This is a genomic window from Variovorax sp. efr-133-TYG-130 (genome assembly GCF_030208835.1).
GTDB lineage: Bacteria > Pseudomonadota > Gammaproteobacteria > Burkholderiales > Burkholderiaceae_C > Variovorax.
Map to the genome: position 1 here is coordinate 1 of NZ_JARVTD010000028.1, position 55,480 is coordinate 55,480.

Annotated in this window: 50 protein-coding genes (1 of these 50 cut by a window edge); 20 read left to right on the forward strand and 30 right to left on the reverse strand. The window is 66.9% G+C overall.

The window, feature by feature from the left end:
* Nucleotides 1-1,505: 1,505 nt before the first annotated feature.
* On the reverse strand, nt 1,506-2,297 hold the full coding sequence (locus QRN67_RS22075) for a helix-turn-helix domain-containing protein (RefSeq protein WP_285413619.1): 792 nt from the start codon (nt 2,295-2,297) through the stop codon (nt 1,506-1,508).
* 95 nt (nt 2,298-2,392) lie between these two features.
* Nucleotides 2,393-3,346: a LysR substrate-binding domain-containing protein gene (locus QRN67_RS22080; protein ID WP_106938139.1), complete on the reverse strand. Its 954-nt coding sequence runs from the start codon at nt 3,344-3,346 to the stop codon at nt 2,393-2,395.
* Between the two features lie 107 nt (nt 3,347-3,453).
* On the opposite strand from QRN67_RS22080, the gene QRN67_RS22085 reads away from it, so the two are divergent.
* A complete protein-coding gene (locus tag QRN67_RS22085; protein ID WP_285413620.1) occupies nt 3,454-4,764 on the forward strand; it encodes an MFS transporter in 1,311 nt (436 codons plus the stop codon).
* On the opposite strand, the gene QRN67_RS22090 is transcribed toward QRN67_RS22085, so the two are convergent.
* On the reverse strand, nt 4,725-5,786 hold the full coding sequence (locus QRN67_RS22090) for an adenosine deaminase (protein WP_285413621.1): 1,062 nt from the start codon (nt 5,784-5,786) through the stop codon (nt 4,725-4,727). The two genes, QRN67_RS22085 and QRN67_RS22090, sit on opposite strands and share 40 nt — an antisense overlap.
* Before the next feature lie 82 nt (nt 5,787-5,868).
* Complete coding sequence (locus QRN67_RS22095) at nt 5,869-6,672, reverse strand: IclR family transcriptional regulator (RefSeq protein ID WP_285413622.1); 804 nt, start codon at nt 6,670-6,672, stop codon at nt 5,869-5,871.
* Nucleotides 6,673-6,854: 182 nt separating this feature from the next.
* On the opposite strand from QRN67_RS22095, the gene QRN67_RS22100 reads away from it, so the two are divergent.
* From QRN67_RS22100 to QRN67_RS22120, 5 genes are all read left to right on the forward strand, one after another.
* The gene (locus QRN67_RS22100) at nt 6,855-7,622 is read left to right on the forward strand and encodes an ABC transporter substrate-binding protein (RefSeq protein WP_285413623.1); all 768 of its coding nucleotides are present in this window, start codon (nt 6,855-6,857) and stop codon (nt 7,620-7,622) included.
* A 14-nt stretch (nt 7,623-7,636) separates the two neighbouring features.
* On the forward strand, nt 7,637-8,308 hold the full coding sequence (gene ehuD / locus QRN67_RS22105) for an ectoine/hydroxyectoine ABC transporter permease subunit EhuD (RefSeq protein WP_081268946.1): 672 nt from the start codon (nt 7,637-7,639) through the stop codon (nt 8,306-8,308).
* On the forward strand, nt 8,305-9,066 hold the full coding sequence (locus QRN67_RS22110) for an amino acid ABC transporter ATP-binding protein (RefSeq protein ID WP_285413624.1): 762 nt from the start codon (nt 8,305-8,307) through the stop codon (nt 9,064-9,066). Before ehuD ends, QRN67_RS22110 begins: the two co-directional genes overlap by 4 nt.
* Nucleotides 9,063-10,343, forward strand: a complete 1,281-nt coding sequence (locus QRN67_RS22115; protein WP_285413625.1) for an NAD(P)/FAD-dependent oxidoreductase — start codon at nt 9,063-9,065, stop codon at nt 10,341-10,343. Before QRN67_RS22110 ends, QRN67_RS22115 begins: the two co-directional genes overlap by 4 nt.
* A 92-nt stretch (nt 10,344-10,435) precedes the next feature.
* The gene (locus QRN67_RS22120; RefSeq protein ID WP_285413626.1) at nt 10,436-10,828 is read left to right on the forward strand and encodes a nuclear transport factor 2 family protein; all 393 of its coding nucleotides are present in this window, start codon (nt 10,436-10,438) and stop codon (nt 10,826-10,828) included.
* An 18-nt stretch (nt 10,829-10,846) separates the two neighbouring features.
* On the opposite strand, the gene QRN67_RS22125 is transcribed toward QRN67_RS22120, so the two are convergent.
* From QRN67_RS22125 to QRN67_RS22215, 19 genes are all read right to left on the reverse strand, one after another.
* Nucleotides 10,847-11,914, reverse strand: a complete 1,068-nt coding sequence (locus QRN67_RS22125) for a nucleotidyltransferase family protein (protein WP_285413627.1) — start codon at nt 11,912-11,914, stop codon at nt 10,847-10,849.
* A gap of 125 nt (nt 11,915-12,039) precedes the next feature.
* Entirely contained in the window at nt 12,040-12,531 is a 492-nt protein-coding gene (locus QRN67_RS22130; RefSeq protein WP_234383041.1) for a hypothetical protein, read from the reverse strand.
* A gap of 17 nt (nt 12,532-12,548) precedes the next feature.
* Nucleotides 12,549-13,208: a RhiA family protein gene (locus tag QRN67_RS22135; protein ID WP_081268951.1), complete on the reverse strand. Its 660-nt coding sequence runs from the start codon at nt 13,206-13,208 to the stop codon at nt 12,549-12,551.
* A 104-nt stretch (nt 13,209-13,312) separates the two neighbouring features.
* On the reverse strand, nt 13,313-14,251 hold the full coding sequence (locus QRN67_RS22140; protein WP_285413628.1) for an FHA domain-containing protein: 939 nt from the start codon (nt 14,249-14,251) through the stop codon (nt 13,313-13,315).
* A gap of 23 nt (nt 14,252-14,274) precedes the next feature.
* Complete coding sequence (locus QRN67_RS22145; RefSeq protein WP_285413629.1) at nt 14,275-16,488, reverse strand: TOMM precursor leader peptide-binding protein; 2,214 nt, start codon at nt 16,486-16,488, stop codon at nt 14,275-14,277.
* Nucleotides 16,481-17,338 (reverse strand): class I SAM-dependent methyltransferase, encoded by an 858-nt coding sequence (locus QRN67_RS22150; protein WP_285413630.1) that lies wholly within the window; start codon nt 17,336-17,338, stop codon nt 16,481-16,483. The genes QRN67_RS22145 and QRN67_RS22150 overlap by 8 nt, the downstream gene beginning before the upstream one ends.
* Before the next feature lie 16 nt (nt 17,339-17,354).
* Entirely contained in the window at nt 17,355-18,146 is a 792-nt protein-coding gene (locus QRN67_RS22155) for a BMA_0021/BMA_0022 family TOMM bacteriocin (RefSeq protein WP_081268954.1), read from the reverse strand.
* 20 nt (nt 18,147-18,166) lie between these two features.
* Nucleotides 18,167-22,207 carry a TOMM system kinase/cyclase fusion protein gene (locus tag QRN67_RS22160; RefSeq protein WP_285413632.1) on the reverse strand — a complete coding sequence of 1,347 codons (4,041 nt, stop codon included), beginning with the start codon at nt 22,205-22,207 and terminating at the stop codon, nt 18,167-18,169.
* Between the two features lie 345 nt (nt 22,208-22,552).
* Complete coding sequence (locus QRN67_RS22165; RefSeq protein ID WP_081268956.1) at nt 22,553-23,728, reverse strand: BMP family ABC transporter substrate-binding protein; 1,176 nt, start codon at nt 23,726-23,728, stop codon at nt 22,553-22,555.
* A 49-nt stretch (nt 23,729-23,777) separates the two neighbouring features.
* On the reverse strand, nt 23,778-24,698 hold the full coding sequence (locus tag QRN67_RS22170; protein ID WP_081268957.1) for an ABC transporter permease: 921 nt from the start codon (nt 24,696-24,698) through the stop codon (nt 23,778-23,780).
* Nucleotide 24,699: 1 nt separating this feature from the next.
* Nucleotides 24,700-25,848 (reverse strand): ABC transporter permease, encoded by a 1,149-nt coding sequence (locus tag QRN67_RS22175; protein ID WP_106938128.1) that lies wholly within the window; start codon nt 25,846-25,848, stop codon nt 24,700-24,702.
* Complete coding sequence (locus tag QRN67_RS22180; protein WP_106938127.1) at nt 25,841-27,367, reverse strand: ABC transporter ATP-binding protein; 1,527 nt, start codon at nt 27,365-27,367, stop codon at nt 25,841-25,843. Before QRN67_RS22180 ends, QRN67_RS22175 begins: the two co-directional genes overlap by 8 nt.
* Before the next feature lie 114 nt (nt 27,368-27,481).
* On the reverse strand, nt 27,482-28,882 hold the full coding sequence (locus QRN67_RS22185; protein ID WP_285413634.1) for an NCS2 family permease: 1,401 nt from the start codon (nt 28,880-28,882) through the stop codon (nt 27,482-27,484).
* A 75-nt stretch (nt 28,883-28,957) separates the two neighbouring features.
* A complete protein-coding gene (locus tag QRN67_RS22190) occupies nt 28,958-29,938 on the reverse strand; it encodes a LysR family transcriptional regulator (RefSeq protein WP_081268961.1) in 981 nt (326 codons plus the stop codon).
* Nucleotides 29,939-30,100: 162 nt separating this feature from the next.
* Nucleotides 30,101-32,551 carry a xanthine dehydrogenase molybdopterin binding subunit gene (gene xdhB, locus QRN67_RS22195; protein WP_285413635.1) on the reverse strand — a complete coding sequence of 817 codons (2,451 nt, stop codon included), beginning with the start codon at nt 32,549-32,551 and terminating at the stop codon, nt 30,101-30,103.
* Between the two features lie 2 nt (nt 32,552-32,553).
* A complete protein-coding gene (gene xdhA / locus QRN67_RS22200; protein ID WP_285413636.1) occupies nt 32,554-34,176 on the reverse strand; it encodes a xanthine dehydrogenase small subunit in 1,623 nt (540 codons plus the stop codon).
* Nucleotides 34,177-34,350: 174 nt separating this feature from the next.
* Entirely contained in the window at nt 34,351-35,130 is a 780-nt protein-coding gene (locus QRN67_RS22205; RefSeq protein ID WP_081268964.1) for a sulfite exporter TauE/SafE family protein, read from the reverse strand.
* 22 nt (nt 35,131-35,152) lie between these two features.
* Nucleotides 35,153-36,406, reverse strand: a complete 1,254-nt coding sequence (locus tag QRN67_RS22210) for an NRAMP family divalent metal transporter (RefSeq protein ID WP_081268965.1) — start codon at nt 36,404-36,406, stop codon at nt 35,153-35,155.
* A gap of 79 nt (nt 36,407-36,485) precedes the next feature.
* Nucleotides 36,486-37,400 (reverse strand): LysR family transcriptional regulator, encoded by a 915-nt coding sequence (locus QRN67_RS22215; RefSeq protein ID WP_285413637.1) that lies wholly within the window; start codon nt 37,398-37,400, stop codon nt 36,486-36,488.
* A gap of 77 nt (nt 37,401-37,477) precedes the next feature.
* Here QRN67_RS22215 and QRN67_RS22220 point away from each other — a divergent pair, with 77 nt between their 5' ends.
* From QRN67_RS22220 to QRN67_RS22255, 8 genes are all read left to right on the forward strand, one after another.
* Nucleotides 37,478-39,637 (forward strand): thiamine pyrophosphate-dependent enzyme, encoded by a 2,160-nt coding sequence (locus QRN67_RS22220; protein WP_285413638.1) that lies wholly within the window; start codon nt 37,478-37,480, stop codon nt 39,635-39,637.
* Between the two features lie 11 nt (nt 39,638-39,648).
* On the forward strand, nt 39,649-41,265 hold the full coding sequence (locus QRN67_RS22225) for an indolepyruvate oxidoreductase subunit beta family protein (protein WP_285413639.1): 1,617 nt from the start codon (nt 39,649-39,651) through the stop codon (nt 41,263-41,265).
* Between the two features lie 13 nt (nt 41,266-41,278).
* Nucleotides 41,279-42,520: an alpha-hydroxy acid oxidase gene (locus QRN67_RS22230; protein ID WP_081269352.1), complete on the forward strand. Its 1,242-nt coding sequence runs from the start codon at nt 41,279-41,281 to the stop codon at nt 42,518-42,520.
* A 37-nt stretch (nt 42,521-42,557) separates the two neighbouring features.
* On the forward strand, nt 42,558-43,607 hold the full coding sequence (locus QRN67_RS22235; RefSeq protein WP_285413640.1) for a TRAP transporter substrate-binding protein: 1,050 nt from the start codon (nt 42,558-42,560) through the stop codon (nt 43,605-43,607).
* Between the two features lie 3 nt (nt 43,608-43,610).
* Entirely contained in the window at nt 43,611-44,135 is a 525-nt protein-coding gene (locus QRN67_RS22240; RefSeq protein WP_234383038.1) for a TRAP transporter small permease, read from the forward strand.
* Nucleotides 44,132-45,433 carry a TRAP transporter large permease gene (locus QRN67_RS22245; protein WP_285413641.1) on the forward strand — a complete coding sequence of 434 codons (1,302 nt, stop codon included), beginning with the start codon at nt 44,132-44,134 and terminating at the stop codon, nt 45,431-45,433. Before QRN67_RS22240 ends, QRN67_RS22245 begins: the two co-directional genes overlap by 4 nt.
* Nucleotides 45,433-45,861 (forward strand): acyl-CoA thioesterase, encoded by a 429-nt coding sequence (locus tag QRN67_RS22250; protein ID WP_285413642.1) that lies wholly within the window; start codon nt 45,433-45,435, stop codon nt 45,859-45,861. The genes QRN67_RS22245 and QRN67_RS22250 overlap by 1 nt, the downstream gene beginning before the upstream one ends.
* 552 nt (nt 45,862-46,413) lie before the next feature.
* Nucleotides 46,414-47,112, forward strand: coding sequence for a hypothetical protein (locus QRN67_RS22255; RefSeq protein WP_285413643.1), 699 nt, complete (start codon nt 46,414-46,416; stop codon nt 47,110-47,112).
* A gap of 28 nt (nt 47,113-47,140) precedes the next feature.
* Here the strand turns inward: QRN67_RS22255 and QRN67_RS22260 are convergent, their stop codons facing one another.
* The 3 genes from QRN67_RS22260 to QRN67_RS22270 all read right to left on the reverse strand — a co-directional run bounded on the left by QRN67_RS22260 (nt 47,141) and on the right by QRN67_RS22270 (nt 48,712).
* Nucleotides 47,141-47,623: a low molecular weight protein-tyrosine-phosphatase gene (locus tag QRN67_RS22260; RefSeq protein WP_285413644.1), complete on the reverse strand. Its 483-nt coding sequence runs from the start codon at nt 47,621-47,623 to the stop codon at nt 47,141-47,143.
* A gap of 139 nt (nt 47,624-47,762) precedes the next feature.
* Nucleotides 47,763-48,482: an SOS response-associated peptidase gene (locus tag QRN67_RS22265; protein WP_285413645.1), complete on the reverse strand. Its 720-nt coding sequence runs from the start codon at nt 48,480-48,482 to the stop codon at nt 47,763-47,765.
* Nucleotides 48,483-48,523: 41 nt separating this feature from the next.
* Nucleotides 48,524-48,712 (reverse strand): hypothetical protein, encoded by a 189-nt coding sequence (locus QRN67_RS22270; RefSeq protein WP_081271666.1) that lies wholly within the window; start codon nt 48,710-48,712, stop codon nt 48,524-48,526.
* A gap of 130 nt (nt 48,713-48,842) precedes the next feature.
* Here QRN67_RS22270 and QRN67_RS22275 point away from each other — a divergent pair, with 130 nt between their 5' ends.
* The 6 genes from QRN67_RS22275 to QRN67_RS22300 all read left to right on the forward strand — a co-directional run bounded on the left by QRN67_RS22275 (nt 48,843) and on the right by QRN67_RS22300 (nt 51,021).
* The gene (locus QRN67_RS22275) at nt 48,843-49,088 is read left to right on the forward strand and encodes a hypothetical protein (RefSeq protein WP_285413646.1); all 246 of its coding nucleotides are present in this window, start codon (nt 48,843-48,845) and stop codon (nt 49,086-49,088) included.
* Nucleotides 49,089-49,098: 10 nt separating this feature from the next.
* Complete coding sequence (locus QRN67_RS22280) at nt 49,099-49,350, forward strand: hypothetical protein (RefSeq protein WP_285413648.1); 252 nt, start codon at nt 49,099-49,101, stop codon at nt 49,348-49,350.
* On the forward strand, nt 49,341-49,688 hold the full coding sequence (locus tag QRN67_RS22285; protein ID WP_285413649.1) for a hypothetical protein: 348 nt from the start codon (nt 49,341-49,343) through the stop codon (nt 49,686-49,688). The genes QRN67_RS22280 and QRN67_RS22285 overlap by 10 nt, the downstream gene beginning before the upstream one ends.
* Entirely contained in the window at nt 49,675-49,893 is a 219-nt protein-coding gene (locus QRN67_RS22290) for a hypothetical protein (protein ID WP_285413650.1), read from the forward strand. The genes QRN67_RS22285 and QRN67_RS22290 overlap by 14 nt, the downstream gene beginning before the upstream one ends.
* An 88-nt stretch (nt 49,894-49,981) precedes the next feature.
* Entirely contained in the window at nt 49,982-50,545 is a 564-nt protein-coding gene (locus QRN67_RS22295) for a Panacea domain-containing protein (protein ID WP_285413651.1), read from the forward strand.
* 2 nt (nt 50,546-50,547) lie between these two features.
* Nucleotides 50,548-51,021 (forward strand): hypothetical protein, encoded by a 474-nt coding sequence (locus tag QRN67_RS22300; protein WP_285413652.1) that lies wholly within the window; start codon nt 50,548-50,550, stop codon nt 51,019-51,021.
* Between the two features lie 201 nt (nt 51,022-51,222).
* On the opposite strand, the gene QRN67_RS22305 is transcribed toward QRN67_RS22300, so the two are convergent.
* From QRN67_RS22305 to QRN67_RS22320, 4 genes are all read right to left on the reverse strand, one after another.
* Nucleotides 51,223-51,501, reverse strand: coding sequence for an HNH endonuclease (locus tag QRN67_RS22305; RefSeq protein ID WP_285413653.1), 279 nt, complete (start codon nt 51,499-51,501; stop codon nt 51,223-51,225).
* 560 nt (nt 51,502-52,061) lie between these two features.
* Nucleotides 52,062-53,228 carry a phospholipase effector Tle1 domain-containing protein gene (locus QRN67_RS22310; protein WP_285413654.1) on the reverse strand — a complete coding sequence of 389 codons (1,167 nt, stop codon included), beginning with the start codon at nt 53,226-53,228 and terminating at the stop codon, nt 52,062-52,064.
* Between the two features lie 258 nt (nt 53,229-53,486).
* Complete coding sequence (locus tag QRN67_RS22315) at nt 53,487-54,914, reverse strand: hypothetical protein (RefSeq protein ID WP_285413655.1); 1,428 nt, start codon at nt 54,912-54,914, stop codon at nt 53,487-53,489.
* A 278-nt stretch (nt 54,915-55,192) separates the two neighbouring features.
* A protein-coding gene (locus QRN67_RS22320) for a hypothetical protein (protein ID WP_285413656.1) crosses the window boundary here: on the reverse strand, nt 55,193-55,480 show its 3' portion. 258 nt of this gene lie beyond the right edge of the window; 288 of the gene's 546 nt are visible here — the last part of the coding sequence; its start codon lies beyond the right edge, outside the window — the gene reads right to left on this strand; its stop codon occupies nt 55,193-55,195.

A 55,480-nucleotide genomic window follows, 5' to 3' on the forward strand; every position in this document is an offset into this window, starting at 1 on the left:
TCCTTCTGCCTACGCAGTTATAAGTGTGTTGCATCGACCGGTTGAATCCGCCGCCAGAACCGGACATTGGACCCCAGCTTCCGAATTCGATGAAACCCGTGCTTTCCGTAAAGGCGGCACTTGGTGAGCGAACGACCACTGTGGGGCTGGACATCGCTATGAAGGACGTCCTGCGCTTCGAACTTGAGGGAACGGTTCTAGACCATCGCCATAATTTGGAGCACCGCACCAAGTGACTTTACGCAGGAGAATTTTTTCTGACCCCCTGTTTTTTCGGATTTGCACCCTGCTCTGGGGACTTCCATTTCTCTCGACCTTCTCGATTTTTTTGGCATCCAGCGACAGGCTTGAGTCTTGGCAGATGGGAGCTCTAATTATCTCGGGACTGATTGGCGTCTTCCTCGTTGGCGTAGCCCTGCTTGGAGACGACCGCTCCGTCGACGGAGCCGCAACCGCTGCGAGCACCGGGACAGATGAAATCATCCTTTTGCTCTTTATCTTGGTCGCTGTTTTAGCAGTACCAGTTACTCTTGTTTTGAGGAAGATATGGCCTCAGAAAGAAACGTCGTGATCGACGATTGGCGGTCACAAACAGACCTTCGCTATGACGCCAGAAAATTGCCCAGTACCTGCAACAGTGGACTACGTCAAAGTCGGTCGTGAGTCGCACGAGTTGGTGCTTCGCCGCGGATGGGATGCACCTAGGTATGCACTGCGCCTGTCTGAGCAAGCCAAGGACGCGGGCGATGCCGGGGCAGCCGCATTCTGGTACGCGGTCAACCAAGCGCTAGAGCCGAGGACATAGCGAATCACTTGAAGGGCCGCTTTGAGCCTTCGAGACGGCAACGCGACCGGCTACAGTCGGCCAGGAACAGACTTCCGTCATCGATCTCCGACCCCATGAATGCAAGTCAACTTCTTCTCGCGCTCCTTGTGGTTGCGTTCTTGGGCGTGCTTGTTTGGGATAGATACAACCACCGCAGGGCTCAACGAATAGGCACTTCTTGGAACTGCTTTCGATGCGGGGTGGAGTTGGGGCCAATGCAGTCCGTAGACATCCGCGTGGCCGGGGGGCCAGGGCCCGCTACATCGGCCCGGGCTTGCAAGAGGTGCGCGAGACGCGACGCGCGCATTTGGTGGGCCGGTATGGGACTTATATGCATCCTTTTTGTCGCCACCGTCGTCCTGTTGGCGCTGTCACAAGACTTCTCTGAAGCGTGTCTCCAGTGGCCGCTTTGGAGAAACTGGTAAGTCGGCTCAGGGCCCATTTGAGACATCGGATGTCGCCCAAAGCAGCCGTTAGCAAGCCCAGATCGGTGAGAAAGCGGCGCACACGCGCGGATCCAACGGCGGCAAATCGAAATTTGCGACTATTCAACGGCGCGCCGCGCGAAGACCGGATGACGCCAGCAGAGCAGCAAACGAGGGCCCGGAGTTTTAGCCGCCAAGATTCACTGGCGTTCCGCACGCCCGGCGCGATGCCCAGCGCACCTCGGCTGCGCCCGCTAATGCCCCCAGGCGTGCGACGCCTGCTCGTCCGCCGTCACCCTCACCTGGCTCGCCAGGAACGACGGCGGCAGGCCGAAGTAGCGCTGGAAGGTTCGGCTCATGTGGGCCGCGTCGGTGAAGCCGCTGACCAGCGCCACGTCGGTCAGCGGCCGCTGCGCGGTGAATTGCTGCACCGTGCGGCGCACCTTGGTCCACAGCGCATAGCGCTTGACCGACACGCCCACCTGCTCGGCGAACAGGTGCGTGAGGCGGTCGGGCGACAGGCAGGCCACGGCCGAAAGCTCGCGCAGCTGGATCTTCCCGGCATGCGCCCGGATGGCCTGCAGCACGCGGTCGATGCGGCGATCGATGGTCACCCCGATCTCGGGGAATTCAGTGATGGCCTCGACCAGCTTCACGCTGAGCGCCTGCAGCCGTTCCTTGCAGAGCTCGCCGCGCTGGGCGGGGTCGAAGTCGTCGCGCAGGCGGCCGAAGCGGCGTGCGTCGATCGGCACGATGCCGTGGCCGCCCATGCGCTTGGCAAGCATGCGGTAGGCGCTGGAAGCGGGGTCGAGGTTGAGCGACAGCAGCCCGCAGCCGTCGACGTCGAGCCGGCGCGCGACGTGCGGCGCGACCAGCGCGGCGATGCAGCGGGTGCGCGTGCCGTCTACCGCCTCCAGCGTGAAGGGATGACCGCTGACCGACGCCAGCAGCGTGGCCGAAGAGCGGGCCGTGAGGCCCGACTGGATGGCGGGCGTGATGTAGAGGAACCTGTCATCCCACAGGTGCAAGAAATTCTGCGAGGCCATGCCGTCTCACTTCTGGTTTGTCTCCAGCGGCGGATTCTCACGCATTGCCACGGCGGCCCGGCGAGGCATCGTGCCCAGCCGCAGGCAGCAGTCCTTCAGTGTGCGGCGGACGATGCATCGGTCTGCACATGCTGGCGCACCGCCTCGAGCAGCAGCGAAGCGAGCCGGCTCGCCGGGGCCTCGGCCCGGGCCTGCGCGCGGTAGAGCACCAGCGATATCTGCGGCAGTGCCGGCAGCGACAGCACCGCCCGGTCGATGGTGCGCACATGCGCGGGCAGCCCGAACGGGGTGCGCACCGTGAGGCCCAGCCCGGCCGAAGCGGCGGCCCACAGCGCCGACAGGCTGGCACTGGCGAACGCGCGGCGCCACGGCACGCCGGCGCGGTCGAGCGCGGCGATGACGATCTCGCGCAACGGGCATGGCGCGTCGAGCATGATCAGCGGCAACGGCTCCCGGCTCTTGCGCGCGCCCGGGCCGCGGCGCTCGCGCTCGGTCCACCAGGCGGCGTCGATCCGGTCGGGCGACCTGGGGCCGATCCACAGCAGCGGCAGCCGCGCCACGCGCTCGGCATAGGGCGACAGGGGCTGGTCGCCCGCGTCCCACGCCAGCGCCAGGTCGAGCTGGCCGAGTTCGAGCCGCTCGCGCAGGTCGGCGCTGCGAGCCACGCAGGCCTCGATGCGCACCTTGGGATGGGCCCGCGCGAAGCGTCCCAGCACGGCGGGCAGCAGCGTCTCGCCGAAGTCTTCCTGCAGGCCCAGCCGCACCGCGCCCTGCAGGTCGACGCCGCGCATGGCGGCGCTGGCTTCGTCGTTGAGCTCGAGCATGCGGTGGGCATAAGCGAGCAGCGTCTCGCCGGCATCGGTGAGCTCGAGCCCGCGCCCCACCTTGCGGAAAAGCACGGTGCCCGCCTGCGCCTCCAGCTTCTTGAGCTGCGCGCTCACGGCCGAGGTCGAGCGCCCCAGCTTCTCGGCCGCGCGTGCGTAGCTGCCGAGCGCGACGCCGGTGGAGAAGCTGCGCAGCACGTCGAGATCGAACATCACCTGGGCCATGGGTTTTCCTTTTTTCCTGCGATTTCGATCATCCTGTTTTTTAGGACGATTAGCCAAGTATTTTCTGATTTTCAAAACCTTGGCAACAGCGGACACTGCACCGCAACATGAGCCCCACGACTTCCTCCTCCCCCGCATTCCCGCCCCGCCACCGCTGGAAAGTGCTGTCCGCCGGCGTGGCCGCCAACGCGGCCTTCTCGGTCGCATTCAGCGGCATCCCGATGACCGCGGTGCTCATGCGCACCGGATACCGGCTCGACAACGCCACGCTCGGGCTGGTGCTCGGCCTCATGGGGCTGGGCATCGCCGTGAGCGAGCTGCCCTGGGGCCTGCTGACCGACCGCTGGGGCGACCGCCCGGTGCTGCTCACGGGCCTGGGCAGCACCGCCCTCGCGCTGGTGGCGATGGCGCTGTGGGCCGCGCCTGCCGGGGGCCATGTGCCCGGCCTGGGCTGGCTCGGCGCCGGGCTGCTGCTGGTCGGGCTGCTCGGCGGCAGCGTGAACGGCGCCAGCGGCCGCGCGGTGATGACATGGTTCAGCGCCGGCGAGCGCGGTCTGGCGATGAGCATCCGGCAGACCGCCGTGCCGCTGGGCGGCGGCATCGGCGCGCTGGTGCTGCCCTTCGTGGCGCTGCATTTCGGCTTCGCCGCGCTGTACGGTCTGCTGGCCCTGCTGTGCGCGCTGAGCGCCGCGATGAGCTGGGCCTGGGTGCACGAGCCGCCCGTTGCGCCGCGCGGCAAGCCGGGCGCTTCCGAGCCGCCCGCGCCCCGGAGCGGTCCGCTGCGCGACACGCGCGTGTGGCGCATCGTGGCGGGCATCGGCATCCTCTGCGCGCCACAGTTCGCGGTGCTTTCCTTCGGCACCGTGTTTCTGCACGACTTCGGCCATGCCAGCTTCGCGGCGATCACCGCCACCATGGTGTTCGTGCAGATCGGCGCGATGGTGATGCGCGTGTGGAGCGGTCGCTGGACCGATCGCCGCCGCAATCGCCCGGCCTACCTGCGCGCCTGCAGCGGCCTCAGCGTGCTGCTGTTCGCCGGCCTGGCGCTGCTGGTGCTGCTCGGCGGCGCGCATGCCGCGGATTCATCGGCGCTGCGCGTCGCGCTGGTCGTGCTGCTGGCCGCGAGCGGCGTGTGCGTCTCGGCCTGGCACGGCGTGGCCTACACGGAACTGGCCACGCTGGCCGGCGCGGCGCGCGCGGGCACAGCCCTGGGCATGGCCAACACCAGCGTGTTCCTGGTGTGCTTCGTCACGCCCTTCTCCATTCCGCACCTGATGGCGCTGCAGGGCTGGCCGCTGGTGTGGCTGGCCGCGAGCGCCTGCGCGCTGGTGGCGATGCCGCTCCTGGTGCCGCGGCCCGTGACCGGTGCCGCGCCGGATCAGAACGCCGCGAAGACCGCGTTCAGCCGGTCGACGTAGGCGCGCTTGGCCGCGTCATCGATGAAGCTGCCCTCGAAGCTGTTGGCCGCGAGCTGCCAGGCGTGGCGCACGCCGAGTCCCGTGGCCTCGAAGGTCTGCGTGAAGTTCTGGTTCATGTAGCCGCCGAAGTAGGCCGGGTCGTCGGAATTGACGGTCGCCACGAGCCCCGCGTCCAGCAGCGTGCCCAGGTTGTGCTGCGCAAGGTCGGGGAACACGCAGAGCTTGAGGTTCGACAGCGGGCACACGGTCAGCGGAATGCGGTCTTGCGCGAGCCGCTGCATCAGCGCCGGGTCCTTGGCGCTTTGCACGCCGTGGTCGACGCGCTCCACCTTCAGCACGTCGAGCGCGCTCCACACGTAGGCCGGCGGGCCTTCTTCGCCGGCATGCGCGACGAGGTGCAGGCCAAGCTCGCGGCAGCGTGCGAACACGCGCGCGAACTTCTCGGGCGGATGGCCCACTTCGCTCGAGTCCAGGCCGACGCCGACGAACTTGTCGCGATACGGCAGCGCCTGCTCCAGCGTCTCGAAGGCGTCTTCCTCGCTCAGGTGGCGCAGGAAGCACATGATGAGCAGCGCGCTCACGCCCAGCTTGGGCTGGGCGTCGACGCAGGCGCGGTGCAGGCCGTTGACCACCGTTTCCATCGGCACGCCGCGCGCGGTGTGCGTCTGCGGGTCGAAGAACATTTCGGTGTGCACCACGTTGTCGGCGGCGGCCCGCTCCAGGTAGGCCCAGGCCATGTCGTAGAAGTCCTGCTCCTTCAGCAGCACGCTGGCGCCGGCGTAGTAGATGTCCAGGAAGCTCTGCAGGTTGGTGAAGGCATAGGCGCGGCGCAGCTCTTCCACGCTGGCGTAGGGAATGGACACGCCGTTGCGCTGCGCGAGCGCGAAGATGAGCTCGGGCTCTAGCGAGCCTTCGATGTGCATGTGCAGCTCGGCCTTGGGCATGGCGCGCAGCAGCTCTGGCAGGCGGTCGGTACCGATGCGGTCGAAGTTCTGGTCGTAGGCGGGGCGGAAATCGGTCATGGTGGGGGACTGCTGCTGCGTTGTGATCCTGCAAAGCATAAAGCCAGCCGCCGCCCGGGCGATGCCCGAAACCGTTTGGGCGTCAGTCGATGCTGCGTGCTGAACTCGTCAGCGAGCGTGCGCACAGCAGCAGCGTGGGCGCCAGCTTGCGCACGGCCTCGTCGATGGTCCAGCGGCTGGTCGGCGCCACCACGTGCACAGACGCGACCGGGCGCCCCTGGCTGCCCAGCACGGGCGCGGCGATCGTCATGTCGCCGAGGAACAGCTCCTCGGCATTGGTGGCAAAGCCCTGCAGCCGCGCCTGCCGCAGCGCGTCGAGGATGCCGTCGACGTCGGTCAGCGTGTGCATGGTGTGGGCCGTGCGGTCGGACGCCTCGATGAGCGCGCGCGCCTCGTCTTCCGGCAAGGCGCTCAGGAAGGCGCGGCCCGAGGCCGTGCAGTACATCGGGATGCGGCTGCCGATGGGCATGTGCACCGGCACGAACTGCGCGCTGACGAAACGCGCCACGTAGACCATGTCGAGTCCGTCCGGCTCGGTGAGGCAGGAGGTTTCCGTCGTCACCTTGGTCAGCTCCGACAGGAAGGGATTGGCCACGTCGATCAGCGGATTGGCCGCGAGGTAGTTGAAGCCGATTTCCATCACGCGCGGCGTGAGCTGGTAGCGCCGTGTCTTCGCGTGCTTGCGCACGTAGCCCAGCTTCTCAAGCGTGAAGACCATGCGCTGGGCGGAACTCTTGGTGATGTCGGTGGCCGCGGCCACGTCCGCCAGCGTCATGGTGCGGCGCCGGGCGCTGAAGGCGCGCAGCACGGCCAGGCCCTTCTCCAGCGATTGGTTGAAAAGCAGGCTCTGGCCGTCTTCGGGGGCTGCGTCGGGTGTGGCTTCCATGGATTCGAGTATATCCACGCTCGCCCTAAATATCGAATATCGATACTTAAGGATCGACTAGTGGTTTTCATTTATTGATAAGAGATTCAAAAGAATCGACTATTGGCACGCATGTTGCATCGCGAAAGGCACCCATCCTTTCCGTCCACTTTTCCAACTTCTGTCCTTCAAGGAGCGCATCCATGAATCGCATCGTTCGCCGCCTTCACCGCCTGGCCCTGGGTCTCTGCATCGTGGGCGGCGCCTCGCTGGCCGTGGCGCAGGGCGCCGCGCCGACCTACAACGTGGGCGCCACCGCCACCGGCGTGCCCTTCACCTTCCTGGACGTGAAGACCAACAGCATCCAGGGAATGATGGTCGACACCGTCACCGCCGTGGGCAAGGCGGGTGGCTTCAACGTCAACGTGCAGCAGACGGTGTTCTCGGCGCTGATCCCCTCGCTCACCGCCCGCAAGATCGACATCGTCTCGGCCGCCATGCTGAAGACGCCGGCGCGCCAGGAGGTGGTCGACTTCAGCGATCCGGTGTACTCGTACGGCGAGGGCCTGATCGTCAAGGCCGACGACGCCCGTGCGTATGTCTCGCTCGACGAACTCAAGGGCGAGGTGGTGGGCGCGCAGGTCGGCACCGTCTTTCTCGACATGCTGAACAAGAAGGGCATCTTCAAGGAGGTGCGCAGCTACGACTCGGTGGCCGACATGACGCGCGACCTCTCCCTCGGCCGCATCAAGGCCGGGCTGGGCGACCAACCCATCATGGCCTACCAGATCCGCCAGAACACCTTTCCCGGCGTGAGGCTGGTCGAGAGCTACAAGCCGGTGAACGTGGGTGGCGTGTGCCTGGTGGTGCGCAAGGGCGACACCGAGACGCTGGCTCGCCTCAACAACGCCATTGCCGCCGTGAAGGCCGACGGCACGCTCGCCAGGATCGTGCAGAAGTGGGGCATCTGAGAGCGCGCTGACCCATGGCTGCTCCCACCTTTCTCCAGAACGCGCAGGACTTCCTGCCCATCCTGCTGCAGGGCGCCGTGGTCACCGTGCAAGTCACGGTGCTGGCCTTCCTGCTGAGCAGCGCGCTCGGCCTTGCGCTCGCGCTGATGAAGTTGTCGCCGGTGCGCGCGCTGTCCTGGGCGGGCTCGGTGATCGTCAACGTGATCCGCGGGCTGCCGATCATCGTGCAGCTCTTCTACATCTACTTCGTGCTGCCGGAGTTCGGCGTGCAGCTCACGGCCTTCCAGGCCGGCGTGATCGGCCTGGGCATCGCCTACTCGGCCTACCAGGCCGAGAACTTCCGCGCCGGCATCGAGGCGGTCGACCCCGGGCAGCGCGAGGCCGCGCAGGCCATGGGCATGCGCTCGGCGCTGATCATGCGGCGCGTGATATTGCCGCAGGCCTTTCGCATCGCGCTGCCGCCCTACGGCAACACGCTGGTGATGATGCTCAAGGACTCCTCGCTGGTCTCGACCATCACGGTGGCCGAGATGACGCGCGCCGGCCAGCTCATCGCTTCGTCGACCTTCCAGAACATGACGGTCTACACGCTGGTCGCCCTGCTCTACCTGCTCATGAGCCTGCCGCTGGTGTACGGCCTGCGCCGGCTCGAGAAACGCTTCGCCGCCGGGAGAAAACAACCATGATCCACGTCGAGGGACTGGAAAAACGCTTCGGCACGCACCGCGTGCTGCAGGGCGTGAGCCTGCATGTGGACAAGGGCGAGGTGGTCTGCCTCATTGGCCCTTCGGGCTCGGGCAAGTCGACCGTGCTTCGTTGCATCAACGGCCTCGAGTCGTACGAGGGTGGCGTGGTGCGCGCCTTCGGCGAGCGGGTGGACCGCACCGCGCCCACCATCCACCGGCTGCGCAGCCGCATGGGCATGGTGTTCCAGCGCTTCAACCTGTTCCCGCACCGCACGGTGCTGGAGAACGTGATGGAAGGGCCGGTCCACGTGCTGCGCCAGAACGCGGCGCAGGCGCGCGAAGAAGCGCTGGCGCTGCTGGCCAAGGTAGGGCTGGCCGAGAAGGCGCAGGCGTATCCGGCGCAGCTCTCGGGCGGCCAGCAGCAGCGCGTGGCCATCGCCCGCGCGCTGGCCATGAAGCCCGAGGCCATGCTGTTCGACGAGCCCACCTCGGCGCTCGACCCCGAACTGGTCGGCGACGTGCTCGGTGTGATGCGCGCGCTGGCCGACGAGGGCATGACGATGATCGTGGTCACGCACGAGATGGGCTTTGCGCGCGAAGTGGCCGACCGCGTGTGCTTCCTGCACAGCGGCAGCATCGTCGAGGAGGGCCCGTCCGCGCAGGTGCTGGGCGCGCCGCGCCAGGCGCGCACGCAAGACTTCCTGCGCCGCGTGCTGCATCCGTCTGGTGCCATCGCGTCCGCTGAGGTGCGCGCATGAGCGCTCGCGCGTTGCCTCCTTCACTCTGGGCCGACACCGCGCCGCCCGCTGCGCCGACGCCGCCGCTGGCCGAATCGCGCAAGACCGACGTGCTGATCGTCGGCGGCGGCTTCACCGGCCTCTCGGCTGCGCTGCATCTGGCCGAGGCCGGCGTGCAGGCCTGCGTGCTCGAGGCGCACGAGCCCGGCTGGGGTGCGTCGGGGCGCAACGGCGGGCAGGTCAATCCCTCGCTCAAGCACGACCCCGACGAGCTGGTGCGCATCCATGGTCCGGAGCGCGCCGTACGGCTGATCGATGCGGTCTCGTCATCGGCCGACCTCGTGTTCGACCTCATCGCACGCCACGGCATCGACTGCCAGCCCGTGCGCAACGGCTGGCTGCAGGTGGCGTACGCGCAGAAGGACGTGGCCGCGCTGCATGCGCGCGCCGGGCAATGGGCCAGGCGCGGCGTCGACACCCAGCAGCTCGACCGCGCCGCCGTCAGCGCGCGGCTCGGCACCACGGCCTTTGCGGGCGGCTGGCTCGACGGCCGCGCCGGCAGCATCCAGCCGCTGGCGTACACGCGCGGGCTGGTGCGTGCCGCGCAGGCCGCAGGTGCCTGCGTGCACGGCGGCACCGAAGTCACGGCGCTGGAGCGCCGCGGCACGCACTGGCATGCGAGCACGTCGACCGGCGCCAGCATCACCGCCGACCAGGTGCTGATGGCCACCAACGGCTACACCGGCGCGCTGTGGCCGAAGTTGTCGCGCACCGTGCTGGCCGCCAACAGCTTCATCGTTGCCACCGAACCGCTCAAGGGCGCCGCGGCCGACGCCATCCTGCCCGGCGGCGAAACCGCATCGACCTCGCAGCGCCTGCTGCTCTACTTCCGCAAGGACGCGCAGGGCCGTCTGCTGATGGGCGGTCGCGGCCACTTCGCCGACCCAGCCGGGCCCGCGGATTTCGCGCACCTCGAACGTTCGCTCGAACTGCTGTTTCCCCAACTGGGGCCGCTGCGCTACGAGTACCGCTGGGCCGGGCGCATCGCGGTCACGCGCGACTTCATGCCGCATGTGCACACTCCGGCGCCGGGCGTGACGATCGCGCTGGGCTACAACGGGCGGGGCATTGCACTGGCCACGAGCATGGGCAAGCACCTGGCCGCCCGGCTCATCGACGCGGGTGCGGACTTTCCGTACCCGGTGACGCCGATCCGGCCGATTCCACTGCACGGCCTGCAACGGTTTTACGTGGCGGGCGGGGTGGCCTGGTACAGCCTGCTCGACCGGCTGGCCTGAAGGCGAGTCGCCTACGCGCGCGTGCCGCCTTGCCATGCGGCGCGTGCGTGCGTCAAATGGCGGGCGTCAACCACAACAGCCCCAGGAGACCCATGCCGATCGACACACTCGCCACCTGGCACCGCCTCGTCAAGGAACGCGACGCGGCGGGGCTCGACGCCCTGCTCGACGACGAGGCCGTCTTTCATTCGCCGGTGGTGCACAAGCCCCAGGTGGGCAAGGCCATCACGCAGAAATACCTGGCCGCGGCGTTCCAGGTGTTCTTCAACGAAAGCTTCCGATACGTGCGCGAGCTCCAGTCCGCGAACGACGCGGTGCTCGAGTTCACGCTGGAGCTGGAGGGCATCCAGATCAACGGCGTCGACATGATCAAGTGGAACGACGCCGGCCGGATCACCGAGTTCAAGGTGATGCTGCGCCCGCTGAAGGCGGTGAACCTGATCCACCAGAAGATGGGCGCGCAGCTGCAGGCGGCGCAGGCCTGAACGAACCTGCCGCGCCGGTCACACCCCGTAGTAGGTCGCGGGAGACTTGCTCAGGAAGGGGCTCTCGTTGCCGAAGATGACCGGCGTGCCGGAGTCGAGCCATTCAAGATACCTGGACGCGATGTGCTGCAGGCAATTGACCTGGGCGGCGACCTTCATCAACTCGCCGGGAACCTCTGCCTCGCTGCTGACGTCGAGCGTGTCCGGGTGATGGCCCAGGCATGCCAGCTGCGAGGCCGCGCAGATTCGATCCAGCGCCTCGGAGCAGGCAATGATCATCTCGTGCACAGGGGCGGATATGACCTTGGCCGTCCGGAGTTCGTGGGCCTGGGCGCGCACGCCAATAGCATCGATGCCGTTGTATCTGGCAAGGCCGTTCACGCACAGCGCCAGTGGCCGGGCGAGGTCTCTTTCGAGGTCCATCGCCACCAGGCCGCCGAAGCTTCCCGGCAGCCTCGACGGCTGGCAGTCATGAAAACACGCCTTCAGGTCCGACAGGCCCTGGGCTCTGAGGTCCGGTGACGCCGCGTTCTTCAGGAGATCGCATAGCTCCGCGAGGAGTTCGCGGTTGCCGAAAGCCACCTGCGCATTCAGCAGCGGATGAATCAGCCGGTCCATGTTCCTCTGCACGATGAGGTTGCGGATCTCCGCGGGTCCATCGCAGAGCGTGACCGGGTCGATGCCGGCGGGATCGCCCGCCCTCCCCGCCGGATCCTGCGGCGCCGTGGCCAGCAGCTTTTTCCTGAACACCCTCCCCACAGCCTTCATCCGCACGGCGGCGGACGGGTCCTTCAGGATGACGAAGCATTCGATGTCGGACACCGGGGCCGCATCCAGGCGGGCCAGGGAACCGGTCACGCAGAACGCGAGCGAATCCGGGCTCGGCGGCCTGCCGATCGCGTCGACATAGAGCGAGGCCAGGAACCAACGGGTCATCACCGACCGCGCCTGGGCAGGCTCCGCGGTTTCCGGGCGCTGCAATACCGGACTGTGCGATTCCACCTGGACGGCGCGCACCTGAAGCCGGGCGGGATCGAAATGCGTGTTTCGATCCTCCTTGCGGCACCAGGGGCAAACGGGAGCCATGGCCTGCCCGGTCGTGGCATCAGGGCTGTACAGGTCCCTGGGTCCGGGGCACCTCGGGAAAATTTGCCTCATGTTCTGAGGAGCCAGGCATCCCATCGAATATGTCCTCCAGCAGCAATCGGATCTCAGGCCGCGTGGTTGGTCACCACGCGCAGGCTGGCGTCCTGGCGGTAGGCCTGCACGCACATCCGCCCCAGTTCGACGAGAAAGCGCAGCACCGCCGGCTGGCCCACGCACTCCGGCGTCACCGCCATGATGTCCTTGCGGAACTCCATCAGCTGCACGCCCGAGACGTCCATCTCGGCGGACGAGCCGTAGTAGTGCTTCCAGAAGTCCTGCAGCAGCCCGCGCTTGACTTCGTCGATGACCAGCGTGTAGCCGCTCTCCCAGACGCGCTCTTCCATCGGCAGGCAGGTCACCCGCGGATCCTCGAGGCGGGCGCCCGGGGGCACGAGCAGCACGCGCCGCACGTCCATGCTCATCGCGCCCTCGCCGGCGCGCCGGGCAGGCGGGTCGTCGGCGTGGCGCCGCGCATTGAAGAACGCGGTGTTCTTTTCACGGTCGTCCTCCGCGAAATCCGGTGTCGGCCTCGAAACGTTGGCGCTGGCGATATGCATTTCGCTTTCCTCCTCACTCAAATGGACAGCAGCCGCAGGCGCTGCTCGTTGGCCCGGGCAAGGGAGATCGGCCGGGTCCAGCTGCCGTCGGCATGCAGCGTGGTCGTCAGCGCATGGACGCCGGCCGGGAACGACAGCTCCAGCGGGTTGTTGACCGTGCTGACATCGATGACGTCGCCTTGCTGGTAGTCGCCGTAGGCAATGAAGTACCGGGGGCGTGGCGAGAAGGCCAGGTTCTGGTTCGGGCGGGCCTGCACCGCATAGACCGTGCTGCCGGACATGGTCACGCCGACGCAGGCCTGTGACCGGGCCGGGATGTTGGCGGTCTCGGCGAGGTAGAAGCGCGCGGGATCGGCGCCCCAGCTGGGGTTGGCGAACCGGTAGATGCCGTCCTCGCAGTCCAGCGAGATCCTGTTGCTGCCGCCGCTCGGCTCGCAGGTTTCGGCCGGAGCGAACTGGATGCCGGGCTGCAGCTCGCCGGTTTCAGCCCAGGAGAAACCGGTGTCGGTCGTCCATTCGAAGCGGGTACGCGCGTTCTGCCCGGGGTTCGAATACTTGGCGAACCAGGCGAGCGACAAGGCGTTGGGCGCCCACTGGGTCGGGTCGCTCTGGAACACCATGAAGTAAGCCGAATGGCTTGCGTGGTTGTCGACCGTGACGGAATAGATCTTTCCCATGACTCTCTGAAGAAGTGACTGAATCAGCCAATGCGCGCCGCAGGGGCGGCATTGCACTGGAAGTCACTCTAGGGAGAGCGGGAGAGAAATGAAATTACAACCGATTACATGGGGTGCGCGCCGCCCCGGATCTCGAAGGGGTAGTCGCCCAGGCGCACGTTGCCGCGCCGCCGCTCGACCAGTGGCGGCTCGCCCAGGCTGGCCGGCAGCGCATTGAGGATCTGGTGCTTGGCGCGGAAGATCTGGATGTTCACGTACGACGGCTCCACGCCCAGCATGCGCGAGAGGTCGTCCAGCCCAATCCAGCCCTGGCTTTGCGGTGGAACGCCGCGTTGCGCGTCCTGCTGGCGCACCCGCGCGAGCGTGACCAGGGTGTAGTGGTGGATGCGCTCGCCCAGCGACACCGACTTGCCATCCGCCAGCAGGCTGAGGCTGGTGTGCTCCTCGTCCTGGCTGACGTCGAAATGCAGCGCGACATCCGCCGTCTTCGGCGCCGACGAGGCGACGGCGTTCTCCGATGTCGACTCCAGGTCGTCGCACAGCACGAACTCCCAGGCGCCGCGCGAGGTGCTGACCATGGCGCCGTCGTTCAGGTGTTCGATGCCGTCGATGTGCTCGAGCATCCAGCGCCCCTCGTGGAAATACACGTTCACCTCGGGCTGCTGGGCGTCGGGCAACAGGGTTTCGCGCGGATTGAGCGCCACGGGTACGCCGTGTCCCTGGCCCGGGAACAGGCAGGTGACGGGCGGCGCCAGGTCCTGCACGATCCAGGCCGATTCGTCGCCCAGGCCCATGCGCACCTCGGCGCCCACGCTCAGGGCGGTCCAGCGGCCGTTCGGCAGGCGTACGCCGTCCAGGGTGGTGCCGTTGCGGCTCTGGTCGACGATTTCCCAGGCCAGGCTGTTCCAGCGGACCAATGCATGGACCTGCGACACATCGGGCGCCTTGAGCACGGTCTGGCAGGCCGACGGACGGCGGCCGAACGCATGGACGGGGCGCAGCACGATGGAGCGGCCGTCTCGCTTGTTCCTGAAGAGAGCCATACCCTGTATTTTCGCTCGCCTGCTCAGACGTACAGCGCCTGGGGGTTGAGATCGGCTTCCTGCAGGGGCGCGTCGCGCCACCCCATCGCCACGGGCACGCCATAGAGACGCTGGTTGCCCCGCTCGGGCCAGATGTGGCACAGGCCCGGCACCACGACCTTGACCGTGCGCAGCGGAATGTCCGGGCGCGAGTGGTCGAGCACGATCGTCTCCAGGCCCAGGCCGGTGGCGATGCCCACGCACCGCGCAATCTCCCCGGCGATGTCGCGCCGCGCACCGGCGTCGGGCGACGCATGCAGCGGCACGGCGCCGGCCTCTTCCATCGGCACGAGGAAGGCCGGCGCCTCGTGCGCGCCGTCGGCGCCGGGCACCGGGAAGGTCTTGCCCGCCGCGATCAGCTGGCTCATTTCGGTGAGCGCGCGCTCGCAGGCCAGCATACGGTCCGGACTGCAGCCGAAGCCGACGGCCCATTCGCCGGTCTGCCGGTGCCGCCCCACCGCCGCGACCACGGGAATGCCGAAGTCGTGCGTGATGTCGAGCACCCAGTGCGCCCACTGCAGCCCCCATGTGCGCGACAGGCGCAGGCGGGTGGCGACCGGCATGCCGTCCAGGTCGATGGCAGGCCGGCGGACCCGGCCGTACCACCAGATGGCGGCGGCATCGCGCTCCACCAGTTCGAGGAAGCCCTGCAGGATGGCCTCCTCGAGCGTGTTCCCGGCAGCGCAGCCGTTCGATGTCCAGGTGACGTGGTACTGGCTCTCGGCGGGCGCATGGGCGTGGCAGAAGGCCAGCGGCAGATAGCAGCGCGCATCGGCGGTCAGCGACCACGCGGGCACCCACCAGGCCGGCTCCGGTCCGGCGTCGGCCGCAGCCACGGCGTGCGGCGGCTTCTCGGTGCCGAATTGCGACTTCTGGTGCTCGCTGAAGTGCGCCAGCGCGGTCGGCGGAATGCAGCGCGCGTCCAGGTCCGCGGCGGGCGCGATGACCGTGGCTTCGTCGCCCTGGTAGAAAGCGGCGTAGCGCTCCACCGCCTCGCACATCGCGCTGGCACGTGACTGCGCCGCCGACATGCCCTTGCCCAGGCAGGTCTGCACCCAGGCGCCGGGGGCCGGGTCGCCGAGTGTCTGCGGGGTCTTGAAGATCTCGCTGCGGTAGACCGTCAGCATGTCGTCGGACTCTGCATTCAGGGACCTAACCCGCGCGATCACGCCGCACAGGGGCCCGACATGGCGCGACAGGCGCTCGACTGTGGCCGAAGCCGGCACGGTGCGCCAGCCGCCGTCGGCGCCGGCGACAGGTCCGCCGGGCGCCGGCGCGATGCGCTCGCGCTGCAGCAGCGCCATGAGCCCCGGGTTTCCGCACTGCGGGCATTGGGGGCGCGCGGCCACGGGGTTTCTTTCGAGCGGATCGAGCGTCCATACCGCCTGCGCCTCGCCGGGCGGTGCGACCAGCATCTGCCGCGCCTTGACGAGCAGCCCGTCCAGCCGTTCGGCCACCAGGCTGGCGCCCGCGCGCACCGGCGGCCCGCTGTCCAGGTCGCCATGCCGCGCCCGCCACCAGGCGCGCGCCGGCCGGTTGCGCAGCCAGCGGTGCGCAAGGCAATGCCAGCAGGCCGGCGCCTCGCCTTCGCTTCCGCCGGCACGCGGCGTGAACAGCGGGCCGACCATGGCCTGCTCGCCCGCCGGCTTCACCAGCAGCCACGGCTGTCCCTTAGCGCGCTGCCGGGCATCGATGGCGCCCAGCCGGGGGTCGAGGTAGTCGTCGCAGTACACGATCGTGAGGCCGGGGCTGATGCTGGCGCCCGCACCATCGAGCGCCTCGGCCAGCGCCTGGCCCCAGCGCATCGCCGCGCCCCGGCCCACCGCGTCCGTCAGCGAGATGGCCTCGACATGGGCCGCGACCGCCATGGGCGTGTGCGGCGCCGAGAAATCGGGCAGCAGGTAGGCCTCGCCGCCGCGCAGCATCACCGGGCGCACCAGGCCCTGCCGCAGCAAGGCGCCAAGCGCATGCAGCATCTCGGCGAGCAGCGCGCCGGCACCCGCGTCCCTGCAGTGCGTCGCCAGGCTCACGCCTTCGCGCAGCACGCGCTCGAGCGCCATCACACCGGGAGAGCCGAGCACCAGCAGCTCGTTCTCGCTCAGCAGCAGCAGGCGGTCGCGCAGCACCGCCGGCGCCAGGTATTTCTCGTGCCACTGGAAGACGTCGCCGAACAGGTCGGGCGCGGCGGCGTCACGCATCGTCTTGCGAGCCCAATGCGAGGCGGACGACGGCGTAGGGCCGCGCGCCCGTGGTGGCATGGAACGCGGTCTCGAACAGCAGGTGCTGCTGCGAGAACTGCGCATAAGGATGTTCCTCGGACATCACCCGGATCGACGGATGAATGCGCGCGAGTCCGGCGGCGTCCTCGAAGCCCGACACCACCGGCAGATGCATGCCGCCCACCTGCATCGGAAGCCGCGCGAGCGCCGGATGCACGTGGTCGAGCACGACGGAGCACGGCGGCCCGCCGCGCGCGAACCGCTCGGCCAACCGGCGCAGCACGGCCTCCAGCGGCGCCTGCGGCAGGTAGGGGCAGACGCCTTCCAGCATCACCAGCACCGGCCGGTCGCCTGGCAGGCCTGCGGTGTCGAGCCACGCGGCATCGAGGAGCGAGCAGGCCAGGTTGTCTTCTTCCTCGGCGCGGGGCATGTATTGCTCGCGCAGGGAAATGGCATCGGGCAGGTCGACGTTCAGCCAGCGCGCGCCGGCCGCTGCCGCGCCGGCAACCGCGGCAAGCCGGCTGCGGCGCGTGCACAGGCCCGCGCCCAGCGAGATGCACAGGCCCGTCGGATGGGCCGCGAGAAACTCCGCCGCGTACCGGTCGAACAGCAGCGCGCGCACCACCACACTGCGCACGAAGGCGGCGTCCGCCGCGTAGCCCGACAGGTCGAGGGGCAGCGCCGCCGCAATGCGGCGCGCCTGCGGATCGTCGAACGCCGGCATGTCCGCCATGTCCGCCATGTCGCCGGCGCGCGCACGCGCGGCCAGCGTCAGCAGCAGCGTGGCCGTGGCGCCCTGCAGCGCCTGGGTCGGCGGTTGCGTCTGCACCGGCGCGACGGCAAGCTCAGCAGGTGAACGGATAGGCGCTGCCCGTGTTGTTGTACGAGGTCAGCGCGATCGCCCACATGTCCTTTTCTTCGGGGGCGCTCGGGTAGTTCAGCCGGATGCTGTTCTTGATGGGCGAGCCGTCCGGGTTCGTCTGGTTCCACTGGCCGGCGGCGGCGTCCCAGGTGAACGCCGAGTTGGTCGCGAAGCGGATCTCGAAGTTGAACGGGTTGTTGTAGCCCAGCCATTGGCTCAGCACATTGGCCTTGTCGGCGCCGTCGTCGCGAGTGAGTTCTGCGTGGAACTCGGGCGACTGCCATGCGAGCGCGATGGCGCGCAGCACCACGCCGCCGAAGGCCAGCAGCGAATCGGGGCCGCCGCCGGGAATGCCCAGGCCCGTGGGCAGGCCGCCGCCGAGCAGGCCCGGTGTCACTTCGGACGCTTCGAACTGGGCGGAGGAGCCCATGAAGTTGGGGAACTGCTGGTAGTAGGCAGCCAGGGCCTCGGAGGCGTTCGACGCCGGCGCCTGCGGCAGCACGATGACGAAGGCGTCGTCGGGGCCGATCCAGCCGGCCGTGAGCATGGGCTTCCACTCGGCGCGCTGGTGCGGGTCGGCGCTCTGGTAGAGCGAGATGTCGAGCTGCGGCCACAGCGTCGGCAGGCCGAAATCGCGGTGCAGCAGCGGCTGGATGTCGCGCTGCTCGAGCAGTTCGCGGCGGTAGGCGTCGTCCTGCCACGATCGGGCGATGCCGCGCAGGTAGGCGAGGCGGAATTCGAGCAACGGGTCGGCGTTCTGGCGCTGGAGGGTCATGGTGACTTCAATCCTTGGGTTCAAGTGATGTGCGCATGCACGGGCGTGCGCACGGACAGTTCCGGCCGCAGGGCGGCCAGCTCCTTCAAGCGTCCGGCAACGTCGTGCACGGCGGGTGCCAGTGCCTGCAACGCCACCAGGGCTTCGGCTTCGGTTCGGTGCTTCCCGCTCACGCGCGCGACCAGCGCTGCCTGCGAGAAACACGCCTGCACGGTGGCGCTGTCGGCACCCGCGGCCTGCAGGTAGCGGGCTTTCTTCAGGTGCAGCTCGGCGCTGTAGAGCCGCTCTTCGAGCACGTCCACCAGGCGCAGGCACTCGTCGATGCGTTCGGCCGCCTCGGCCCAGCGCTGGTTGGCCGCCAGCGTCTCCGCGGCGAAGGCGCGGTAATAGCTCTGGCAATAGCGGCAGCCCATGCCCCACAGCGCCTCCACGGCGCCGTCGGCGCGCGCGATGTCGCTCGCCTCGCCGCTGGCCCAGCAGCGGATGATTTCCGCGTAGCCGGTGAACGCCGGCAGGCCGTAGCGCGCCGTGATGTCGAGCAGCTCGCCGGTGCTCGCGAGCGCCCGGGCCCGGTCGCCGCGGGCCTGGTGGCCCAGGCTCTGGTAGAGCAGCGCCATGCTCAGCGAAGGAATGTGCGACATCTCGCGCGCCAGGCGCACGGCGGTGGTCGCGTCGTTGCGCGCGGCCTCGTCGTGGCCAGCGAACCAGCGCACCAGCGCGCGCCCGGTGGTGGCCCACACCCGCGTGTCGAAACCGAACTCGGCCGCGTGGTGCGCGTGGGCGACGGGGTCGTAGCGCTCGATGGCATCGCTCAGCGCCTGTTCGGCCAGGTCGAAGCGACCTTCGGAATAGTGCGAGAGCCCGAGGTAGGTCTGCGCCGCGACGAGCACGCCCTGGTCCTGCTGCTGCGTCGCATGGTCGAGCAGCCGGTGGCTCAGGCGGTGCACTTCGCCGCGGTTGCTCGCGACGTGGTGGTAGGTGATGAGGGCCCACAGGTGCTGCACCTGCTTGTCGCGCGCGACGGTGTCGTCCAGCAGGTCCTGCGACAGCGCGATGCGCTCCACCACCTGCTCGTGGGCCCAGCCGTACTTGTTCATCATCGCCTGCGTGACGTAGCTGTTCACGTCGAGCCGGGCCTCGCGCTGGGCGGTGCCGCCGAGCTGCGCCATCCAGCTGTCGATGTGCCGGGCGTAGGCGATGGTTTCATCGTTCAGCGAGCGCACCTGCGTGATGCGCAGTTGCTGCACCGCATGCGCGATGGCCTGTGCATGGTCGCCGGCATCGGCCCAGTGCTGCGCCACGCCGCCGGGCTCGGCGGCCACGCGCTGCGGATAGCGCTGCATCAGCGTCTGCGCCACGTCGCGGTGCTGCTGGCGGCGCTGCGCCACCAGCATGCATTCGTAGGCCGTGTCGCGGATCAACGCGTGGCGGAACATGTAGGCGCCCGCGCCCGCGCGGTCATCGGGCATGACCAGCTCCGCCTCGCGCAGCACGGCCATGTCGGCGTCCACCGCGTCGCGCGCGCGGCCCGAGCAGGCGCACAGCAGGTCGATCTCGAACTGGCGCCCGATGGTGGCCGCGAGCTGCAGCAGGTTCTTGAGCGGGCCGAGCCGGTCGAAGCGGCTGACCAGCGAGTCGCGCAGCGTGACCGGAATCGCGGCCGGCTGCATCGTGTCGCGAAAGCCCCAGACGCCGTCGCTCTCGACCAGGTAGGCGTCGAGCAGCATGCGCGCCATTTCCTGCACGAACAGCGGCACGCCATCGGTGCGCTCCACCACGTTGCGGATCACGCCGGCGGTGACCACGCGCGGCGCCAGCGCCCGCCGCGCCAGCTCCGCGGCCTGCGCGTCCTCGAGCCGGCGCACGTCGATGCACTCGGCCTCGAGCGCCTGCGGCGGCGTCCATTCGGGCCGCGCCGTGAGCACCAGCAGCACGCGGCGGTGCGGCAGTTGCGCGCTGAGCTGTTCGACGAACTCGATGCTCGTGGGGTCGGCCCAGTGCACGTCCTCGAGCACGAGCAGCAGCGGCGCGGACTCGGCCATGTGCAGCAGCCACTGCGCCATCGACGACAGCAGCAGTGCCTTCTGCATCGGAGGAGAAATGCGGCTGGGCTCGCAGTTGCCCAGCGGCAGCGAGAGCCACGCGCAGAAGATGGGCAGCACCGCGTCCTCGTCGCAGCCGGCGCCGCGCAGGATCTCGCGCAGCCATTCGCGGCGGCCGTCCGGCGAGGTGTCGGGGGCCGCGTCGAGCCGCTGGCGCAGCAGGTTCAGGAAAGGCGTGAGCGCGTTGTTGCGGTTCTCCGGCTGGCACTGCGCGCCGACGGTGCGCAGGCCTTCGGCCAGCACATGCGCGCGCAAGGTGTCGGCCAGGCAGGACTTGCCGATGCCCGGCTCGCCGCGAATCCACACGGCGCTGCCGTGGTCCTGCCGCGCCCGGCTCCATGCGGCGCGCAGGCGCTCCAGTTCGGCCTCGCGGCCGACGCACACGGCCTGTGCCGCGGCGTCCGGCGACGGGTCGGGCAGCAGCGGCGCCTGCCGGTCGACATTGAGCTGGTAGGTCTGGATGCCCGCGGACTGGCCCGGCAGGCTTACGTTGGCGACCTTGTCGAAGTGTGCGTAGCGGCCCAGCAGGCGGTGGCTGCTTTCGCTCGCGAGCAGGGTGCCCGTCTCGGCCACGGCTTCGAGCCGCATCGCCACGTTGACGGCATGGCCCGAAGGCACCTCGCCGTTGGCCACCACGGCCATGCCGGTGTGCATGCCCATGCGGATGCCCAGGTGCACGCCGTGCGCCTGCGCGATGGCGGCGCCGCGGCGGCGGCTCAGCGCCATCAGCTCGAGCGCCGTCATGCTGGCCTGCCGTGCGTCGGTGTCGCTGGCATGCGGATAGCCGAACAACACGATCATGCGGTCGCCGAGCGTGCCGGCGAGCAGGCCGCCGCGGCGGGTGGCGGTCTCCGCGAACAGCGCGAGCTCGTCGCGCTGCAGCAGTTCGATGTCCTCGATGTCGGAGGGCAGCGCGTCGTGCGTCTCGGCGCCGTCCGCATCGGTGTCGGGCCACACCGAGACGCTGCAGCACAGCACGGTGAGCTGCCGCTTCTCGGAGAACACGCGGGTGGTGGCCACGGTGCGCGTGAGCGTTTCATGCTGCGCCTGCCGGGTCGAGCGCAGCACGCCCACGAGGTCCTCGAGCCGCAGGCGCGTGAGTTCGGCCAGCAGCGTGGCAGCGGAATCGGCGCGCTCCGCGGCCTTCTTCCTGAGCGCCTTGCGCAGCAGCGCGGCCACAGGGTGCTCCACGATCTCGGGAGGCAGCGGAATTTCCTGCGGGCTCAATTGCCGGTGCAGGATTTCCGCCGCCGAGGCCCCCTGCACGGCGGGTGCGCCGGTCAGGCATTCGAGGAACATCAGGCCCCAGGCGTAGAGGTCGGTGCGGATGCTCGGCGGCTCGCCGCGCAGTTGCTCGGGCGCGCTGTAGGCCGGCGTTCCCAGGCTCTCCTCCGTCATCGTGAGCGCGGGGAACTGCAGGCCGGTGCGCTGGGGAATGACGGTGCCGATGCCGAAGTCGAGCACCTTCGCGTGCGGCACGGCGCCGGTGAGCGTCACCATCACGTTGTCGGGCTTGAGGTCGCGGTGGACGATGCCGGCCGCATGCGCGCAGTCGAGTGCGTCCAGCACCTCGGCCATGAGGCGGCCGGTCTCGGACGCCGTCAGCGCGCCCTGGCGGCGAATGAGGCTGGTGAGCGTTTCGCCCGGCACGTATTCGAAGACGCCATAGACGCAATCGTCCTGCTCGCCCTTGTCGAGCAGCTGGACGATGTGCGGGTGATGCAGCGCGGCGCACAGCCGCGTCTCGCGATGGAAGCGGGCCACGCGCCGGTTGCCCGCCTGCAGCTTCACGACCTTGATCGCGACCTGTGCGCCCGTGCTCTGCTGGCGCGCGCGGTACACCGTGCCGTAGCCGCCGGCGCCCAGTGCCTCCAGAAGTTCATAGCCGGGAATGTCCAGCGGAATCGGCGCGGGTTGGGACGCTGCTGCTTGAGTGGGGTTGGTGACGGCATCCTGCATTTCAGCCTCGTCTGTGGATCTTTGGCGGTCCTCCTGAAGGCGCTTGGCGCCCGATCCACCTTTCAGCAGACCGGTGCTGCGACACCGATTGTTACTCTAGCTGAAGGCAAGGATTTTCCTCACGGATTGGCGTGAAAGAAGATCCAGGCAGTGGCAGGCAGATAACAATTCAGGAGTTAAGTCTCATTTTGTAACACATAAGCGCTCACTTCTTAACGGATTTACTTTTTATTTGCCGACGGCATTGCTGTTCGAGCGAATCGTCCCCCGCCGAGCCGGCCCACATACGACAACGGGCCACCCCTTTCCAGGGGTGGCCCGTGAAGCCGTCAGCGCGCTGCTGCTTTACTTCTTGTCGCCGCCCGGCACCTTGCCTTCCACGCCCTTGACGTAGAAGTTGATGCCAGAGAGGAATTTGTCGTCGGCCACGGCGTCCTTGGCGACCAGTTCCTTGCCGTCCTGGCCAAGGATCGGGCCCTTCCAAATCACGAAGCTGCCGTCCTTCAGGCCCTTCTTGACTTCATCGACCTTGGCCTTGGCTTCGGCCGGCACGTCCTCGGCGATCGACACGAGGTCGATGGCGCCTTCCTTCACGCCCCACCACGACTGGCCGGTGGTCCACTTGCCGTCCAGCGCTTCCTGGGTGGCCTTCACGTAGTACGGGGTCCAGTTGATGACGGCGGAGGCCAGGTGGGCCTTGGGACCGTAGGCGGTCATGTCGGAGTCCCAGCCGAACGCGCGCTTGCCCTTTTCCTGCGCGGTCTTGAGCACGGCCGGCGAGTCGGTGTTCTGGAACAGCACGTCGGCGCCGCCGTTGATCAGCGCGGTGGCGGCTTCGGTTTCCTTCGGCGGGCTGAACCACTCGTTCACCCACACGACCTTGGTCGTGATCTTCGGGTTCACCGACTGCGCGCCCAGGGTGAAGCTGTTGATGTTGCGCAGCACTTCGGGAATCGGCACCGAGCCGACCACGCCCAGGGTGTTGCTCTTGGTCATGGCACCGGCGATGACGCCGGCCATGTACGCGCCTTCGTACGTGCGGCTGTCGTAGGTGCGCATGTTTTCCGACGTCTTGTAGCCGGTGGCGTGCTCGAACTTCACGTCCTTGCTGTCGGCGGCGACCTTGAGCATGGGCTCCATGTAGCCGAAGGTGGTGCCGAAGATCAGCTTGTTGCCCTGGCTCACGAAGTCGCGGAACACGCGCTCGGCGTCCGCGCCTTCGGGCACGCTTTCAACGAAGGTGGTCTTGATCTTGTCGCCGAATTCCTTTTCGAGCGCCTTGCGGGCGTTGTCGTGCGCGAACGACCAGCCGCCGTCGCCCACCGGACCGACATAGGCGAACGCGATGTTCAGCGGCGCTGCCGGTGCCGGCGCCGGGGCGGCCGCCACGGGAGCCGGGGCCGCGGGTGCGGCTGCCGGTGCTGCGGCTTCTTCTTTCTTGCCGCAGCCGATCAGGGCGGCCGAAGCGACCGCGGTGAAGGCAGCCAGCTTGAGCAGGGAGCGCTTGTTCAGATCATTCATTGTCGGAAATCCTCAAAAAGGACGGGTTGGCGGGAAAACGAAAACGCGATTATGAGCCGGGGTAGAACGGTTTCCCGATGGACGCCGGCATGTTGGCGCGGATGAACGCGGGGTTGCGCGAGATCAGCGCCAGCACCACGATCGGCGCGATGTACTGCAGCATGCTGAGGAACTGCGCGGGCACGTCGACGCCGCTGCTCTGCAGGTGGAAGCCCAGCATCGAGACTCCGCCGAACAGGTACGCGCCCAGCAGCACGCGCACCGGCCGCCAGGTCGCGAAGGTGGTGAGCGCCAGCGCGATCCAGCCGCGGCCCGCCACCATGCCCTCGACCCACAGCGGCGTGTACACCGTCGAGAGGTACGCGCCCGCCAGCCCGCACAGCGCACCGCCCGCGATCACCGCCAGGAAGCGGATGCGCCGCACCGGGTAGCCCAGCGCATGCGCCGACTCGGGCGATTCGCCGACCGAGCGCAGCACCAGGCCGGCGCGCGTGCGGTACAGGAACCAGATCAGCCCCGCGGTCAGCGCCATCGCGGCATACACCATCGGGTGATGGCGAAACAGCGCCGGGCCGACGAGGGGAAGGTCGCCCAGCACGGGAATCGCGTAGGACGCGCTTTCCGGCAGCTTGGCCTGCACGAAGTTGATGCCGGCGAAGGCCGAGAAGCCCACGCCGAACAGGCTCAGCGCGAGCCCGGTCGCGTACTGGTTGGTGTTAAGCCAGATCACCAGCACGCCGAAGAAGGCGGCAAGCAGGGCCCCCGCCGCCATGCCGGCCAGGAAGCCGAGCCATGGGTTGTGCGTGGTGACGACCGTCGCGAAGCCCGCGATGGCGGCGCACAGCATCATGCCCTCGGCACCGAGGTTGACGATGCCGGCCTTCTCGTTGATGAGCAGGCCCAGCGCCGCGATGGCGAGCACGGTGCCCGCGCTCAAAGTGGAGCCGAGCAGGAGTGCGTAGCTTTCCATGTCAGAGGGCTCCCTCGTTCGGGCGCGCGACGGGCGCGGTGATGGGTGTGCTGGCCTGCAGCGAGGCGGTGGTCATGCCGGAGGCGGCCTTGGCGGCCGCCTTGCGGCGGATGCGGTAGGCGATGAGCGTGTCGCAGGCCAGCAGCGTGAACAACAGCAGGCCCTGGAACACGCCGGTGAGCGACTTCGGCAGGCCCAGGCGCGACTGCGCCAGTTCGCCGCCGATGTAGAACATGCTCATGAGGATGGCCGAGAAGATCATGCCCACCGGATGCAGCCGCCCGACGAAGGCCACGATGATGGCAGCGAAGCCGTAGCCCGCCGGCACGTACGGCGTGAGCTGCCCGAGCGGGCCGGCCACTTCGAGCGCGCCGGCCAGGCCGGCCGCGCCGCCCGAGGTCAGCAGCGCGATCCACACCGCGCGGCGGGCCGAGAAGCCCGCATAGCGCGAGGCCGCCGGCGCCAGCCCGCCGACCTGCTGCGCAAAGCCCGCGCGCGTGCGGAACAGGAACACCCACAACGCCCCGGCCCCGACCAGCGCGATGACCAGCCCGATGCTCACCCGTGAGCCCTTGAACAGGCGCGGGATCTGCGTGACCGCCTCGAAGGTCTTGGTCTGCGGAAAGTTGTAGCCGTTCGGGTCTTTCCACGGGCCGAAGACCATGTAGCCCAGCAGCAGCGTGGCCACGTAGACCAGCATCAGGCTCACCAGGATCTCGTTGGCGTTGCACTTGTCGCGCAGCAACGCGACGATGCCCGCCCACACCATGCCGCCGAGGATGCCCGCGGCCAGGATGGCCACCACGATCCATTGCCCGGTGGTCTTGTCGGCCAGCAGCGCGACGCCGCCCGCCGCGATGGCGCCGAACACGAACTGCCCTTCGGCGCCGATGTTCCACACGTTCGAGCGGAAGCACACGGCCAGCCCCAGCGCGATGATGAGCAGCGGCGTGGCCTTGACCATCAGCTCGCCGATGGCGTAGCCGTTCTTGATGGGCTCGTAGAAGAACACCAGCAGGCCCTTGACTGGGTCCTTGCCGAGCGCGGCGAACAGCGCCACGCCGATCAGCACGGTGATCAGCAGCGCCAGGATCGGCGAGGCATAGCTCCAGAAGCGCGACAGCTCCGGGCGGGGTTCGAGCTTAAGCATGGGCTGCCTCCGTGTCCTTGTGCCCTTGCCACAGGCCGCTCATCCATTCGCCGATCTGCGGCAGCGTGGCCGCCGCGCGGTCGACGGACGGCGACAGCCGCCCCTTGGCGATCACGTGCAGCCGGTCGCTGATCTCGAACAGCTCGTCGAGCTCCTCGCTGACCACCAGCACGGCGCAGCCGGCATCGCGCAGCGCGAGGATCTCGCCGCGGATCAGCGCGGCGGCGCCCACGTCCACGCCCCAGGTCGGCTGCGAGACGATGAAGAGCCTGGGATTGGCGTCGATCTCGCGGCCGACGATGAATTTCTGCAGGTTGCCGCCCGACAGCGAGCGCGCCGCCGCATGCGGGCCGCCCGCCTTGACGTTGAAACGCTCGATGATCGAGCGCGCATGGCGCTCGAGCGCGCCGGTGCGGATCCAGCCGCCCCGCCCGACCGCATTGCTGCGCGTGAGCAGGAGGTTGTGCGCGAGCCCCAGCGTGGGCACCGCGCCGCGGCCCAGCCGTTCCTCGGGCACGAAATGCAGGCCCAGGGCGCGCCGCGCGCGCGGTCGCAGCCTGCCCGCCGGCTTGTCGAACACGCGGACCATCGCGGCCTCGGCGCGCACGTCCTCGCCCGACAAGGTGTAGAGCAGTTCCTTTTGCCCGTTGCCCGAGACGCCCGCGATGCCGACCACTTCGCCCGCGCGCACTTCGAAGGAAATGCCGTCGAGGTCCACGCCGAACTGGTCCTCGCGCGCCAGCGACAGCCGCTCGACGCGCAGCGCCACGGCGCCCGCGTGCACCGGCCTGTGCTTCAACGGCGGCGGCTCGCTGCCGATCATCAGCCGCGAGAGCGACTCGTTGCTCTCGTTCTGCGGGTTGCACACCCCCGTCACCTTGCCGCCGCGCAGCACGGTGCAGGCGGTGCACAGCTCGCGGATCTCGTGCAGCTTGTGGCTGATGTAGAGAATGCTGCAGCCTTCCGAAGACAGCTTCTTGAGCACCTGGAACAGCTTGAGCACGGCCTGCGGCGTGAGCACCGAGGTCGGCTCGTCGAGGATCAGCAGCTTGGGGTTGGTGAGCAGCGCGCGGATGATCTCCACCCGCTGCATCTCGCCCACCGACAGCGTGTGCACCGGGCGCGAGGGGTCGATGTCCAGACCGTACTCGCTCGCCTTGGCCGTGATGCTGCGCGCCACTTCGGCCAGCTGCAGCGACTTGTCCAGCCCCAGCCAGACGTTCTCGGCCACGGTGAGCGTGTCGAACAGGCTGAAATGCTGGAACACCATGCTGATGCCCAGCGCCCTCGCCTGCTGGGGGTTGCGCAGGTTGACGGCCTGGCCGTCGAAGGTGACGGTGCCTTCGTCGGGCTTGACCGACCCGTAGATGATCTTCATCAGGGTCGACTTGCCGGCGCCGTTCTCTCCGAGCACGGCGTGGATTTCGCCGGGCTGCACGGCCAGGGTGATGTCGCTGTTGGCCACCACCGCGGGATACCGCTTGGTGATGTGCGCGAGCTGGAGTCTGGGGGTTGTCATGCCGGGTTTCGTGGGTTTGTCTCGTTCAACAGCAACAAAGCGGAAGCAGCTATAAGTTTAATAGCGGCTCCCGCGACCATCGGCGCCCGACGGCGCTTTGCTCAGTTCACGGCGTCAATGCCCGCCGATATAGGCGAACTTGAACAGGAACACGGCGGCGATGACCCAGACCATCGCATGCACTTCCCGTGCCCGGCCGGTGCACAGCTTCAGCACGGCATAGGTGATGAAGCCGAACGCCAGGCCGTTGGCGATCGAGTAGGTGAAGGGCATCGTCAGCGCGGTGACAGCGGCCGGGATCACCTCGGTGGTGTCTTCCCAGTCGAGCTCGACCAGGTCGCGCAGCATCAGGCAGCCCACGAAGAGCAGCGCAGGTGCGGTGGCATACGCCGGCACCGAGCCCGCCAGCGGCGAGATCATCAGGCAGGCGAGGAACAGCAGCGCCACCACCACGGCCGTGAGGCCGGTACGCCCACCGGCCTGCACCCCCGCCGCGCTTTCCACGTAGGCCGTGGTGCTCGAGGTGCCGAGCAGCGAGCCCGCGAAGATCGCGCCGCTGTCGGCCAGCAGCGCCTTGTTCATGCGCTCCATCTTGCCCGGCACCAGCAGGCCGGCGCGCTTGGCCACGCCCATCAGCGTGCCGGTCGCGTCGAACATCTCGACCAGGAAGAACACCAGCACCACGTTCAGGATGCCGCCCTTGAGCGCGCCCATGATGTCCAGCTGCATGAAGGTGGGCGCGATCGACGGCGGCGCGTCGAACACGCCGTGGAACTTGTTGCCGCCGAAGAAGAACGACAGCACCGTCACCGTGATGATGCCGATCAGGATCGCGCCGCGCACCTTGAGCTTGTCCAGCGCCACGATGATCAAAAAGCCCAGCGTGGCCAGAATCACCGGCGCCGAGTGCAGGTCGCCCAGCGTGACGAAGGTGGCCGGCGACGCCGCGACCACGCCGGCGCTCTTGAGCGCGATGAGCGCCAGGAACATGCCGATGCCCACGGTGATCGCCGTTCGCAAGGACTGCGGTATGCCCTGTATGAAAAGCTCCCGCAATCCGGTGACCGTCACGATCAGGAACAGGCAGCCCGAGATGAACACCGCGCCCAGCGCAACCTGCCACGTGTAGCCCATGCCCAGCACCACCACGTAGGCGAAATAGGCGTTCAGCCCCATGCCCGGCGCCATCGCGATCGGGTAGTTGGCATACAGGCCCATGATGAGCGTGCCCAGCGCCGCGATCAGGCAGGTGGCCACGAACACCGCGCCCTTGGGCATGCCCGCGTCCCCCAGGATCGAGGGGTTCACGAAGATGATGTAGGCCATCGTCAGGAAGGTGGTGAGTCCCGCGATGACCTCGGTGCGCACGGTGGTGTTGTGCGCGCTGAGCTTGAACACCCGTTCAAGCAGGCCCGAGCCGCTTGCGCTGCCCACAGCCGCGCGCGGACGCGCGGACTCGACATGCCCCGGCGCGCGGGGCTCGGCGCCTTTGGGCGCCTGTTCAAACGAACTCATTTGCTTGTCTCCAGCTGTTGTAGTGGCGGTTTTCATCGTTGCCCCGCTCACGACGCCAGCGCGAACGGGGATCTCTCAGGGATCGGATGTCTCGGGGGCGGCGGGCGGCCGCGCGGCCATGGAGGGTGGCGGGCGCAGCGACGCCGCCACGTCCTTGATGCATTCGCGCAGCCAGCGCGCCGAACTCGACGAATGGGTGCGTTCGTGCCAGAGCTGGTAGTACATGAGGCGCGGCAGCGCCACCGGGCATTCGAGGATCGCCAGCGGCAGCCGCGCCGCGAAGCGCTCGCAGTACTGTCGCCCGGTGGTCAGCACCAGCAGGCTGGAGGCCACCATGTCGGGAATGAGCCCGAAGTGCGCGCAGCGCGCCGTGATGTTGCGCTGCCGGCCCAGCTCGTCGAGCATCTGGTCGATGATGCCGCGCCCGCCCGGGTGCATGGGCGTGGGCGCGATGTGTTCCGCCGCCAGCCAGGTCTCCAGGTCCCAGCCGCGGCGCACCGCCGGATGGTCCTTGTTGACCAGCGACACCACCTCGTCGCCGAACAGCCGCGCCATGTGCAGGTCTTCCGGCGGCTTGAGCCAGTTGCCGATCACCAGGTCGACCTGGCCGAGCGCCAGGTGGCCGTGGTAGTCCGAGTCGGGCGTGAGCGCGTGGATCTCGATCTGGCACAGCGGCGCGTCGCGCTTGACCTGCGCCACCAGCATCGGCAGGAACAGCGGGTCCATGTAGTCGCTGGCGGCGATGCGGAAGGTGGTGGCGGCCGACTGCGGATCGAAGCCGCGCGCGTCGGAGAACAGCATCTCGGCCGCGCGCAGGATGCTGGCCGCGGGCTCGATCATGCGCAGCCCCGCATCGGTCGGCACCATGCCCGAGCCCGAGCGCACCAGCAGCGGATCGCCCGACAGCTCGCGCAGGCGCTTGAGCGCGGCCGAGACGGCCGGCTGGTACATGCCCAGCCGAATGGCGGCGCGCGAGACGCTGCGGTCGGTCAGCACGGTGTGAAGCACCCGGATGAGGTGCAGATCGATCTTGTCGAAAAGCGCCTGGTCACGCATGGCACTCGCCCCCGGTGTTCGCGCACTTCGTGTCGCTTCGCCCACCCCCTGCCGGGGGCGACACCCGCGGCTCGGCAAAGCCGGTTCCGCGGAGTTTCGCGAATGGAATCGGGACGTGTGGCATGGGGAGGACTTTGGACATGCGCCAAAGTCTACGAGTGACTATGCGGACTGGACAGCGGTGACGGCGCGAAGAATCGACTCGCTGGTCGCCGGCGCCTTCAGCGGCGGATCGACCTTGTGGTCACCCGCGGCCGACACCGCGTCGCGGATCGCGAAGAACACAGAGAACGGCAGCAGGAGGGGCGGCTCGCCCACGGCCTTGCTGCGGTGGATCGAGTCCTCGAAGTTCTGGCCTTCGAACAGGCGCACGTTGAACACGGGCGGGCAGTCGTTGGCGGTCGGGATCTTGTAGGTACTGGGCGCGTGCGTGGTGAGCTTGCCGCTTTGCGGATGCCATACCAGCTCCTCGGTGGTGAGCCAGCCCATCCCCTGGATGAAGGCGCCCTCGACCTGGCCGATGTCCACCGCCGGGTTCAGCGACTTGCCCGCGTCGTGCAGGATGTCGGCGCGCAGCAGCTTCCATTCGCCGGTGAGCGTGTCGACGATCACCTCGCTCACCGCCGCGCCGTAGGCGTAGTAGTAGAACGGGCGGCCCTGCATCTTGTCCTTGTCCCAGCTCAGGCCGGGGGTGGCGTAGAAGCCGTCGGACCACAGCTGCTTGCGGTCGAGGTAGGCCTCGCCCACCACGGTGCTGAAGGCCAGCGTCTTGCCGTTGACCTCGACCTTGTCGTTCGCGAAGCGCACCTCGGCGGCCGTGCCGCCGTGGCGCTCGGCCGCGCAGTCGGCCAGGCGCTCGCGGATCTGGCGCGCCGCGTCCTGCGCGGCCTTGCCGTTCAGGTCGGCACCGGTCGATGCGGCCGTGGCCGAGGTGTTGGCCACCTTGGTGGTGTCGGTCGCGGTGACGCGTACGCGCTCGAAGCTCACGCCCAGCTCGTGCGCCACCACCTGCGCCACCTTGGTGTTCAGGCCCTGCCCCATCTCGGTTCCGCCGTGGTTCACGAGGATCGAGCCGTCGGTGTATACATGCACCAGCGCGCCGGCCTGGTTGAAGTGCTTCACGTTGAACGAGATGCCGAACTTCAGCGGCGCCAGCGCCAGCCCGCGCTTGAGCACCACGCTCTTCTTGTTGAAGGCCGCGATGTCCTCGCGCCGCGCGCGGTAGTCGCTGCTGGCTTCGAGTTCGGCCACGAGTTCGTGGACGATGTTGTCGGTCACTGTCTGGCGGTACGGGGTGACGTTGTTCTCCGTCTTGCCGTAGAAGTTGACGCGCCGCACGTCCAGCGGATCGCGCTGGAGCTCGCGGGCCACCGAATCCAGGATGTTCTCGATGGCAATGGCGCCCTGCGGGCCGCCGAAGCCGCGAAACGCGGTGTTGCTCTGCGTGTTGGTCTTGCCCGAGAAGCCGTGCATGGCCACGTTGGGCAGCCAGTAGGCATTGTCGAAGTGGCACAGCGCACGCGTCATCACGGGGCCCGACAGGTCGGCCGAGTGGCCGGCGCGCGAGACCATCGTGATCTCGGCGCCGAGGATGCGGCCCTCGTCGTCGTAGCCCACCTCGTATTCGTACCAGAAGCAGTGGCGACGGCCGGTGACCATGAAGTCGTCGTCGCGGTCCAGCCGCAGCTTCACCGGGCGCTGCAGCTGGCGCGCCGCGATGGCCGCCACGCAGGCGAACAGCGCCGACTGCGATTCCTTGCCGCCGAAGCCGCCGCCCATGCGCCGGCATTCGACATGCACTTCGTTCGACTGCAGGTGCAGCGCATGCGCCACCAGGTGCTGCATTTCGCTGGGGTGCTGCGTCGAGCAGTGGATGTGCAGCGCGCCGCCTTCCTTGGGAATGGCGTAGCTGATCTGCCCCTCGAGATAGAACTGCTCCTGCCCGCCCACGTCGAGCGTGGACTTGTGGCGGCGCGGCGCCTTCGCGATGGCGGCGCGCACGGCGGCCTCGTCGCCTTCGTTGGCACCGCCGCCGCTGCGCACGATGTGCATCGGCGGCACCACGTACTGGCCACGCTCGTGGGCGGCCTGCGGCGTGAGCACGGGCGGCTGCGCCTCGATAGTCAGCGCGTCCTTGGCCTTGGCGGCGGCGCGGCGCGCGGCGTCGCGGGTCTCTGCGATCACCGCGAACACGGGCTGGCCGAGGTAGCGGATCTCGCCGCCGTCGTTCACGGGCAGCAGGATCGGGTCGTCGTGAATGATCGAGCCGCAGTCGTTGGTGCCCGGAATGTTGTCGGCCGTGATGACCGCGACCACGCCCGGCATGGCGCGGATGGCATCCAGCGACAGCGCGGTGACGCGGCCGTTGGCCGCCGGCGACAGGCCCAGCGCGCAGTGCAGCGTGCCGGCGAGCTCGGGAATGTCGTCGATGTAGGTGGCCTCGCCGGCCACGTGCAGGTGCGCCGACTCGTGCGGGCGGCTGATGCCCACGCGCATGCCGCGCTCGTGCGCCAGCGCTTCGGCGCCCACGTCGATGCGCGCGGCGGTGTTGGTCAGGTAGTCGGCAAAGGCCTCGGCGGGTTGCAGCAGGCGGGCGTCGATGGGTTTGTTCATGGTCAGACTCCTGCGGCGGTGGCGGGGGTCGCGTGGGGCATCACGCTCCAGACGCTGGTTTCTTCCAGCGACAGGGCGTCTTCGGCGCGGGTTTCGAGCCAGAGGCGTTGAATGAGGTTCTGGGCGACCTGCAGCCGGTAGTCGGCCGAGGCGCGCATGTCCGACAGCGGCTTGAAATCCTGCGCGAGCGCGAGCTTGGCGGTGGCGACGCTGGCCTGCGTCCACGGCTTGCCGAGCAGCGCGGCCTCGGCGTTCGTGGCGCGCTTGACGGTCGCGGCCATGCCGCCGAAGGCCAGGCGCACGGCCTTCACCGTGTCGCCGCCGGCTTCGAGTTCGATGGCGAAGCCCGCGCACAGCGCGGAGATGTCGCAGTCGAAGCGCTTGCTGATCTTGTAGGCGCGCACCTGGCGCTTCATGGCGGCGTGCGGAACGGCCAGCCCCTGCACGAACTCGCCCGGCTGCAGCTGGTTCTTCATGTAGTCCAGATAGAAGTCGGGCAGCGGCATGCGGCGCACCACGTCGCCGCGGCGCAGCTCGATCTGCGCGTCAAGCGACATCAGCACCGGCGGCGAATCGCCGATGGGCGAGCCGTTGGCCACGTTGCCGCCCATGGTGCCGGCATGGCGGATGGGCGGCGAGGCGAAGCGCAGCCACACCTCGGCCAGGCTGGGCACGCGCTCGACCAGCGCGCCGAAGGCCGCCTCCAGCGAGGCGCCGGCGCCGATGTAGAGCTCGCCGCCGTTGTCAGGGCGGTCCTCGATGGCCTTCATCTCGGCCACGTCGCCCACGTAGATGATGTCGCCGAGGTCGCGGAACTGCTTGTTGACCCACAAGCCGACATCGGTCGAGCCGGCCAGCAGCTGGGCGCGGGGCTTCTGCTCGCGCAGGGCGGCCAGCTGGGCCAGGGTCCTGGGGGCGTGGAAGTGGTCCATGCGCGCGCCGAGCGGGGCGGCGTAGCTCAGCGCCGCGCCGTCGTCGCGCAAGGCGGTGAGCGCAGCCACCACGGGCCTGGTGTCCAGGCGCACCGAAGGCAGGTCGAACATGCGCTGGCCGGCGTCCAGGATCGGGCGGTAGCCGGTGCAGCGGCACAGGTTGCCCGACAGGTCGTCGGCCAGCTGCTGGCGGGTGGGCTGCGTGCCCCCGGCCTGGTGGTGTTCGTAGGTGGCCCACAGCGACATCACGAAGCCGGGCGTGCAGAAGCCGCACTGGGAGCCGTGGCAGTCGACCATGGCCTGCTGCACCGGGTGCAGCGTGTGCACCGCGTGCTTGCCGTCCTTGGCCTTCTCGGTCCTGTGGGGCGCGGCCTGGCACTGGGCCTTGAGGTCCTGGACCGTGAACAGGGCCTTGCCGTGCAGGGTGGGCAGGAACTGGATGCATGCGTTGACGGTCTGCAGGCTCAGGCCGTCCACCGCGCCCGGCGCCTGGGGATCGGTGGCCAGTTCTCCGATGACGACGGTGCAGGCACCGCAGTCACCTTCGTTGCAGCCTTCCTTGGTGCCGGTGCAGCGGGCGTCCTCGCGCAGCCAGTCGAGCACGGAACGGGTCGGGTGGACGCCGGTGACGTCGACGATCTTTCCGCGATGGAAGAAGCGGATCGGTTGAATCTTGCTGCTGTCGGTGCTCATGCTTTTGGGGCTCGTGGGGGACCCGTCAGGGGTCAGTCATGGACGTTAGCGGCTTGTCGGGGGTCTTGCATACGGGCAGCCCCATAACGCGTATGTGGGGGCCGGTATGCCACGTACGGGGAAACCCTGGCGCGGGAGCTGCAATTCCCGGGCCAAGCACGGCCCGGGCTGCGCTCAGCCCCGCGCAATGGCCGCCCAGGCGGTGGCGATCAGCGTCGAGCCCGCCGCCGCGAGCAGGCCGCCGACCAGCCACTTGAGCGTGCGCGGCTTGAGCTTGTTGGGCAGGCGATGGTGCAGGCGCGTCGCGCCGTAGACCACCGGCATCGCGCAGCCGGCCAAGAGCGCGGAATACCAGGAGAAATGCCCCGTCGGCACCACGATCACCAGCCGCACGAGCGAGTTGAACCCGAACATCAGCAGCAGCGCGCGGCGCACCAGCTCGCGGTCCAGCGGCTGGCGGTACATGTGGAACACGATGGGCGGCCCGGAGCTGGAGAACAGTCCGCCCAGCACGCCCGACAGCCCGCCGATCACGGCAAAGCTGCGCGGGCCCGACACCGCCGGCAGCGGCCGGCCCTGCATCACCAGCAGCACGGCGCAGCCCAGGATCGACACCCCCAGCAGCCCGCGCAGCCAGTTGACCGCGCCGCCGCTGAGCCAGGTCAGCAGCATGAGACCCACGATCACGCCCACCGTGCTGCCGTTGAGCGCCGGCTTCATGAGCCGCCACGGCACCACGCCAGGCCGGGCACGGAAATAGGTCCATGCGTTCAGGAGGCTCAGCACCGTCGCGGCGTTGGCCGTGTCGCTCACGCTGGCGACGTGGAACACCGACACCAGGCCCAGCAGGATCAGGCTGAATGCAAAACCCGTGAGGTTCTGCGCGTAAGTGGCGAGCGCGACGCAGGCCATGAAGACCAGCACGGGGCCGGCCCCGGAAAGAATCAATTGCACAAACTCGGTCTCGATCTCGGTCTCAGCGCACCAGGTCCCAACCCATCATCAAGGCCGCGAATCCCATCAAGGCGGTGCCGCCCCACCCCAGCCAGCGGATGCGGCGCCCGGAGGTGAACACACCCATCACATTCTCGCGCGTCACGAGGATCATCATCGCCGCCATGATCGGCACCGCGACCACGCCGTTGATCACCGCGCTCCAGTAGAGCGCCTTCATGGGGTCGATGGGCGTGAAATCGAGCGCCGTGCCGACCAGCGTGGCCACCGCGATGATCCCGTAGAACTCCTTGGCTTCGCGCCAGTGCCGCTCCAGGCCCTCTTCCCAGCCGAAGGCCTCGGCCACCGCGTAGGCCGCCGAAGAAGCCAGCACGGGAACGGCCAGCAGCCCGGTGGCGATGATGCCGCCGGCGAACAGCCAGAAGGCGAAGTCGCCGGCCAGCGGGCGCAGCGCCTCGGCGGCCTGCGCGGCGGAGGTCACGTCATGCACGCCGGCCGCATACAGCACCGCCGCGCCCACGACCATCACGAAGAAGGCGATGAGGTTCGAGAAGGTCATGCCCAGCCAGGTGTCCAGCCGCACGCGCTTGAGGTCGCGCCGCACTTCCTGGTCGGTGCCCTTGCGGCCGCCCTTGAGCCGCAGTTCCTCGACCTCCTGCGATGCCTGCCAGAAGAACAGGTACGGGGAAATGGTGGTGCCCAGCAGCGCCACGATCATCATCCAGTAATCGCCGCGCCACTGCAGCTTGGGCACCACCAGGTCGTGCAACACCTGCGCCCAGTGCACCTGCACCACGAACACCGCCGCCACGTACGCGAACAGCGTGAGCGTCAGCCACTTGAGGATGTGGGCCAGCTTGCGGTAGGGCACGAACACCTGCAGCAGCACCGTCACCACCCCGAAGACCAGCGAATGGAAGTGCGCGCCGCCGCCCACCACCAGCTGCAACGCCTCGCCCATGGCGGCGATGTCGGCCGCGATGTTGATGGTGTTGGCCACCACCAGCAGCGACACCAGCACGATCAGGAAGCCGCGCGGCATGTGCTCGCGCAGGTTGGCCGCCACGCCCTTGCCGGTGACCCGGCCGATGCGCGCCGACACGAGCTGGATCGCCACCATGAAGGGCAGCGACAGGAACACGGTCCACAGCAGCCCGGTGCCGAACTGCGCCCCAGCCTGGGTGTAGGTCGCGATGCCGGACGGGTCGTCGTCGGCCGCGCCGGTGACGACGCCGGGGCCGACGTGGCGCAGGAATGAGGGAATGCGTTTCTTCATGTCAGGCCCATGGTGGCACGGCGAGCCTGACCACCGGATGAATGTCCGGCGGCAAGGAGCAAAAAGAGGCGAAGGCGGCTCATGACCGCTCGGAGAACAGCGCCACGATGACCTGGCGCAGCCAGCGGTTGCCGGGATCGGCCTCGAAGCGCTTGCTCCAGTGCAGCGACACCGTGAAGTCGCGCAGCGGAAACGAGGGCTCGACGATGGCGTAGCCGCCTTCTTCCGCAAAGCCGCGCGCAATGTTGCGCGGCATCACCACCGCCAGGTCGGTGGCGCGCACGATGGCCGGCAGCACCATGAAGTGCTCGGTGGTCAGGCGAACCCGGTCCTCCAGGTTCAGCAACTGCAGGATGCGCAGGGTGTCGGCATGCGTGCGCACCGTCACGTAGTCGAGCTCCTGCAGGGCCTCGAGCAGCGCCTGCCCGCTGCGCCGGCGCTTCAGGAAAGGATGGTCGCGGCGCAGCAGCACGATGTAGCGGTCGCGCAGCAGCTGGGCGCGCTGGGTGTCCTTCACGCGCGGCAGGAAGCCGAAGGCGAAATCGACCTTGCCGCTGTCGAGCGCGGTGGCGATCTCGCCCGCCGCCAGCGGCATGGTCTCGACGCGCACGCCCGGCGACAGCTCGCGCAGCCGCGCCATCAGCGCCGGCAGGAAGCGCCCCTCACCGATGTCGCTCATGTGGATGCGAAACAGCTTGCGCGAAGCCGCCGGATCGAAGCGCTCCGGCTCGGCCAGCGCCTGCTGCAGCGTGGCCAGCGCGGACTGCACCGACACCGCGAGCCGCTCGGCACGCGGCGTCGGTGTCACGCCGCCTGGAGTGCGGGTGAACAGCGCGTCGCCCAGCAGCAGCCGCAGCCGGGTCAGGCCGTGGCTGGCCGCCGGCTGCGTCAGGCCCAGGGCCTCGGCCGCGCGGCTCACGCTGCGGGACCGGTACACCGCATCGAAGAGCCGCAGCAGGTTCAGGTCGACCGCGTCGATATGCACTGGATTCATATTGGATAGCTGGCTTATTTTATTGAAGTATGGCGGCACCCCGACCACACTGCGGCACACCATAAAAAAGAGACACGATGGAAGTTTCATTCAGCAAGGAAGTCGAGATGCTGCGCCTCGGCGCCGGCGACACCTTTCACGGCGAGGGCATCCTCGCGATCACCAAGGGCCTGCTGCAGTCGGGCGTGGCCTATGTCGGCGGCTACCAGGGCGCGCCGGTGTCGCACCTGCTGGACGTGATGGTCCAGGGCAAGGCCTACATGGACGAGCTGGGCGTGCACGTGGAGGCCTGCTCCAACGAGGCCTCGGCCGCCGCGATGCTCGGCGCCTCCATCCACTACCCGCTGCGCGGCGCGGTCACCTGGAAATCCATCGTCGGCACCAACGTGGCGGCCGATGCGCTGTCGAACCTGTCGTCGCCGGGCGTCACGGGCGGCGTGCTGATCGTGGTGGGCGAGGACTACGGCGAGGGCGCCAGCGTGATCCAGGAGCGCACGCACGCCTATGCGCTGAAGTCGAGCATGTGCCTGCTCGACCCGCGCCCCGACCTCGGCGTGATGGTGCGCATGGTGGAGGAAGGCTTTCGCCTGTCGGAGAGCTCCAACATGCCCTGCCTGATGGAGCTGCGCATCCGCACCTGCCACGTGCGCGGCAGCTTCGAGTGCAAGGACAACGTGGCGCCCGCCGTCTCCACCCGCGCGCTGATGACCGAGCCGGCCGGCTTCAACTACATGAAGCTCGCGCATCCGCCCGTCACCTTCCGCCACGAGAAGCTCAAGGGCGAGGAGCGCATTCCGGCGGCGCGGCGCTACATCGTCGAGCACGGCCTGAACGAGCTGATGCCCGGGCAACGCCACGCCGACCTCGGCATCGTGGTGCAGGGCGGCCTGTACAACGCGCTGATCCGCAGCCTGCAGCAGCAGGGGCTGGCCGATGCCTTCGGCGAGACCGACATCCCGATCCTCGTGCTCAACGTGACCTATCCGCTGGTGCCCGAGCAGGTGGCCGACTTCTGCGTGGGCAAGCGTGCGGTGCTGGTGGTGGAGGAAGGCCAGCCCGAATACATCGAGCAGGACATCGCCACGCTGCTGCGCCGGCGCGACATCCAGACGCCGCTGCACGGCAAGGACATGCTGCCGTCGGCGGGCGAGTACGGCGTGGAGGTGCTGTCGGGCGGCATCGGCGCCTTTGCCGCGAAGTACATCGCGGCGAGCGAGGCCTCGTCCTCCGCGCAGGCCTGGCTGGCCGGCAACCGCGAGCGCCGCGAGGCCGTCGCGCGCCGCCTGAGCGCGCCGCTGCCCAACCGGCCGCCGAGCTTCTGCATCGGCTGCCCGGAGCGGCCGGTGTTCTCGGCCCTCAAGCTCGCGCAGCAGCAGACGGGGCCGGTGCACATCGCGGCCGACATCGGCTGCCACGCCTTCGGCACCTTCGAGCCGTTCTCGATGGGCCACTCGATCCTGGGCTACGGCATGAGCCTGGCGAGCCGCGCGGGCGTGGCGCCGATGATGAACCGGCGCACCCTGTCGATCATGGGCGACGGCGGCTTCTGGCACAACGGGCTGCTCACCGGCGTGCAGAGCGCGCTGTTCAACGGCGACGACGCGGTGCTGCTGATCTTCAAGAACGGCTACACCTCGGCCACCGGCACGCAGGACATCATCTCGACGCCCGACGACGAAATCAAGGAGCGCGCCGTCGACAAGCAGCAGAGCCTGGTCGACAAGAACCAGACCATCGAGGCCACGCTGAAGGGCCTGGGCGTGCAGTGGATGCGCACCGTGACCACCTACGACGTGGAGCGCATGCGCAGGACGCTGACCGAGGCGCTCACCAGCGACTTCAATGGCCTGAAGGTGGTGATTGCCGAAGGCGAATGCCAGCTCGAGCGCCAGCGGCGCATCAAGCCCTGGATCGCGGGCCTGCTGCGCAAGGGCGAGCGCGTGGTGCGGGTGAAGTACGGCGTCGACGAGGACGTGTGCAACGGCGACCACGCCTGCATCCGCCTGTCGGGCTGCCCCACGCTCACGCTCAAGGACAACCCCGATCCGCTGAAGGTGGACCCGGTGGCCACCGTGATCGACGGCTGCGTGGGCTGCGGCCTGTGCGGCGCCAACGCGCATGCGGCCACGCTGTGCCCGAGCTTCTACCGGGCCGAGGTGGTGCAGAACCCCAAGTGGCATGAACGGCTGCTGCACGGCCTGCGCGGTGCGGTCGTGCGCGCGCTGCAGCCGGCATGAGGGACAAGCACATGGAACAGAACCGTCCCCTCACCCTGCTCGTCTGCGCCCTCGGCGGCGAAGGCGGCGGCGTGCTCACCGAATGGCTGGTCGATACCGCGCGCCATGCCGGCTACGCCGCGCAGAGCACGTCGATCCCCGGCGTGGCGCAGCGCACCGGGGCCACCACCTACTACATCGAAGTGTTCCCCGTGCCGCTCGCCCGGCTCGCCGGCAAGCGCCCCGTGTTCAGCCTGAGCCCGGTGCCGGGCGCGCTCGACGCCATCGTGTCGTCGGAGCTGCTGGAAACCGCGCGCCAGATCGGCAACGGCATGAGCGCGCCGCTGCGCACGCTGGTCATCAGCTCCTCGGCGCGCATCTTCACCACGGCCGAGCGCATGGAGCCGGGTGACGGGCGCGCCGACGCGCAGCGGCTGCTCGACGTGGTCAAGGCCTTCAGCCGCGAGCACCATGTGTTCGACATGAACGCCATCGCGCGCGATAGCGGCACCGTGGTCAGCGCGGTGATGCTCGGCGCCATCGCGGGCAGCGGGCTGTTCCCGTTCCCGCGCGAGGCCTACGAGCATGTGGTGCGCGGCGGGGACACCAGCGCCCCGGAGAAACTGAACAAGATGGCCGCCGCCAGCCTGCGCGGCTTTGCCGCCGCCTTCGAAGCGGTGAACGCACCGCGCGCGCAGGCCGCGTTCGTGAGCAGCGTGCTGGCCAGCGACACGAACGACGCACCGCCCCCGGCCAGCGCCCTGCCGGCCGAACTCGCCCGGCGCTTTCCACCCGCGGTGCACGACATGCTCGCGCTCGGCCACGCTCGCGTGCTCGACTACCAGGACGCGGCGTATGCCGCGCTCTACGCCGACCGGCTGGGCCGCGTGCTCGATGCCGAGCGCACCGCCGACCCGGCCGGCGCACAGGGCTTTGCCATCACGCGGGAGATGGCGCGCTGGCTCGCGCTGTGGATGGCCTTCGACGACATCGTGCGGGTCGCCGCGCTCAAGGGCCGCGCAAGCCGGGCGCAGCGCGTGCGGCAGGAGGTGCGCGCCGGCGACGACGACATCGTGAAGGTCTACGACCACTTCAAGCCCGGCGCGGCGGAATTCGCGGCGCTGCTGCCGGCTTCGCTCTCGCGCCGCGTCACGGCCTGGGACCGGGCCCGCCAAGCGCGCGGCCGGGAGCCGTGGGCGCTGCCGCTGAAGGTGGGCAGCCACTCGGTGTTCGGCATGGCCTCGCTGCGGCTGCTGGCGTCGCTGCGCTGGCTGCGCCGCCGGGGCAGCCGCTTCGCCGAGGAACAGGCGCTGATCGAGCGCTGGCTCGCGGCGGTGGAAGCCGGCACCTGCGAGGCCTGGGCGCTGGGCCACGAACTGGCGCTGTGCGGGCGGCTCATCAAGGGTTACGGCAGCACCAACGAGCGCGGCAAGCACAACCTGCTGCACGTCATCGACGCGCTGGCCGGCCGCACCGCCCTGCCGGCAACGGCGCGAGCCGCCGCGATCGCCGCGGCCCGCGAGGCGGCGCTGGCGGACGAAGGCGGCAAGGCGCTCGACGCCGCGCTGGCGGCGCACGGCGCGGCACCCCGGCCGGTGCAGGCGCAGCCCATCCGCTGGATGAAGCGGCCACCGCCCGCGAAGGCTTGAGGCGAGGCGACCGATGGCCTTGCTGCTCAACGTGGACGACCACCGGCGCCGTGCGCGCCGTGTGCTGCCGCGCCTGGTGTTCGACTATGTCGACGGCGGCGCGGAAGACGAACGCTGCCTGCGGCGCAACCGCGACGCAATCGAAGCGCTGCCGCTCATTCCGGAATGCCTGCGCGACACCACCACGGTGGACACCGGCATCGAACTGTTCGGGCGCCGCTGGCGCGCGCCGTTCGCGGTCGCGCCCATCGGGCTGGCCGGGCTGGTACGGCCGCGCGCCGACGCCTTGCTGGCCGGAGCCGCGCAGGCCGCGCGCGTGCCCTTCATCCTCTCGACCGCATCGAACACCCGCATCGAGGACGTGCGCACCGCCGCGCCCGACGCCACGCTGTGGATGCAGCTCTACGTGATGGGCGAGCGCGCCATTGCCGAACGCATCGTGCGCCGCGCGCGCGCTGCGGGCTTCGAGGCGCTGGTGCTCACGGTCGATGTGCCGGTGAGCGGCCTGCGGGAACGCGACCTGCGCCACGGCTTTCGCGTGCCGATGCGGCTCACGCCCGGCACACTGTTCGACATGGCGCGGCACCCGGCCTGGCTGCTGCGGCTTGCGCGCCACGGCATGCCGCGCTTCGAGAACCTGCTGCCCGATGAAGACGGCGCACCCGTCTCCGCGCAGACGCAGGCCGCGCTGCTCTCGCGCACCATGGACCGCGCGCTCACCTGGGAAAGCCTGGGCTGGCTGCGCAAGCTCTGGGACGGCCCATTGCTCGTCAAGGGCCTGCTGGGCGCGGAAGACGCACGGCGTGCCGTGCGCCACGGCGCCGACGGCATCGTGGTTTCCAACCACGGCGGACGCCAGCTCGACGCCGCGCCGGCCAGCATCGCCGCCCTGCCCGCGATGGTCGACGCCGTGAACGGGCGGATCCCCGTGCTCATGGACGGGGGCATCCGGCGCGGAAGCGACATCGTGAAGGCGCTCGCGCTCGGCGCGCGCGGGGTCCTGGTCGGGCGCGCCCCGGTCTACGGGCTGGCGTGCGACGGCGAGCGCGGTGCGCTGTCGGTGCTGCAGATGCTCATCCAGGAGACCGAACGCACGATGACCCTGCTGGGCGCCACGCAGGTGCGCGAACTCGGCCCGCATCACGTGGACAGGCCTTCGCCGCGTTCGCCCGACGAACAGGAAGGCGTGCCAACGCGACCCAAGGAAAACACGCACGGGAAACCCTCCATTTACCCCGCGCGCGCGACTGCCTAGATTGCTCAACCCAGACGAACACATAACGAAGGAGACCATGACAATCGCCCACCGCCCCCACCGCACGGCACTGGCCCCGGCCGCCGTCGCCATCGCCGCCGCCCTTGCGCTCTGCACGCCCGCCGCGTATGCACAGGACAAGCCCGTGCAGCTCAAGCTGTCGAGCTGGGTGCCCGCGCAGCATCCGCTCAACCCCGCGCTGCAGGCGTGGGCCGATGACATCAAGAAGGAGTCCGGCGGCACCATCACCGCGATCCTGTTTCCGTCGGAGCAGCTCGGCAAGGCCTTCGACCACTACGACATGGCGCGCGACGGCATCGCCGACTTCTCCTACGTGAACCCCGGCTACCAGCCCGGCCGGTTTCCGGTGATGGCCGGCGCGTCGCTGCCCTTCCTGTTCGCCAACGGCAAGGAAGGCTCGGCCGCCATCGACGCCTGGTACCGCAACTACGCGGCCAAGGAAATGAAGGACGTGAAGTACTGCTTCGCCTTCGTGCATGACCCCGGCACCTTCCATTCGCGCAAGAAGATCACCGTGCCCGGCGACGTCAAGGGCCTGAAGGTGCGCCCGGCCACCAGCACCGTGGGCCAGCTCATCACCTCGCTGGGCGGCACCAACGTGCAGGCCTCGGCGCCCGAGTCGCGCGACATGCTGGAGCGCGGCGTGGCCGACGCCATCACCTTCCCGTGGGGCTCCATCGGCCTGTTCGGCATCGACAAGGTGGTGAAGTACCACATGGATGCGCCGCTGTACGTCACGCCCTTCGTGTGGGTCATGAACAAGGGCAAGTACGACGCCATGTCCACCGCGCAGAAGAAGGTGATCGACGACCACTGCACCAGCGAATGGGCGCAGAAGGTGGCCGGGCCGTGGGCCGACTTCGAGTTCGCCGGCCACGCCAAGATGGCGGCGCTTTCGGGCCACGAGATCTACAAGCTCACGCCGGAGCAGCTCGATGCATGGCGCAAGGCCGCGGCGCCCTCGGAAGCGCAGTGGGCCGAGAGCGTGAAGAAGGTCGGCGAAGACCCCAAGGCGGTCATGGATGCGTTGAAGGCCAGCCTCGCCAAGTACAAGTCGGCGCTCTGAGCGATGGCTACCCGGTCCGCCAGCTACATGGACCGCGCGATCAATACGATTGAATGGCTCGCCGCCGTTTTTGTAGGGATCGTCGCGCTCAACATCTTCGTGGCCGTGGTGCTGCGCAAGTTCTTCGACACCTCGATCCCCGACGCCTACGACTTCGGCCGCATGCTGCTGGGGATCCTGATCTTCTGGGGCATCGCGGCCACCAGCTACCGCGGCGGCCACATCACGGTCGACCTCGTGTGGACGGCGGCGGGCCCGCGCATGAAGCGCGCGATCGACGTGTTCGCCACGCTGGTGCTGCTGTTCGTGGTGGCGGTGCAGACCGCCATGCTGTTCGACAAGGTGCGCGGCACCTACGTCGACAACGTGCAGACCTATGACCTGAACATTCCGACCTGGCCGTTCTATGCCGTGGCCTGGGCCGGCGACGTGTGCGCGGTGCTGCTGATCGCGATCCGCACCTACCGGCTGATCTTTCACCCCGAGCAACTCGAAGAAGTTCACGCAGAACAGAAGGCGGACGAATGAGCCCCGATGCAGTGGCAGTGCTGGGCTTCGTCGCCCTGTTCGTATTGATGTTGTTGCGCGTGCCGGTGGGCATGGCGATGGGCCTGGTGGGCGTGACCGGCTACAGCTACCTCGTGGGCCCCGGGCCGGCGCTGAAGCTGGTCGGCCAGACCTCGATGCGCACCGTGACCGACTACACCTTCGGCGTGATCCCGATGTTCATGCTGATGGGCGCGCTGGTGTCGGTGTCGGGCGTGAGCCGCGAGCTCTTCAAGGCCGCCAACTCGATGATCGGCCACCTGCGCGGCGGCCTCGGCGTGGCCACCGTGGTGGCGTGCGGCGGCTTCGCGGCCATCTGCGGCTCGTCGGTGGCCACGGCCGCCACGTTCTCCGCGGTCGCGTATCCGGAGATGCGGCGCTTCAACTACCCGCAGTCGTTCTCCGCCGGCGTGATTGCCGCGGGCGGCACGCTGGGCGCGATCCTGCCGCCATCGACCGTGCTGGCCGTGTACGCCATCCTCACGCAGCAGGACATCGGCAAGCTGTTCATGGCGGGCATCGTGCCCGGCATCCTGGCGATGGCGATGTACGTGCTGACCATCGCGATCATCGTCAAGCTGCGGCCCGACTGGCTGCCCGGCGGCGAGGTCAAGCCGTGGTCGGAACGCGTGAAGGACCTGAAGAACGTGTGGGCGCCGCTGGTGCTGTTCGTGTTCGTGATCGGCGGCCTGTACGGCGGCTTCTTCACGCCGACCGAGGCGGGCGGCGTGGGTGCGAGCGGTGCGTTCATCCTCGGGCTGGTGCGGCGCAAGCTCGACGGCCCGAAGATCCGCGAGGCGCTGCTGTCGGCCACGCGCACGGCTGCGGCGGTGTTCACTGTGCTGATCGGCGCGCTGCTGTTCGGCTACTTCCTCACCATCACGCAAAGCCCGCAGAAGCTCACCGAGTTCCTCACCGGCCTGGGCATCGGCCGCTACGGCGTGCTCGCGCTCATCATGCTGATGTACCTGGTGCTCGGCTGCCTGATGGACGCGATGGCGATGATCATCCTGACCGTGCCCATCATCTACCCGGTGATCGTGCACCTGGGCTTCGACCCCATCTGGTTCGGCGTGATCATCGTGATGACGGTGGAGCTGGGGCTGATCCATCCACCGGTGGGCATGAACGTGTTCGTCATCAAGAGCGTGGTGAAGGACGTGAGCTTCACCACCATCTTCAAGGGCGTGCTGCCGTTCATCGTGACCGACATCGTGCGCCTGGTGATCCTGATCGCGTTCCCGATCATTGCCTTGTGGCTGCCGACGAGAATGGGCTGATGAGCAACAGCAACAACCTCAAGGAAGTCGTCTACACCGCGCGCGTCGAGTTCGGCGACTGCGACCCCGCCGGCATCGTCTGGTTTCCCAACTTCTTCCGCTGGATCGACGCGGCCTCGCGGCACTTCTTCGCCGAGTGCGGCGTGCCGCGCTGGGAAGAAACCACGCAGACGCTGGGCGTGATCGGCACGCCGCTGGTCGATACGCACACGCGCTTCGTCAAGGCCGCGAGCTATGGTGACACGCTGAGCCTGGCGGTTCGCATCACCGAGTGGCGCGAGAAGAGCTTCGTGCAGACCTACCGCGTCACGCGCGGCGACGACCTGATCCTCGAGTGCGAGGAGGTACGGATCTTCGCGGCGAAGCGTGAAGGCGGCGGGATCCGGGCGGTGCAGATTCCGCCGTCGATCCGGGTGCTCTGCGAATAGGCCTCGCCTGATAGAGCCGCAGAGGGAAGCTGGCGAAAACCAGTGAAACTTTGGGGCTCCCCAATGGAGCGAGGACACATGTCGATCAAAACCGTTCTCTACCGACCGCGACGGCGGCATTGGTGTGCGGATGCGCCACACCACAAAGAGGGTACTCAGGCCACAGTGGGCCTGATGCCGACGTGGTGGCGATCACGGGCGACCTGCCCGCCTTCCAGTGCGGCGCGATCCGTGACCTGCCGGACCCTACGACGGGCACGCCGCTGGAAGCGTTTACCGTCACGCCAGCAGCCTTTGAAGCAGTGATGGCAATGCGCCCGCAAGCCACCTGCTCGAGCGCACGCGCATCCGGCTTGCAACCGGCAGCACGACGCCAATGATCAAGGACAAAGCCTGACTGATCGGCTCCTCAGGCAAAGCGAAAACTTGTACTTGCGCGTTGGGTCTACTTGTTTTCGGTTATTTACCAGCGCTCGGCCATACGTAAGCTCCAAAAAATACAGAGCAATCCAGCGATCTGAAGCAGGACCTTTGTCCTTTGAGAGGTAATTCATGTCAACGCGTCTTTACCTGGTTCTCATTGAACAACATGACACAGCGATTTGGGACAACCAAGTTCGCCTGATGGTCAAGCATCGTGCGGTAACGCATGTCAACTATGAATGCCGTGTCAACATTACCGGGGGATTTCTCGAGCTCATGCTAAGCCATCGCTATGACCTCTATAAGCCCATGATCGGTAAAAGAGACGATTTGTATTGGCTCAAGCTGTACATACCAATACTGATGGCGGACGAAGCTGGAAAGCTCATCACTCGAGGGCACGGGGGATTGAAGTCCTATGGAACCATGGGCCCTGAATGCTTCGCCGATTTTCTTATCGACATGGGTTTGAACAAAGATATAACAATCGACATGACGGGCTGTAGCCTCGCCCGCGGGCCGAATGTTGCCGACACTGCGGTGCATGCAAACACCGCCGCAGCTGTCGGGGCGGGTTCCTATGCACAGCGCTTTCAACGAGCGCTTTTCCAAAAGCGCGGATTGCGATGCAGGGTCCACGCCCGCACTTTCACTTTCACGATCAATGCAGCAGGCCGCAAGGAGACCAGGGATCCCATGACTGGCGTATGGGTCCATAAGGCGCCACATTCCAAGATCATCTTCACCATCAATACTGGAGGCCACCAAGAGATGGAATATGCCGAGGAGGAATACGACGCTTATGGACTAGCGAGGTTGTTTGCATGAGCGCGTTGCTGGGTCTCGGAGACGTTTCCTAGCCGACGGCAGGTGAGCGAGCTGGCACTTCGGCCCGCAGCTTTGCGAGCAGGCCATCGACGCCATGGTCGATCAGGTCGAAGACTTCGACGAAGTCTTTCTGCCCGCCGTACCAGGGGTCGGGCACGTCGCCATCGACGCCGTCAGCGAACTCCGTGAACAGATGGATCTTGCCCTCCGTGCCCGCAGGCGCGAGCCTGCGCAGCGCGGCGCAATGCTGGGCCGTCATGCCAATGATCAGGTCGAAGCGCTCGAAGTCGGCCTTGCGCACCTGACGCGCGCGGTGCGCATGCATCTCGATGCCGCGGCGCCTGGCCTCGGCCACCGAGCGCGGGTCGGGCGGGTTGCCACGCTCCTCGTCGGAGATGGCGGCGCTGTCGACCTCGATCTCGAAGCCGGCCGCGCGGGCCTTGTGCATGAGGAGCACGTGAGCCGTGGGGGAGCGGCAGATATTGCCGGTGCACACAAACAAAATTGACATTTTTTCCTTATAAAACAAACACTTATGTCAATTTTAGAGGGCTGGTGGATGGGGCAAATACCGGCAATCTAGTCCCAATGAAATCAATGACTTACGCATTCATTCCTACCGCACCAAACTGCTGAGTGCACGCCCTTGGCTAGGGCTGCTGAACAGCCAACGGTGCCGCATCAAACAGGGCAACCGACGGCAACTCGAGCATGGCTCGAGCCTCTTCGACGGTGCAGGTCAGCCAACGATCAAAGTCATGCGCCTCCAATGGGACCAGCGACCGCTTGTCCTGGATCGGCAGCGGCATCTTGGTTTTCGAATCGAACTCGAGCTTGTGCATGCGCGACATGAGCGGATGTAGGTTCGCGTTCAACGTCAGCATGGTGTAGCTGTCCCAGACCTCTCCAGTCTCGAAGTCGGTCCAGGTATCCCACAGCCCGGCCAAACCCCAGAGTTGCCCATCCGCTCGACGGAAGTTCCACGGCACATGCTCGCCGGTCTCCCAACAGGGCTCGATGAAGCTCCTTGCCGGGATGATGCAGCGTTGCCCTTTCGTCCAAGCGTTACGGTAGGTCGGCTTCTGCTCGATGCCGTTCACCCGAGCATTGACCGTCGACAAGCGCTTCCCCTTCGTTTCGCCTTTGCGTGGCTTGGTCTGAGGTATATGGCTCGGTGAAAAAACGGGAATCAACCCCCACTGGCCTGTCACCAGCTCGCGCTCATAGTCGGCACTTTCCCGCGCGCGGCGCATAAACGGACTGAGATACAGCGGGTGCATATCTCGCGCCCAGCGCTCCGGCGTCCGGGCTCCCACGTGCCAGGCGGCCTCGATCTCTCGGTCCTCGGGGGAGATGTAGCGGGTGCACATACGTTCATCCTCTCGCGGCGTGGCGGTAGCTGCCTCGGCAGTTACCCCACTTCGTTGATCGGCTTGAGCCAGTCGACGGCGGCCTCGTCGGGCGGCATCGCTCGCAGGCGCTCGTCGCGCCACAAGTCGTGCGCCACATCCTCCAGATCCAGAGGGTCGACGGTGTGCCACTGCTGCTGCAACCGGTGCGCGCAGGCGGCAATCCAGAGGTTCGCCGGCATGTTTTCCATGCTTGCAGTCTACCGCAATCACTGTATATTTAACCAGTAGTTAACAGGATCAGCAGTCCGATCCGCCTAGCGGGTTTCGATGCACCGGTGCGCGCGAAGCGCGCGATCTTCAACCGTCTAGGAGATGGCCATGAGCAAGATGAAGACAGCCCGACAAGAGTGGGTCGAAAAGTTCGTTTACGCAGTGCTCGAGATCGAGCCACGCGCGGCCTTCGACGACCACATCGAAGACGCATACGAGCAGTATGAAAAGCACTCAACGGAGGAGCCCGCCGAAGTCGTCAAGCGCATGTTCGGCGACAAGCGCACCCAGTACATCCTGGGAGTCAACACGCCAGCGTGGATGGTGCCGGGCGCCGAGGTGCCCCCGGGATAGAGACACGAAGATGGCGCCTGGCGCAACGATTGAAGACGAGCTGGTCGCCATGGCTCGTCAGACAGGTGAGCTCGGCCCCGACGAGCCGATGCGCCCTACCCTGCGCGACTTCGCTGACCACGTGGCCGGCCGCTGTGCGCGCATCGGCGACCTGTACGGAGACTGGGATCACAACGGGGGCGACCACATCCGCGCCGTGATGCATCAGGTGCCAGATCTCGCCCGCGACGACCAACCCGGCAGGGATAGCGTATGCGAGTGAAGATGCGCCGCCGCTACCGAGGCGGCACCAAGCTAAGCAAGCGCGAGTTTGTGGATCAGGAATGGGTCTGCGGAATGCTGTTGCTTCGAACCTTGGAAGGCCGGTTGCAGCTGGGACTTTGGGAATCCGTTCCGGGTTACGCAAATGGAGAGCGCGGCATCCTGTGGCGCCCCGAGATCGTCGCGTGCTTCAACGACACGATCAGCTTTGCTGGCGCCGAGCATGTGGCCGGCCGTTGGTGCTACCAGGTCTGGTACTGCGAATGCAACAACCTCCCCAATGAACTGTCACTGAGCCTTCTCGAAAAGGCTGCTGGATTCGATCATGAGCCAAGCTGACATCTTCCCCCCCGAAACCACCATCCTCTACACGCCAGCCTGGTACAGCGACAAGGTGCGCGAGGAACTCGAACTGCCGATGGCGCCGGGCGACTACAAGGTCACGCCCGGCCACGGTGCCGAGCGCTGGACGGTCACTTCGCTGAAGGATGGCGCCACGGTCTACAGCGGAATCGGGCCGGTAGAGATCAGGCGCTCACAATGAGCTGCTGTGGATTACCCTGTGGACAAGTCCTGTATAAATCGGTACAATCGCTGTATTTCCATACAGTGCATTGCGCACGGAGACCACTATGGCCATTAGAGAAAAGACGTTTTCTCCAAAGACCGCTGTGGAGTCGATTCTTTTCATTGCAAGCCGTCAAGGCGGCCAAGCATCGTTCCACGAAGTCCTGAAACTGCGATATTTCGCCGATCGCATTCATCTCTCGCGCTATGGGCGTTTGGCGAGCGGCGACGACTACACAGCCATGAAATTTGGGCCTGTTGGCTCGCGTACATACGACCTGCTGAAAGCGGCAAAGCTGGACGCGGTATCTGAGTGGACCAATCCAGCTTTTGTGGAAGCTGTATCTGGCGCCTTTGACATCGGACCTGACGGCTCAACAATTCGTTCGCGCCGAGAAGCCAATATGGCTCTTCTTTCTGCTGCCGAAATCGAGTGCATCGAAGAAGCGATTCGGCAATATGGTGGCATGTCGTTTAAGCAACGCACAGCCCTTAGCCATGATGCGGCGTGGCAAGAAGCCTACGACGCAGCCCTGGAAGCAAAGGTGGGCACAGCTTCAATGAAGCTGGAGTCGATCGCGAAAACGCTCGACAACGCCGAAGAAGTCCTGGAGCATCTCAGCGCGTAGAGATGGCACTGGGTCTGAACTTTCCCATTGAATATCGTAGGGAACAAATTGTTCGCCGCTTGGTGCCGGGCGTCGTTTTCAAGATGCGCGCACGGATGGACGATGGCCGAGTAAAAGAGAAGCGATTTGTGCTACTCAGAATCGACGCAGATGCGATCACATGTGTCATCAACTCCGAGTTGACGGGCTTTGTGCAGAGAAACTCGGAACTTCTTAGATGCCAGGTTTCAATGCAGCAGGCTGAGCACGAGTTTATGGATCACGACTCTCATGTCGACTGCAGTCAAGCGCGGGCCTACCCGGCAGACGCAGTCATCAATGAGCTTCTGAATCATCCAGATTGGGTCCTTGGCGATGCCTCGAAGGATTTGAAGGAGCAAATGGTGGCCGCATTGAAGTATGCGCCCATGATTGCCCCCGCAGATGTGCCAGAGTTGTGCGACGCGCTGCTGCCACCAGATCTAAATATAGGTTAGAAAACTAAGCCGCCCTCGAGGCGGCTTTTTCATGGGCGCGCAGGACGGCTGTCGGCGTCTGACCTTTGTTGACGCTCTCTCGCGCAGTTTTTCACACACACCAACCGGGCACCAGTTGAAGAATCGACCCGCGGCGGCCCTCGCCGCATCCTCGGGTCAAGTCGATGACCCTTTGACCCGCTTCAGCGGGTCTTTTTTTGCCTACCGCGGTGGCCATAGGCCGGCGGAGCGCATCAGCAGCACAAAGGCCTGGTAGATTTCAGGTTCTGGTGCTCCAGCGGGGAAGAGCGCATGGCGGCCGGCGTTGCAGCGGCTGCAGGTTGCTACGATGTTGCCGCGCGAGTCCTTGCCACCATCCATGCGCGCGACCAGGTGCTCGGCCGTCACGTCCTTGCCCATGGGCCGGCAGCAGTAGATGCAGGTCCCACGCTGCGCACGGCGGGCGCGCTCTCGATTTCGTTGACGTTGTGATTTCCGCATTGGGAACTCCTAAGGTTGAACTTGGAAGTCCCCGCTGGCACTTGGTGCATTGCGGGCGCCGTGCCTTGGGCTATCGGCGGGTGCCATCTTGGATCGCACGGTCGGGCATCAACCCGAGCGGGCGGATTCTAAAGCGCGACACGCTGCCGCGACAACCCCCGCATGCCCACCCTCTACCGCGTGCGGATCGAGATCAGCGATGGATCGCTTGGCGTGATGGTGGGGACCGATGGCGCGAGGTATCGCTGCAGGATGTGGCAGCGAAGACCCAAAGCTACTTGCGCTTCTTCTCGGAATATTGCTCGACCAAGAGGTCCGCGAGGTCATCCGCAATTGAGAAGATCTTTGCCTCGGGAGTTCGCCCACAGATCTTGTCTGTACATCCATGCATACCAATCAGGGAGCCGCAAAATCATCCGTAATTGAGTCGATCTACGATTCCGGCACGACCGTTACAGTCGCTATGAGTCGTTGCTCGCGAACCCAGGTTGAGTGCCTGCATCAGTTGAGAGCGCGGCGCATTGACACGTACTCAAATGTGGGAGTTCGAGGTCGCCGAGCTAGAAAAGATTCGCTAAGTTCGCCGGTTGATATTTCTCCGGCGGCCGCAGCGGATCCGGCTGCACGCTCGATGCGCCCATACGCGCCCTGACAGCATCGTTTAGCAAGACGTGGGTTCGAGGGTAATGCCTCACTGCAATCGGCCGTTGCGGGTAAATGGGACCATGTGTCCAGGGTTGGTGAGCGACGCCAACCGGATTCGGCCGGAACTCAGCTGGCATCAGGGGTGCGAATTCAATGGCCGAAGATTCGGCGAAGCGGTCGATCATCCACGCGAGTGCCACGTCAGAAAGGCCGCGTTCGGGGTAGCCTCCCCCGACGTCAGCGTGCGCGCCAGGAAAGACTTCTTGACGCAGCCGTGAATCAGGCTCCCAAAGCGTGGACTGAAAATCGCCACGGCGCTCGTCAGCGGAGACTGCATGGAAGGCATGGTGGATCCGCGAATTAAGTATAGGGTTGGCAAACCCATATCCGTCAACCTTTTCATTGGTACCGCGCTTGTACTGCGGAATGCCCATGGCCCCGACCGTTTCCCACACACCGATTGCATGTACATCGGCGGGCACCAAGTAGTCAGGCTTAAGCTTTCTGCGCAAGGGCGTCAAAAACAGCTTGTGTGCGTCCATCGATGCCCTCGGAATAGGTGCCATCGGATACTTCTCAGCCAGAGACTGCCGGTACTTTATCCAAGCGGAAGCCGCGTAACTGGTAGTCATATGACCGTCGGCGAACTCAGGCCGCAAAAGCCCGATGGTTCCAATCATGTCGGCAACCGCCCTCGCCGTGTAGGCGCCTCGGCTAAAACCCGTGATCAAAATTTGATCCCCCTGTGTGTAGTGTTTCGAGATGAACGCATAGCCCAAACGAAGCCTGGTTGTAAGCCCGCCACCAAAGCCGCCGCCGATCATCTGCATGTAGGGAAGTGCGTGATTGGCACCGACCCCGTGCGTGTACAGGGCAACCTGGCGAACGGTTCCGTCGGCGTTGTTGATGACTTTCTGCAGATGCTTCAGACCCCACACGCCGTCCGGTGCCAGCGCAGACCCCATCAGATGGTCGAAAAGTCGGTAGACATTCGAATTCCCTGGACTGTCCTTCTCTGCATCATCGCTGTCGCCCGGACCGTTCCATGTGCCGTCTGCACAGAAAACAATAACCTTGCTCATCTTTATAAGCCTCCAGGGAAATGACTCGAAAGGCGTTGCGCACGTGGCACTACCAATTTTCGGGTTTCTTGGGGCAACAAACACCCCATGAAGTTGGTAGGCCGAAGGACAATCAGATCAGGATGTCTCCGAGTGAAACCGCCGTCTCGGCGTCTTCGAAGACAGTTCGCATCAAATCAACATACCGTTCATTTTGCGGTCGTCGCCAACATCCGAGTTGAGCTGACGAATCTCAAACTGGTGACGACTAACGACTTGTCACTTACCCCGGCAACCTGCAAGCGATGCGCGGGGCTTGCCGTTTTCAACGCCGCACAGCAACATTCCCAGCACGACATCCCGATCGATATAACCGGAGTGCGCGATGGACGGGTCCTTCAGACCCGAGTAGATCGAAATCTGATTGGGGGCATATTTCAAGCGCACGTCCACCACATCAAACCCAAGATCCGATACCAGCTTGTTTCTCTCCGCCTGATCCTCATAGAAGTTAGACGTGCGCCTCGTGAACTCATTGACGGCGCCCGCTGAGCACGTCGAATCTCCAGCTTTCGGGCCGTAGCAGCGCACGTAGTAGAGCTGCTCAAAGTAGGGCACCAGCTCGAAGGTTAGGAGGTCGTTGATTTCGGAGTACGCCACGATCTTCAGTTGCTTGCCGGCGATGCGCCTGATCGAGCGCGTGTCTCCCATTCGACCGACTCCGACGAGCGGAATCTGATTGGCGAACATATGAAGTTCAATGCCACTTCCGGAAGTTCCCTGCTCGATGCGATCGGCCAGCACTGTAGGTAGATCCGAAATCAGCGTGTCAAAAACGATGCGGCTACCAAGGCTGTGGGACACGACGAACAGCGGCGACTGCGAGGTCGGCGTAGCGGCGCACAGGCTTGAAGCCGTGGCAGACTGGCCCTTCTGAAGCTCCGTGTCGAACTCGCCGGTGAGTGCCGCGCAGACGGCCGCCTGAACGCCCTCCCGCATCATGCCTCCGACCGGGCTCATGTAGAGCGCAGCATCCGTCAAGCCGTAAGTGACGACTGAGTTCTTCAGTTGGGAATTCAGACTCGCACGGAGACTGTCGGGATCATCGTAGCCAACGTGGCCAATCTTCTCGCCATTCTTCGAGGGCAAGGGGTCGTCGTAGCCCATGTGGAACCACTCAGCGCCGTTCCACATGGCGTCGTCCCACAGGAACCTATAGATCGTGATCGTGCTTCCGTTGCGCAATTCGACTACCCGACGATCCAAACATCCGAGCTCACCAACGGTCACTGAGAAATTGGGGTCGTCCGTTGTCAGCGCCATCGGTTTCGCCGAGTAGATTCGCAGCCCTTGCTTGTTGGACTTGAACTCCCGTCGACCGTCCAGCGACGAGGTCCCACAATGAGTGCTGTCGGGGCGGATCTTAGCGTCGGGGAAGCCGCGCGCAATGGCGTCAACTAGCTTGTCGCCGAACTCGCTGCTGCCAGTCTGCTGAGTCCATCCGATGCCGTGGACGAAAACGACGTTGGTGTTGAGCGCCCTTTCGGCGACAGCTCGCATTCCTGTGAAACTGCCTGCCGATTGACCGGGATCGGCCGGGTTAGAAACGCTATTCAATGAGCGGATGCGAAGAACCTCATCCGCGCGGCAGGCGGTCACCATGCAGCAAGCGCCCAACACGAAAGCCAGGAAATGCTTGAACATCATGCTCGAGTCCCCCGTTTCTCGCGCCTCCGGACGAACTTGCTGGAGACAACTCCCGCGCAGTCACGGCGCACATTGCCCGCGTTTATACCGCCAAGATGCGCGATGGCAAAGCGTTGATTTTCCATAGAGGAATAGTTCGGAGCCTGGTTGACGGTGTCAGCCTGCCGGCTACTCCATTCACTACTTAGCGGTGCGAGCGTCGACTTTCGGGCGATCAATCTGAAGGGACAAATGAGCGCTCTGGGTCCAAAATCGAAAGTGTTCGAGCCACTAAGCGGTCACTTCGCCGTGACGTTTCTGTCGTTCCGGACGATCTCAACCAGCACGCCTACTTCAGCGTCTCGCTGCTCAACAACGAATCGACCTCGCTCAAGTAGTTCTCCACCTCGCGCAGCCACTCCTGCGAGGACTGCGGATCGATCCGCAACACGGAGGCAGGCAGCGCGGTCACTTGCGGCTTGGTCCCGATCACGGGCGGCATAGTCGGCGAATTGCTTGCGCACGCGCTCAACATCGCCAGCAGCAGCACGGCGACGGCTGTCGAGATTCGCGAGTTTCTTTTCGTA

What these genes read in the sequence shown, in the direction of transcription:
- QRN67_RS22075 (WP_285413619.1), bottom strand. Translation starts at nt 2,297, where the DNA reads ATGGCCTCGCAGAATTTCTTGCACCTGTGGGATGACAGGTTCCTCTAC.
- QRN67_RS22080 (WP_106938139.1), bottom strand. Translation starts at nt 3,346, where the DNA reads ATGGCCCAGGTGATGTTCGATCTCGACGTGCTGCGCAGCTTCTCCACC.
- QRN67_RS22085 (WP_285413620.1), top strand. Translation starts at nt 3,454, where the DNA reads ATGAGCCCCACGACTTCCTCCTCCCCCGCATTCCCGCCCCGCCACCGC.
- QRN67_RS22090 (WP_285413621.1), bottom strand. Translation starts at nt 5,786, where the DNA reads ATGACCGATTTCCGCCCCGCCTACGACCAGAACTTCGACCGCATCGGT.
- QRN67_RS22095 (WP_285413622.1), bottom strand. Translation starts at nt 6,672, where the DNA reads ATGGAAGCCACACCCGACGCAGCCCCCGAAGACGGCCAGAGCCTGCTT.
- QRN67_RS22100 (WP_285413623.1), top strand. Translation starts at nt 6,855, where the DNA reads ATGAATCGCATCGTTCGCCGCCTTCACCGCCTGGCCCTGGGTCTCTGC.
- ehuD (WP_081268946.1), top strand. Translation starts at nt 7,637, where the DNA reads ATGGCTGCTCCCACCTTTCTCCAGAACGCGCAGGACTTCCTGCCCATC.
- QRN67_RS22110 (WP_285413624.1), top strand. Translation starts at nt 8,305, where the DNA reads ATGATCCACGTCGAGGGACTGGAAAAACGCTTCGGCACGCACCGCGTG.
- QRN67_RS22115 (WP_285413625.1), top strand. Translation starts at nt 9,063, where the DNA reads ATGAGCGCTCGCGCGTTGCCTCCTTCACTCTGGGCCGACACCGCGCCG.
- QRN67_RS22120 (WP_285413626.1), top strand. Translation starts at nt 10,436, where the DNA reads ATGCCGATCGACACACTCGCCACCTGGCACCGCCTCGTCAAGGAACGC.
- QRN67_RS22125 (WP_285413627.1), bottom strand. Translation starts at nt 11,914, where the DNA reads ATGGCTCCCGTTTGCCCCTGGTGCCGCAAGGAGGATCGAAACACGCAT.
- QRN67_RS22130 (WP_234383041.1), bottom strand. Translation starts at nt 12,531, where the DNA reads ATGCATATCGCCAGCGCCAACGTTTCGAGGCCGACACCGGATTTCGCG.
- QRN67_RS22135 (WP_081268951.1), bottom strand. Translation starts at nt 13,208, where the DNA reads ATGGGAAAGATCTATTCCGTCACGGTCGACAACCACGCAAGCCATTCG.
- QRN67_RS22140 (WP_285413628.1), bottom strand. Translation starts at nt 14,251, where the DNA reads ATGGCTCTCTTCAGGAACAAGCGAGACGGCCGCTCCATCGTGCTGCGC.
- QRN67_RS22145 (WP_285413629.1), bottom strand. Translation starts at nt 16,488, where the DNA reads ATGCGTGACGCCGCCGCGCCCGACCTGTTCGGCGACGTCTTCCAGTGG.
- QRN67_RS22155 (WP_081268954.1), bottom strand. Translation starts at nt 18,146, where the DNA reads ATGACCCTCCAGCGCCAGAACGCCGACCCGTTGCTCGAATTCCGCCTC.
- QRN67_RS22160 (WP_285413632.1), bottom strand. Translation starts at nt 22,207, where the DNA reads ATGCAGGATGCCGTCACCAACCCCACTCAAGCAGCAGCGTCCCAACCC.
- QRN67_RS22165 (WP_081268956.1), bottom strand. Translation starts at nt 23,728, where the DNA reads ATGAATGATCTGAACAAGCGCTCCCTGCTCAAGCTGGCTGCCTTCACC.
- QRN67_RS22170 (WP_081268957.1), bottom strand. Translation starts at nt 24,698, where the DNA reads ATGGAAAGCTACGCACTCCTGCTCGGCTCCACTTTGAGCGCGGGCACC.
- QRN67_RS22175 (WP_106938128.1), bottom strand. Translation starts at nt 25,848, where the DNA reads ATGCTTAAGCTCGAACCCCGCCCGGAGCTGTCGCGCTTCTGGAGCTAT.
- QRN67_RS22180 (WP_106938127.1), bottom strand. Translation starts at nt 27,367, where the DNA reads ATGACAACCCCCAGACTCCAGCTCGCGCACATCACCAAGCGGTATCCC.
- QRN67_RS22185 (WP_285413634.1), bottom strand. Translation starts at nt 28,882, where the DNA reads ATGAGTTCGTTTGAACAGGCGCCCAAAGGCGCCGAGCCCCGCGCGCCG.
- QRN67_RS22190 (WP_081268961.1), bottom strand. Translation starts at nt 29,938, where the DNA reads ATGCGTGACCAGGCGCTTTTCGACAAGATCGATCTGCACCTCATCCGG.
- xdhB (WP_285413635.1), bottom strand. Translation starts at nt 32,551, where the DNA reads ATGAACAAACCCATCGACGCCCGCCTGCTGCAACCCGCCGAGGCCTTT.
- xdhA (WP_285413636.1), bottom strand. Translation starts at nt 34,176, where the DNA reads ATGAGCACCGACAGCAGCAAGATTCAACCGATCCGCTTCTTCCATCGC.
- QRN67_RS22210 (WP_081268965.1), bottom strand. Translation starts at nt 36,406, where the DNA reads ATGAAGAAACGCATTCCCTCATTCCTGCGCCACGTCGGCCCCGGCGTC.
- QRN67_RS22215 (WP_285413637.1), bottom strand. Translation starts at nt 37,400, where the DNA reads ATGAATCCAGTGCATATCGACGCGGTCGACCTGAACCTGCTGCGGCTC.
- QRN67_RS22220 (WP_285413638.1), top strand. Translation starts at nt 37,478, where the DNA reads ATGGAAGTTTCATTCAGCAAGGAAGTCGAGATGCTGCGCCTCGGCGCC.
- QRN67_RS22225 (WP_285413639.1), top strand. Translation starts at nt 39,649, where the DNA reads ATGGAACAGAACCGTCCCCTCACCCTGCTCGTCTGCGCCCTCGGCGGC.
- QRN67_RS22230 (WP_081269352.1), top strand. Translation starts at nt 41,279, where the DNA reads ATGGCCTTGCTGCTCAACGTGGACGACCACCGGCGCCGTGCGCGCCGT.
- QRN67_RS22235 (WP_285413640.1), top strand. Translation starts at nt 42,558, where the DNA reads ATGACAATCGCCCACCGCCCCCACCGCACGGCACTGGCCCCGGCCGCC.
- QRN67_RS22240 (WP_234383038.1), top strand. Translation starts at nt 43,611, where the DNA reads ATGGCTACCCGGTCCGCCAGCTACATGGACCGCGCGATCAATACGATT.
- QRN67_RS22245 (WP_285413641.1), top strand. Translation starts at nt 44,132, where the DNA reads ATGAGCCCCGATGCAGTGGCAGTGCTGGGCTTCGTCGCCCTGTTCGTA.
- QRN67_RS22250 (WP_285413642.1), top strand. Translation starts at nt 45,433, where the DNA reads ATGAGCAACAGCAACAACCTCAAGGAAGTCGTCTACACCGCGCGCGTC.
- QRN67_RS22255 (WP_285413643.1), top strand. Translation starts at nt 46,414, where the DNA reads ATGTCAACGCGTCTTTACCTGGTTCTCATTGAACAACATGACACAGCG.
- QRN67_RS22260 (WP_285413644.1), bottom strand. Translation starts at nt 47,623, where the DNA reads ATGTCAATTTTGTTTGTGTGCACCGGCAATATCTGCCGCTCCCCCACG.
- QRN67_RS22265 (WP_285413645.1), bottom strand. Translation starts at nt 48,482, where the DNA reads ATGTGCACCCGCTACATCTCCCCCGAGGACCGAGAGATCGAGGCCGCC.
- QRN67_RS22270 (WP_081271666.1), bottom strand. Translation starts at nt 48,712, where the DNA reads ATGGAAAACATGCCGGCGAACCTCTGGATTGCCGCCTGCGCGCACCGG.
- QRN67_RS22275 (WP_285413646.1), top strand. Translation starts at nt 48,843, where the DNA reads ATGAGCAAGATGAAGACAGCCCGACAAGAGTGGGTCGAAAAGTTCGTT.
- QRN67_RS22280 (WP_285413648.1), top strand. Translation starts at nt 49,099, where the DNA reads ATGGCGCCTGGCGCAACGATTGAAGACGAGCTGGTCGCCATGGCTCGT.
- QRN67_RS22285 (WP_285413649.1), top strand. Translation starts at nt 49,341, where the DNA reads ATGCGAGTGAAGATGCGCCGCCGCTACCGAGGCGGCACCAAGCTAAGC.
- QRN67_RS22290 (WP_285413650.1), top strand. Translation starts at nt 49,675, where the DNA reads ATGAGCCAAGCTGACATCTTCCCCCCCGAAACCACCATCCTCTACACG.
- QRN67_RS22295 (WP_285413651.1), top strand. Translation starts at nt 49,982, where the DNA reads ATGGCCATTAGAGAAAAGACGTTTTCTCCAAAGACCGCTGTGGAGTCG.
- QRN67_RS22300 (WP_285413652.1), top strand. Translation starts at nt 50,548, where the DNA reads ATGGCACTGGGTCTGAACTTTCCCATTGAATATCGTAGGGAACAAATT.
- QRN67_RS22305 (WP_285413653.1), bottom strand. Translation starts at nt 51,501, where the DNA reads ATGCGGAAATCACAACGTCAACGAAATCGAGAGCGCGCCCGCCGTGCG.
- QRN67_RS22310 (WP_285413654.1), bottom strand. Translation starts at nt 53,228, where the DNA reads ATGAGCAAGGTTATTGTTTTCTGTGCAGACGGCACATGGAACGGTCCG.
- QRN67_RS22315 (WP_285413655.1), bottom strand. Translation starts at nt 54,914, where the DNA reads ATGATGTTCAAGCATTTCCTGGCTTTCGTGTTGGGCGCTTGCTGCATG.